At 69.1% G+C, this 55745-nt stretch carries 57 protein-coding genes (2 of these 57 only partly in view); 24 read left to right on the plus strand and 33 right to left on the minus strand.

Translation table 11 applies throughout. The features are described 5' to 3' along the window. Both BT264_RS06635 and BT264_RS06640 read right to left on the minus strand, forming a co-directional pair. Positions 1–110, minus strand: partial view of a type II toxin-antitoxin system VapC family toxin gene (locus BT264_RS06635; RefSeq protein ID WP_072436508.1) — the beginning only. It extends 298 nt beyond the left edge of the window; the window shows 110 of its 408 coding nt (coding positions 1–110); the start codon lies at positions 108–110; its stop codon lies off the left edge, out of view. Further along, positions 107–349 (minus strand): antitoxin, encoded by a 243-nt coding sequence (locus tag BT264_RS06640; RefSeq protein ID WP_072436899.1) that lies wholly within the window; start codon positions 347–349, stop codon positions 107–109. Before BT264_RS06640 ends, BT264_RS06635 begins: the two co-directional genes overlap by 4 nt. 266 nt (positions 350–615) lie before the next feature. Between BT264_RS06640 and BT264_RS06645 the strand changes: the two genes are divergently transcribed. After that, positions 616–1299: an alpha/beta hydrolase gene (locus BT264_RS06645; protein ID WP_072436507.1), complete on the plus strand. Its 684-nt coding sequence runs from the start codon at positions 616–618 to the stop codon at positions 1297–1299. Positions 1300–1349: 50 nt separating this feature from the next. Here the strand turns inward: BT264_RS06645 and BT264_RS06650 are convergent, their stop codons facing one another. Both BT264_RS06650 and aspA read right to left on the minus strand, forming a co-directional pair. After that, positions 1350–2855: an amino acid permease gene (locus tag BT264_RS06650; protein ID WP_072436506.1), complete on the minus strand. Its 1506-nt coding sequence runs from the start codon at positions 2853–2855 to the stop codon at positions 1350–1352. A 103-nt stretch (positions 2856–2958) separates the two neighbouring features. Further along, a complete protein-coding gene (gene aspA / locus BT264_RS06655; protein WP_072436505.1) occupies positions 2959–4365 on the minus strand; it encodes an aspartate ammonia-lyase in 1407 nt (468 codons plus the stop codon). 142 nt (positions 4366–4507) lie between these two features. Between aspA and BT264_RS06660 the strand changes: the two genes are divergently transcribed. After that, positions 4508–5482, plus strand: coding sequence for a LysR family transcriptional regulator (locus tag BT264_RS06660; protein ID WP_072436898.1), 975 nt, complete (start codon positions 4508–4510; stop codon positions 5480–5482). Between the two features lie 107 nt (positions 5483–5589). Here the strand turns inward: BT264_RS06660 and BT264_RS06665 are convergent, their stop codons facing one another. From BT264_RS06665 to BT264_RS06685, 5 genes are all read right to left on the minus strand, one after another. Beyond that, on the minus strand, positions 5590–6654 hold the full coding sequence (locus tag BT264_RS06665) for an asparaginase (RefSeq protein WP_072436504.1): 1065 nt from the start codon (positions 6652–6654) through the stop codon (positions 5590–5592). A 291-nt stretch (positions 6655–6945) separates the two neighbouring features. Beyond that, on the minus strand, positions 6946–7269 hold the full coding sequence (locus BT264_RS06670) for a hypothetical protein (RefSeq protein WP_072436503.1): 324 nt from the start codon (positions 7267–7269) through the stop codon (positions 6946–6948). A 119-nt stretch (positions 7270–7388) separates the two neighbouring features. After that, on the minus strand, positions 7389–8411 hold the full coding sequence (locus tag BT264_RS06675) for a DUF2891 domain-containing protein (protein ID WP_072436897.1): 1023 nt from the start codon (positions 8409–8411) through the stop codon (positions 7389–7391). Between the two features lie 19 nt (positions 8412–8430). After that, the gene (locus tag BT264_RS06680; protein WP_072436502.1) at positions 8431–9381 is read right to left on the minus strand and encodes a DUF979 domain-containing protein; all 951 of its coding nucleotides are present in this window, start codon (positions 9379–9381) and stop codon (positions 8431–8433) included. Further along, entirely contained in the window at positions 9378–10067 is a 690-nt protein-coding gene (locus BT264_RS06685; protein WP_072436501.1) for a DUF969 domain-containing protein, read from the minus strand. The genes BT264_RS06680 and BT264_RS06685 overlap by 4 nt, the downstream gene beginning before the upstream one ends. Positions 10068–10411: 344 nt before the next feature. On the opposite strand from BT264_RS06685, the gene BT264_RS06690 reads away from it, so the two are divergent. After that, positions 10412–10636 (plus strand): hypothetical protein, encoded by a 225-nt coding sequence (locus BT264_RS06690; protein WP_072436500.1) that lies wholly within the window; start codon positions 10412–10414, stop codon positions 10634–10636. A gap of 60 nt (positions 10637–10696) precedes the next feature. Here the strand turns inward: BT264_RS06690 and BT264_RS06695 are convergent, their stop codons facing one another. Beyond that, on the minus strand, positions 10697–11125 hold the full coding sequence (locus BT264_RS06695) for a hypothetical protein (protein WP_072436499.1): 429 nt from the start codon (positions 11123–11125) through the stop codon (positions 10697–10699). 357 nt (positions 11126–11482) lie between these two features. On the opposite strand from BT264_RS06695, the gene BT264_RS06700 reads away from it, so the two are divergent. Then, a complete protein-coding gene (locus tag BT264_RS06700) occupies positions 11483–12487 on the plus strand; it encodes a chemotaxis response regulator protein-glutamate methylesterase (protein WP_072436498.1) in 1005 nt (334 codons plus the stop codon). Positions 12488–12545: 58 nt separating this feature from the next. Beyond that, positions 12546–13613, plus strand: a complete 1068-nt coding sequence (locus tag BT264_RS06705) for a diguanylate cyclase (RefSeq protein ID WP_072436497.1) — start codon at positions 12546–12548, stop codon at positions 13611–13613. Between the two features lie 22 nt (positions 13614–13635). On the opposite strand, the gene BT264_RS06710 is transcribed toward BT264_RS06705, so the two are convergent. Beyond that, complete coding sequence (locus BT264_RS06710) at positions 13636–15885, minus strand: putative bifunctional diguanylate cyclase/phosphodiesterase (RefSeq protein WP_072436496.1); 2250 nt, start codon at positions 15883–15885, stop codon at positions 13636–13638. Positions 15886–16328: 443 nt separating this feature from the next. Between BT264_RS06710 and BT264_RS06715 the strand changes: the two genes are divergently transcribed. After that, positions 16329–17051, plus strand: a complete 723-nt coding sequence (locus BT264_RS06715; protein ID WP_072436896.1) for a haloacid dehalogenase type II — start codon at positions 16329–16331, stop codon at positions 17049–17051. A 67-nt stretch (positions 17052–17118) separates the two neighbouring features. Here BT264_RS06715 and BT264_RS06720 read toward each other — a convergent pair whose 3' ends face one another. Beyond that, the gene (locus BT264_RS06720) at positions 17119–18078 is read right to left on the minus strand and encodes a LysR family transcriptional regulator (RefSeq protein WP_072436495.1); all 960 of its coding nucleotides are present in this window, start codon (positions 18076–18078) and stop codon (positions 17119–17121) included. 157 nt (positions 18079–18235) lie between these two features. Here BT264_RS06720 and BT264_RS06725 point away from each other — a divergent pair, with 157 nt between their 5' ends. From BT264_RS06725 to mmsB, 3 genes are all read left to right on the plus strand, one after another. Then, on the plus strand, positions 18236–19555 hold the full coding sequence (locus BT264_RS06725; RefSeq protein ID WP_072436494.1) for an MFS transporter: 1320 nt from the start codon (positions 18236–18238) through the stop codon (positions 19553–19555). A 115-nt stretch (positions 19556–19670) separates the two neighbouring features. Then, complete coding sequence (locus tag BT264_RS06730) at positions 19671–21197, plus strand: CoA-acylating methylmalonate-semialdehyde dehydrogenase (RefSeq protein WP_072436493.1); 1527 nt, start codon at positions 19671–19673, stop codon at positions 21195–21197. A 15-nt stretch (positions 21198–21212) separates the two neighbouring features. Continuing rightward, positions 21213–22103, plus strand: a complete 891-nt coding sequence (gene mmsB / locus BT264_RS06735; protein ID WP_072436492.1) for a 3-hydroxyisobutyrate dehydrogenase — start codon at positions 21213–21215, stop codon at positions 22101–22103. A gap of 131 nt (positions 22104–22234) precedes the next feature. Here mmsB and BT264_RS06740 read toward each other — a convergent pair whose 3' ends face one another. Next, positions 22235–22567 carry a hypothetical protein gene (locus BT264_RS06740; RefSeq protein WP_034179862.1) on the minus strand — a complete coding sequence of 111 codons (333 nt, stop codon included), beginning with the start codon at positions 22565–22567 and terminating at the stop codon, positions 22235–22237. A 398-nt stretch (positions 22568–22965) separates the two neighbouring features. On the opposite strand from BT264_RS06740, the gene BT264_RS06745 reads away from it, so the two are divergent. Then, positions 22966–23730 (plus strand): DUF4397 domain-containing protein, encoded by a 765-nt coding sequence (locus BT264_RS06745; RefSeq protein WP_072436491.1) that lies wholly within the window; start codon positions 22966–22968, stop codon positions 23728–23730. 66 nt (positions 23731–23796) lie between these two features. Here the strand turns inward: BT264_RS06745 and BT264_RS06750 are convergent, their stop codons facing one another. Then, on the minus strand, positions 23797–24351 hold the full coding sequence (locus tag BT264_RS06750; protein ID WP_072436490.1) for a DUF3005 domain-containing protein: 555 nt from the start codon (positions 24349–24351) through the stop codon (positions 23797–23799). Between the two features lie 208 nt (positions 24352–24559). After that, positions 24560–24811, minus strand: a complete 252-nt coding sequence (locus BT264_RS39095) for a hypothetical protein (RefSeq protein WP_177318337.1) — start codon at positions 24809–24811, stop codon at positions 24560–24562. A 473-nt stretch (positions 24812–25284) separates the two neighbouring features. Here BT264_RS39095 and BT264_RS06765 point away from each other — a divergent pair, with 473 nt between their 5' ends. Then, the gene (locus BT264_RS06765; protein ID WP_072436488.1) at positions 25285–26442 is read left to right on the plus strand and encodes a LysR family transcriptional regulator; all 1158 of its coding nucleotides are present in this window, start codon (positions 25285–25287) and stop codon (positions 26440–26442) included. Between the two features lie 65 nt (positions 26443–26507). Next, entirely contained in the window at positions 26508–26984 is a 477-nt protein-coding gene (locus tag BT264_RS06770; RefSeq protein ID WP_256260574.1) for a DUF1090 domain-containing protein, read from the plus strand. Positions 26985–27060: 76 nt separating this feature from the next. On the opposite strand, the gene BT264_RS06775 is transcribed toward BT264_RS06770, so the two are convergent. Next, positions 27061–28623: an MFS transporter gene (locus BT264_RS06775; RefSeq protein ID WP_072436487.1), complete on the minus strand. Its 1563-nt coding sequence runs from the start codon at positions 28621–28623 to the stop codon at positions 27061–27063. Between the two features lie 100 nt (positions 28624–28723). Between BT264_RS06775 and BT264_RS06780 the strand changes: the two genes are divergently transcribed. After that, on the plus strand, positions 28724–29602 hold the full coding sequence (locus BT264_RS06780) for a LysR family transcriptional regulator (protein WP_072436486.1): 879 nt from the start codon (positions 28724–28726) through the stop codon (positions 29600–29602). 155 nt (positions 29603–29757) lie between these two features. After that, entirely contained in the window at positions 29758–30747 is a 990-nt protein-coding gene (locus BT264_RS06785) for an ABC transporter substrate-binding protein (protein WP_072436894.1), read from the plus strand. Positions 30748–30798: 51 nt separating this feature from the next. Here BT264_RS06785 and BT264_RS06790 read toward each other — a convergent pair whose 3' ends face one another. Then, on the minus strand, positions 30799–31179 hold the full coding sequence (locus BT264_RS06790; protein WP_072436485.1) for a phage protein NinX family protein: 381 nt from the start codon (positions 31177–31179) through the stop codon (positions 30799–30801). 226 nt (positions 31180–31405) lie between these two features. Between BT264_RS06790 and BT264_RS06795 the strand changes: the two genes are divergently transcribed. Together BT264_RS06795 and BT264_RS06800 are read left to right on the plus strand one after the other, a co-directional pair. Further along, entirely contained in the window at positions 31406–32488 is a 1083-nt protein-coding gene (locus BT264_RS06795; protein ID WP_072436484.1) for a glycosyltransferase family 2 protein, read from the plus strand. Positions 32489–32502: 14 nt separating this feature from the next. Further along, on the plus strand, positions 32503–33765 hold the full coding sequence (locus BT264_RS06800) for a glycosyltransferase family 87 protein (RefSeq protein ID WP_072436483.1): 1263 nt from the start codon (positions 32503–32505) through the stop codon (positions 33763–33765). On the opposite strand, the gene BT264_RS06805 is transcribed toward BT264_RS06800, so the two are convergent. From BT264_RS06805 to BT264_RS37915, 13 genes are all read right to left on the minus strand, one after another. After that, a complete protein-coding gene (locus BT264_RS06805) occupies positions 33729–34769 on the minus strand; it encodes a TadG family pilus assembly protein (protein WP_072436482.1) in 1041 nt (346 codons plus the stop codon). The genes BT264_RS06800 and BT264_RS06805 overlap by 37 nt on opposite strands. Then, positions 34762–35190: a TadE/TadG family type IV pilus assembly protein gene (locus BT264_RS06810; RefSeq protein ID WP_072436481.1), complete on the minus strand. Its 429-nt coding sequence runs from the start codon at positions 35188–35190 to the stop codon at positions 34762–34764. The genes BT264_RS06805 and BT264_RS06810 overlap by 8 nt, the downstream gene beginning before the upstream one ends. Beyond that, positions 35187–36047 carry a tetratricopeptide repeat protein gene (locus tag BT264_RS06815; RefSeq protein WP_072436480.1) on the minus strand — a complete coding sequence of 287 codons (861 nt, stop codon included), beginning with the start codon at positions 36045–36047 and terminating at the stop codon, positions 35187–35189. The genes BT264_RS06810 and BT264_RS06815 overlap by 4 nt, the downstream gene beginning before the upstream one ends. Then, on the minus strand, positions 36044–36988 hold the full coding sequence (locus tag BT264_RS06820; protein WP_072436479.1) for a type II secretion system F family protein: 945 nt from the start codon (positions 36986–36988) through the stop codon (positions 36044–36046). The genes BT264_RS06815 and BT264_RS06820 overlap by 4 nt, the downstream gene beginning before the upstream one ends. Further along, complete coding sequence (locus tag BT264_RS06825) at positions 36985–37962, minus strand: type II secretion system F family protein (protein WP_072436478.1); 978 nt, start codon at positions 37960–37962, stop codon at positions 36985–36987. Before BT264_RS06825 ends, BT264_RS06820 begins: the two co-directional genes overlap by 4 nt. Continuing rightward, on the minus strand, positions 37959–39389 hold the full coding sequence (locus BT264_RS06830) for a TadA family conjugal transfer-associated ATPase (RefSeq protein WP_072436893.1): 1431 nt from the start codon (positions 39387–39389) through the stop codon (positions 37959–37961). Before BT264_RS06830 ends, BT264_RS06825 begins: the two co-directional genes overlap by 4 nt. Continuing rightward, positions 39386–40609 (minus strand): CpaE/TadZ family protein, encoded by a 1224-nt coding sequence (locus tag BT264_RS06835; protein ID WP_072436477.1) that lies wholly within the window; start codon positions 40607–40609, stop codon positions 39386–39388. Before BT264_RS06835 ends, BT264_RS06830 begins: the two co-directional genes overlap by 4 nt. A 22-nt stretch (positions 40610–40631) precedes the next feature. Continuing rightward, positions 40632–41015 carry a CpaD family pilus assembly lipoprotein gene (locus BT264_RS06840; protein WP_072436476.1) on the minus strand — a complete coding sequence of 128 codons (384 nt, stop codon included), beginning with the start codon at positions 41013–41015 and terminating at the stop codon, positions 40632–40634. A 15-nt stretch (positions 41016–41030) separates the two neighbouring features. Continuing rightward, a complete protein-coding gene (locus BT264_RS06845) occupies positions 41031–42410 on the minus strand; it encodes a type II and III secretion system protein family protein (RefSeq protein WP_072436475.1) in 1380 nt (459 codons plus the stop codon). A 62-nt stretch (positions 42411–42472) separates the two neighbouring features. Further along, positions 42473–43492 carry a Flp pilus assembly protein CpaB gene (cpaB, locus tag BT264_RS06850; RefSeq protein ID WP_072436474.1) on the minus strand — a complete coding sequence of 340 codons (1020 nt, stop codon included), beginning with the start codon at positions 43490–43492 and terminating at the stop codon, positions 42473–42475. 19 nt (positions 43493–43511) lie between these two features. Continuing rightward, positions 43512–43991 (minus strand): prepilin peptidase, encoded by a 480-nt coding sequence (locus tag BT264_RS06855; protein WP_072436473.1) that lies wholly within the window; start codon positions 43989–43991, stop codon positions 43512–43514. Positions 43992–44080: 89 nt separating this feature from the next. After that, positions 44081–44263 carry a Flp family type IVb pilin gene (locus BT264_RS06860; protein WP_072436472.1) on the minus strand — a complete coding sequence of 61 codons (183 nt, stop codon included), beginning with the start codon at positions 44261–44263 and terminating at the stop codon, positions 44081–44083. Positions 44264–44688: 425 nt separating this feature from the next. Further along, positions 44689–45165 carry a hypothetical protein gene (locus BT264_RS37915; RefSeq protein WP_143155681.1) on the minus strand — a complete coding sequence of 159 codons (477 nt, stop codon included), beginning with the start codon at positions 45163–45165 and terminating at the stop codon, positions 44689–44691. A gap of 15 nt (positions 45166–45180) precedes the next feature. Here BT264_RS37915 and BT264_RS06865 point away from each other — a divergent pair, with 15 nt between their 5' ends. The 6 genes from BT264_RS06865 (at position 45181) to BT264_RS06890 (ending at position 51083) form a co-directional block, all read left to right on the plus strand. Further along, a complete protein-coding gene (locus tag BT264_RS06865) occupies positions 45181–46263 on the plus strand; it encodes an ABC transporter substrate-binding protein (protein WP_072436471.1) in 1083 nt (360 codons plus the stop codon). A 15-nt stretch (positions 46264–46278) separates the two neighbouring features. After that, a complete protein-coding gene (locus BT264_RS06870) occupies positions 46279–47121 on the plus strand; it encodes an ABC transporter permease (RefSeq protein ID WP_072436470.1) in 843 nt (280 codons plus the stop codon). A gap of 36 nt (positions 47122–47157) precedes the next feature. Beyond that, positions 47158–47988, plus strand: a complete 831-nt coding sequence (locus tag BT264_RS06875; protein WP_072436469.1) for an ABC transporter permease — start codon at positions 47158–47160, stop codon at positions 47986–47988. 40 nt (positions 47989–48028) lie between these two features. Beyond that, on the plus strand, positions 48029–48874 hold the full coding sequence (locus BT264_RS06880; RefSeq protein WP_072436468.1) for an ABC transporter ATP-binding protein: 846 nt from the start codon (positions 48029–48031) through the stop codon (positions 48872–48874). Positions 48875–49022: 148 nt separating this feature from the next. After that, positions 49023–49976 (plus strand): TauD/TfdA dioxygenase family protein, encoded by a 954-nt coding sequence (locus BT264_RS06885; RefSeq protein WP_072436467.1) that lies wholly within the window; start codon positions 49023–49025, stop codon positions 49974–49976. Between the two features lie 159 nt (positions 49977–50135). Next, the gene (locus tag BT264_RS06890; protein ID WP_072436466.1) at positions 50136–51083 is read left to right on the plus strand and encodes a TauD/TfdA dioxygenase family protein; all 948 of its coding nucleotides are present in this window, start codon (positions 50136–50138) and stop codon (positions 51081–51083) included. A gap of 55 nt (positions 51084–51138) precedes the next feature. Here the strand turns inward: BT264_RS06890 and BT264_RS06895 are convergent, their stop codons facing one another. Then, the gene (locus tag BT264_RS06895; protein WP_072436465.1) at positions 51139–52800 is read right to left on the minus strand and encodes an ABC transporter substrate-binding protein; all 1662 of its coding nucleotides are present in this window, start codon (positions 52798–52800) and stop codon (positions 51139–51141) included. Between the two features lie 298 nt (positions 52801–53098). On the opposite strand from BT264_RS06895, the gene BT264_RS06900 reads away from it, so the two are divergent. Together BT264_RS06900 and BT264_RS06905 are read left to right on the plus strand one after the other, a co-directional pair. Continuing rightward, the gene (locus tag BT264_RS06900) at positions 53099–53506 is read left to right on the plus strand and encodes a DUF427 domain-containing protein (RefSeq protein WP_072436464.1); all 408 of its coding nucleotides are present in this window, start codon (positions 53099–53101) and stop codon (positions 53504–53506) included. 174 nt (positions 53507–53680) lie between these two features. Beyond that, positions 53681–54673: a sulfonate ABC transporter substrate-binding protein gene (locus tag BT264_RS06905; protein ID WP_072436463.1), complete on the plus strand. Its 993-nt coding sequence runs from the start codon at positions 53681–53683 to the stop codon at positions 54671–54673. Positions 54674–54705: 32 nt separating this feature from the next. Here BT264_RS06905 and BT264_RS06910 read toward each other — a convergent pair whose 3' ends face one another. Together BT264_RS06910 and potE are read right to left on the minus strand one after the other, a co-directional pair. Next, entirely contained in the window at positions 54706–55290 is a 585-nt protein-coding gene (locus BT264_RS06910) for a putative glycolipid-binding domain-containing protein (RefSeq protein ID WP_072436462.1), read from the minus strand. Between the two features lie 106 nt (positions 55291–55396). Continuing rightward, a protein-coding gene (gene potE / locus BT264_RS06915; RefSeq protein ID WP_072436461.1) for a putrescine-ornithine antiporter crosses the window boundary here: on the minus strand, positions 55397–55745 show its 3' portion. 1037 nt of this gene lie beyond the right edge of the window; the window shows 349 of its 1386 coding nt (coding positions 1038–1386); the start codon falls outside the window, past its right edge — the gene reads right to left on this strand; its stop codon occupies positions 55397–55399.

The following is a 55745-nucleotide window of genomic DNA, read 5'->3' on the forward strand; positions in this document are numbered from 1 at the left end:
ATCGCCGGAATTCCGAAGTCTGCCGGTCGATGCGCACGCAGCTTGGCCAGCATGGCCGGCTCGCCTTTGAGAATGGCGATTACCGCGTTGGTATCCAGCAGAAACTTCATTCAAACACGTCCAGTCCCGGGCGCTCTTGAACGTCCGGCTGGGTTGTTGCAGCGGCCTCGAAGTCGGCGTCGACCGGGCCGATCAGCGGTGTCAGCCATGCCCAGTCTTGCGGCACCGGCTCGAGAATGACGGACGCCCCGTGGCGGCGAATCCGAACCTCGGTCGTCTCGAAGCGGAAATCCTTCGGCAGCCGGACGGCCTGCGATCCGCCATGCTTGAAGATCTTGGCAATATCCATCTTCACGCCCCCACGTATCTACAAAATGTATCTATTTTATCAACTAAGCGTGAGGATGACGAGTCGTCCGATCGGCCTGTTGTCGGTGGGTATTTCGGCCATCGCCCCGCGCCGCGCGTCGCGCGTCGCGATATCGGCAATCCGTCCCCGACATGAGCCGCGGCCGGATTCGTTCCCGCCAGGAAACAATCAATCGCCACCCGGCGATTCACCTCCCAGTCCGCACGCTCTAGACTGTCGCATCGTTCCCTTTCCGGACCCACGCGATGACCGACGCCCTGCCGCTGACCACCGATCCCGATTCGGGCCTCCAGTACCGGCTGCGCCCGGCTGCCGGCCGCCCCGCCGCCCGCCTGTTGCTGCTGCATGGCGTCGGCGGCAACGAAACCAACCTGCTGAACGTGGCCGATGTGATCGATCCGCGCATCGAGATCGCGTTCGTGCGCGGCCCGCTGACCTTCGGGCCCGACCAGCACGCGTGGTTTCCGGTGCGCTTCGGCCCGAACGGCCCCGAAATCGACGCGGCCCGCGCGGACGCCAGCCGCCTCCAGCTGATTGCGCTGCTGCGCGCCTTCCGCGCGCGGGACGGCGCGGGCTCCGCGTTGCCGGCCGTGATCGCCGGCTTCAGCCAGGGCGGCATCATGAGCGCGAGCGTCGGCCTCACGTCGCCGGCCGACGTCGCCGCGTTCGCCGTGCTGTGCGGCCGCATCCTGCCGGAAATCGATCCGCTGATCGCGCCGCGCGATGCGCTTCGCCCGTTGCACGCGCTGATCGTGCACGGCCGCTTCGACGACAAGCTGCCCGTCGCATGGGCCGATACCGCCGATGCAAGACTCACGGCGCTCGATGTCGCACACGACACGCGGTTGTATGCGGCCGGGCACGAACTGACTCAGGAAATGGCCGCCGATTTCGGCCGATGGGTCGGCGAACGCACCGGATTGAACTGACCGCACCGGTAAAGCCGGCCCGCGAACGGACCGGCCCCCGGCGCGCACCGTCACGCGTTCTGCGCAGGATCTGCGACGACGCGCACGGCCGCGGGTGCGGCAACCGCCCGCTCACGCTCGGCACCGCGCTTCGCGAGCTTCCAGCCGATCACCAACGCGAGCACGACAACCGGAATCGTCGCGACGGTCCACGTACCGCCCGGGTAGTCGAACGCCATCAGCACCAGCACGCCGACGAGGAATGCGAGCGTGAGCCACGAAGTGAACGGCGCGCCGGGCATCCGGAACGACACGGCCTTCAGCTCGCCGCGACCGACCGCGCGGCGGAACAGGATCTGGCTCATCACGATGAAACCCCACGTCGTGATGATCCCGAGCGACGCCATGTTCAGCACGATCTCGAACGCCTGGGCCGGCACGATGTAGTTCAGCGGCACGCCGATCGCATTGATCGCGACCGTGATCAGGATCCCGCCGTACGGCACGCCGCGCGCGTTCATCCGCGACACGAAGCGCGGCGCCGACCCGCCCATCGCGAGCGAGCGCAGCACGCGCCCGGTCGAATAGAGACCCGAATTCAGGCTCGACAGCGCGGCGGTCAGCACCACGACGTTCATTACCGTGCCGACGTACGGCACGCCGAGCTTGCCGAAGAACGTCACGAACGGGCTTTCGTGCGCGCTGTATGCGGTCCACGGCAGCAGCAGCGTCAACAGCACGACCGAACCGACGTAGAACAGCGCAATGCGCCACATCACGCCGTTGATGGCCTTCGGCAGCACCTTGCGCGCATCGGCCGTCTCGCCCGCCGCGACGCCGACGAGCTCGATGCTCGCATACGCGAACACGACGCCCTGCACGATCAGCACGGCCGGCAGGATGCCGTGCGGAAAGATCCCGCCGTGATCCGCGACGAGATGAAGCCCCGGCATCTGGCCGGCGACCGGATGGCCGCTCGCGAGGAACACGGCGCCGACCGCGAGGAACACCGCGAGCGTGCCCACCTTGACGAGCGAGAACCAGAACTCCATCTCGCCGAACACCTTCACGCCGATCATGTTCATCACCGACACGATCCCGAGCGCGCCGAGCGCGAACACCCACTGCGGCACGTCCGTGAACACGGCCCAGTACTTCATGTAGATCGCGACCGCGGTGATGTCGACGATGCCGGTCGTCGCCCAGTTCAGGTAGTACATCCAGCCCGCGACGAACGACGCGCGCTCGCCCATGAACTCCCGCGCATACGACACGAAGCTGCCGCTGGTCGGCCGGTGCATCACGAGCTCGCCGAGCGCGCGCATGATCAGGAACGCGAACACGCCGCAGACCAGATACACGAGCGCCAGTGCGGGCCCCGCGCTTTGCAGGCGCCCGCCCGCGCCGAGAAAGAGGCCGGTGCCGATCGCACCGCCCATCGCGATCATCTGCACGTGCCGCGGCTTCAAATGCTTCGCATAACCGGCTTCGTGCGACGCGAACATCGCGTCGGGATCGGTATGACGGGAATCCGCGCCGCCGGCCGTATCGGCCGGCCGCTCGCTGGTGTGTTTCATGTTGAGTCTCCGTTTATTGATGTGTCGCGCCCCGCTCCGGGGCGCTTTTTGAACGGTCGCGCGCAGGCCGCCGGCGGCAGGCGCCGGTGCCGCGCGGCCGGTGTCAAAGCACGCGCGGCCGGATCAGCGCTTCGGGTTGCAGCGCGTCGTCCAGTTGCGCTTCGGTCATCAACTGGTGATCCAGCACGACCTCGCGGATCGACTTGCCGCTCTCGTGCGCCTCGGCGGCCACGGCGGTCGCGCGCTTGTAGCCGATGTACGGGTTCAGCGCGGTTGCAAGCGCGACCGAGCGCTCCATCGTTTCGCGCAGCCGCTCGGGATTCGCGGTGATCCCGCTCACGCACCGTTGCGCGAGCGTCGTGCATGCGGCCGTCAGGTGGCTGAAGCTGCGGAACAGCGCGCTGGCGATCACCGGCTCGAATGCGTTGAGCTGAAGCTGTCCGGCCTCGGCGGCGAAGGTCACGGTCAGGTCGTTGCCGAACACCTCGAACGCGACCTGGTTGACGACTTCCGGGATCACCGGATTCACCTTGCCCGGCATGATCGACGAGCCGGCCTGCACGGGCGGCAGGTTGATCTCGCCGAACCCCGCGCGCGGGCCGCTCGACAGCAGCCGCAGGTCGTTGCAGATCTTCGACAGCTTGACGGCGATCCGCTTGAGCACGCCCGAGACCTGCACGAACGCGCCGCAATCCTGCGTCGCCTCGATCAGGTTCGGCGCGGTGCTCAGGTCGAGCCCGGTGATGCGCCGCAGCGCCGCCAGCGCCTTCTCCGCATACTGCGGATGCGCGGTGATCCCCGTGCCGATCGCGGTCGCGCCGAGATTGATCTCGCGGATCAGCCAGCCGGCTTCCTGCAAGCGCGCAATGTCTTCCGTCAGCATCACCGCGTACGTCGAGAATTCCTGGCCGAGCGTCATCGGCACCGCGTCCTGCAACTGTGTGCGGCCGAGCTTCAGCAGGCCCGCGAACGCGTCGGCCCGCTCCGCGAATGCATCGCGCAGGCGCGCCATCGCGTCGAGCAGGTGCTCGACCGCGAAGCACGTGGCGACCCGGATCGCGGTCGGATAGACGTCGTTCGTGCTCTGCGCGAGATTGACGTGCTCGTTCGGATGCAGATATTCGTACTGCCCGCGCGCGTGCCCCATGATTTCGAGCGCGCGGTTGCAGATCACCTCGTTCGCGTTCATGTTGGTCGACGTGCCGGCCCCGCCCTGGATGACGTCGACGACGAACTGGTCGTGCAGGCGCCCTTCGCGGATCTCGATGCACGCGGCGGAGATCGCATCGCGATACGGCTTCGGCAGCAGCCCGAGCTCGCAGTTGGCGTCGGCCGCGGCTTCCTTCACGGCCGCGAGCGCCATCACGAGGTACGGCAGCGTCGCGATACTGCGGCCGGAAATGTCGAAATTCTCTTTGGCGCGCAGCGTGTGTACGCCGTAGTAGGCCGCATCCGGAATGCTTCGTTTACCTAAAAGATCCGCTTCGACGCGGAAGCCGCTTTCTGCCATCGTGCCCCTCCTGGGTGTCTCGTGCCGCTCGTCGTGCGCCGCTTCCCGACGCGACGGGTTCGCATTCTATGCCTTTGCAAAAACATGCTCGCCTCTGTATTATCGAAAGCGGTTTTGCGTGGGACGCAACAACGAGAATCGGATGAAAAAAGGCATGAGAGAGACAGGCATCGATCACCTCGGCGCGATGCGCGCGTTCGTGAGAGTGGTCGAAACGGGGAGTTTTTCGGCGGTCGCGAAGGAGATGCACGTGTCGACGTCGACCGTCGCGCGCAAGGTGACGGCGATCGAGGAAACGCTCGGCGTCGCGCTGCTGCACCGTTCGACGCACAGCGTGACGCTGACCGAGGCCGGCCACATCTATCTGGAGCGCGCCATCACGCTGATCGCCGATCTCGACGACACGCTGCGTGTGGTCGCCGAGCTGAATGCACAGCCGAGCGGCCCGCTGAAGCTCACCGCGCCGGTCGCGTTCGGGCGCCGTCACCTCGCGCCGCTGATCGCGCCGTTTCTCGCGCGCTACCCGACAATCCAGCTCGACGTGCGGCTCACCGACAACCACAACGACCTCGTGGCCGGCGGCTTCGATCTCGACATTCACGAGGGCGAGAACTACCTGGACAACCTGGTCGTCCACCGGCTGTCGCGCAACGACAGCATCCTGTGCGCAGCGCCCGGCTATCTCGATCGCTACGGGCGCCCGTCGGCGCCGGACGACCTGAAGCACCACAACTGCCTGCGCTACGTGCACCCGGAAGGCGATCCGCGCTGGGATTTCGTGCACGGCGACGCGCGACACAGCGTGCTGCCGGCCGGCAATCTCGTCACCGACCATTCGGAACTGCTGCTCGAAGCGACCTGCGCGGGGCTCGGCATCGCAGAGTTCGAGATCTGGCTGGTGCGCGACCTGCTCGCGAGCGGGCAACTCGAAGCCGTGCTGCCGCGCTACCGGCTGCAGAACCGGCTGACGGGCGAATTCATCTACATCGCGTATCTGGCGAACCGGCGCAGTTCGGCGAAGCTGCGCGTGCTGAAGGATTTTCTCGCGGAACATCTCGCGCAGATCGGCGAACTGTCGGACGTCGAGCTGGCGAAGATTCGCGGCGCGCGCGCGTAGCGCCCGCGTTGGCGTTCGCGTTCGCGTCGATCAGCTAGCGGGCGGGCGCCGATGCGCACGGCCCGGTTCGCGGGCCGGCGGCATCGGTGATCGGTGCAGGGACGAGCTCAGGCAGGCTGCAATTCGAACGGAAACGTGGCGTGCCCGATCTCGACGCCCTGCGTATTGAGCATCCGCGGCCGGTGGAAGCCGGCCAGTTGCGCGCGCTGCGCGGACGTACCGATCTGCAGCCGCTCGAGAATCTCGCTGACGACCATGTAGAGCACGTCGAGATTGCCGTCCTCGATCTTCACCGAGATGCCGAGCGCACCGTCGGCGCCGAGCCGCCGCGTGTTCTCCGATGCACGCACGCCGAGCCCGTAGCACGCATCGGCGCCGAGCTTGCCGACCACCTGCCCGCCGAATGCATTCATCAGCACCGTGCAATAGCGCCCGTCGCCGGCGACCAGCTCGGGATGCGCCGTCATCGCACGATGAATGCGCGCCAGCGCGCGAACGCGATCGCCGATCTCACCGCCGCCCGCTTCCACCGTGTCCGCGCCGTCGGCCAGCGATGCGTAAAGTCGCGCCAGCCGATCCAGCGAAAACGCAGGCGTCGGCAGGTTGCACCCGTCGATCGCCCAGTCGACTTCGTCGTCGCGCAAGCCGCACGCATCGGCCACGACGTGCTTCACGCGCACCTGCATCGGATGGTCGGGCAGATGGTAATCGGCCATCGCGGCGCCGATCGCCTGCGCGCCGGCCAGCATCCCGACGTGCTTGCCGGAACAGTTGCTGCACACGCCGGTTGGCGTGTAGTCGCGCTTGATCCACGACCGGTACACCGCATCGGACAACGGCGGATGGCCACCACACCGCAAATCCGATTCGTGCGCGGCGACCTTGGCGAGCATCGCCCGCGTGCGTTCGATGTGCCGGTCCTCGCTGCTGTGCGACGCGCACATCAGCGCGATGTCCGCGTCGTCGAAGCCGAAGCGCTCGGGCGCGCCCGTCTCGATCACCGACAGCGCCTGGGCCGGCTTGGCCGCCGAGCGCGCCAGCGTCATCCGGAACGGATCGCCGAACCGGGCCAGCAACCTGCCGCTTGCATCCACCACCGCCACATGGGCGACGTGCGTGTTCTCGATCGCATTGCCGCGGTACGTGACGACCGCTGCGCGTTGGATGTCCATCGTGTCCTGCCTCCTCCTTGCTCGGGCCTGGCTGCCGGGGCCCGTCCAACCGGTACGGAAGTGTATCGAGTCGTCGCCGCCGCGCGCCCGCCGGGCAATGGAAAGCGGTGTTGCATGCCACGCAAAGGCAACCTCGTTGTGACAAAACCTGACCGATTCAGCACAAAATCATTCAAATTCATTTCTGTTGCGCACACCATTCCGGGACGCACGCCGATCCTGACGGCGCAGACATACGCGCGAACCTGCCCGCGCGCCGCCAGGATGATGCGGCCGCACACGTCCGCACGTTCACGCGAGGTGGTAGCGCAGCCAGAAGGTCTCGCGACATGCGTTGTCGAACGTTAACCGCGACGGGCTGATCGGCTGTGCATCGGGATGGCGGAGCACGTCGTAATCGATCCAGCATTCGGCGCACAGCAGGTCGGACGGCGCGCGGTCCTGCTCGACCGAGCGGCGCACGATCGCGCCGTTGTCGAAACGGTATTCGGTTTCGTCGCGCACGACCTCGACATCGTCGTCGGTCCAGCGGTCGTGCGACGTCGCATGCGACATGATCGACACGGGCCCTGCGAGCCCGTGAATCGCGGCGATGTAGGAAATGAGCTTGTGCATGGCGAAGAGGCGAACTGGCGGATGGCCGCTTCGCGCGATGAATGCGGCGCGAAGCGGACCGAGCGGCGAGTATAGCCGCGCGCCGATGACCTTGCCGCCGGCGGGGTTTCGCTCGCGCGCTACGCTTCCAGCGCGAGCAACGCGAACGTCGCGAGCCAGTGCTCGCCCATGTAATCGCCGGCCACGTGCGCGAGCGCGCTCGCGAGATGCCGGCCGGCCGCGCCGAGCAGCTTCGCGCGCCGCGCGTCGCCTTCCGGCAGCGCGCCGGCAAGCGCCCGCTGGCACCACGCGCGGCTCAGGTTCAGCCCGTCGAGGTGCGCGATCTTGCCGTCGCTGCGGTCGCTGACCGTCGCCGGCTCGAACAGCGTCGCCGGCTCGCCGCGCGCGAGATCCGGCAAAAAGCGCGCGAACCAGCCGTCGAATTCGGCTGCCGGCAGCACGCGCCGCATCAGCTCGGCCTCCATCAGCGCGGGCGACAGGAATTCGTCGCCCGACGGCTCCCACGCCTGGCACGCGACGTCGTCCAGGTGCCAGCGCTTCGCGGTGTCGACGATCAGCGCCGCGAGCCCGTCGCGCTGCGTGTCGCGCGCGAAGTCGAGCGTGAGCGCCAGCGCGAACGCGGTGTTGAAGTGCGTGCCGACGCGCAGCGGATAAGTCGCTTTCGGCAGGAAGGTCTCGAAGCGCGACACGAACAGGTCGGTGAGCGGCGCCATCGCCTTCGCCCAGCGCGCGGCCTGCGGCAGCACGCCCTTCAGCGCGAGCCGCTCGAGTTGCGCGGACAGCGCGAGCAGCCACGCCCAACCGTACGGCCGTTCGAAACCGCTGTTGTGCGGCATCGCGAGATACGCGCGCTCGCCGGCGACATTCGCTTCGGTGAAGTGCGCGTCGACGATCGCGACGATGCGCTCGGCCTCCGGCAGCGCCGGATAGCGTTCGAGCACGCGCAGCACGAGCCAGTAGCCGTGCACGCACGAGTGCCAGTCGTAGCTGCCGTAGAAGATCGGATGCAGCGCGCGCGGCCCCTGCACGTCGTGCGGACCTTCGAGCGAATGCGTGAGCTTGTTCGGATATTCGCGGGTCAGGTGCGCGAGCGCGAGCGACGCGAATTTCGACGCGAGTTCGGGCGTGAGTCGATCGGTCATGAGGATCTCGTCCATCGAGTCAGAAGCGGAATACGAATGCATACATCAGCAGCGTGTTCACGGCCAGCAGCAGCACGGCCGTCGGCCATTGCGCCTTGATCACGCCGTTCTTGTCCTTCAGTTCGAGCAGCGCCGCCGGCACGACGTTGAAGTTCGCGGCCATCGGCGTCATCAGCGTACCGCAGAAGCCGCTCAGCATCCCGATCGCGCCGACGATCGCCGGGTTGCCGTGGAACTGGTGGACGATCAGCGGCAGGCCGATGCCGGCCGTCATCACCGGGAACGCGGCGAAGCCGTTGCCCATGATCATCGTGAACAGCGCCATGCCGACCGTGTAGGCCGCGACCACCGCGAACGGCGAATCGATCGGCACCCAGTCCTTCACGAGCCCCGACACCACGCCGCCGACACCGGCGAGCGCGAACAGCGCGCCGAGCGCCGCGAGCATCTGCGGCAGGATCGCGGCCCAGCCGACCGCGTCCATCGTGTGGCGCGCTTCCTTCAGCGCATGGACGGGCGAATCGCGCAGCATCGCCAGCGCGACGACGAACGCGACGATCGTGCCGAGCACGAGCGAGATCAGCGTCACGCTCTTCGGGTCGACGAACGGCACGCGCTTCAGCGCGAACGTGCCGATCAGCGTGACCACCGGAATCAGCAGCGCGGGCAGGAACAGCCGGTTGCCGAAGCGCTGCGCGAGCGACTCGCGCCGCACGGCCGCCGCTTCGCCGGCTTCGTCCGACTTGCCGCGCCCGAGCTTGCCCGAGCCGGCGATCACCGCGAGCCCGATCGCGAGGCAGCCCGTCACGAAATGCGGCAGCAGCGCGCCGAACAGGAACGTGACCGCGTAGATCGCCCAGAACGCGAAATTGACGACGCGCCGCGGGTTCGTGCGGTCCGTCAGGTTGAAGCACGCGAACGCGGCGAACATCAGCCCCGCGAGCGTGTACAGCGATTCGAGGCCGATCATCGCGTGCCCTCCTGCGCCAGCAAGCCGCAGCCGCGCGCGAGCCGGCGGTCGAGCAGCGCGAGGCGCGTACAGTGGATCAGCAGCGCGGCGATCGCGGTCGGGATCGCCCATACCGACAGATGCAGCGGCTCGACGACGATCCCGTTCTGTTCGAGAAAGCCCTTGATCAGCAGGATCGACTGGATCGCGATGAAGATGTCCTCGCCGAAGAACACGGCGATGTTGTCGACGCCCGACGCATGCGCGCGGATCTGCTGGCGCACCGACTCGGGCAGTTCGCCGTGCCGGTCGACGGCGGCGGCCTCGGCCATCGGCACGATCAGCGGCCGCACCATCTGCGCATGGCCGCCGAGCGACGTGAGGCCGAGCGCGGCCGTCGCCTGGCGCAGCACGAAGTACAGCATCAGCACGCGGCCCGTGGTGGCCGCCTGCACGCGCGAGATCATCCGCTTCGCCTGCTCCTTGAGCCCGTTGCGCTCGAGCAGCGCGATCACCGGCAGCGTCAGCCAGATGAGGCCCATGTAGCGGTTTTCGGTGAACGCCTTGCCGAACGCGCTGACGATGTCGACGAGATTCAGCCCGCCCGCCAGCCCGGTCGCGAGCCCCGCGATCGTGACCACCAGCAGCGCATTGAAGCGCAGCGCGAAACCGATCACGACGATCGGCACCCCAATCAGCACCAGCATTGCTCCTCCTTGTGTTGGACGCGCGGCGCCTTTGCAGCGGCCGCCTGCACGGTTTGGACCGGGCTCTGACCGCGAAATCTAACACGAGACTTTATCGATAAAAAGTCGACGATTTGCCGGTTCGGGTAAACGTTGAAGCGTGCGGACACCGTGCACGGGCCATGTGTCGGCGGTGTTTCATCGGAGGAATCGATCGTCGGTCGGGCGGCGCAGCCGCACGCGTTGCGGCATGCGCTTCCCCGCATTCTCGCGGCCGGCGGCAGCCGGCACGGGCCGCCGCGCGTGGCGGAGCCCCGGTGCGCCGACTAAACTGGAAAGCATCTGCAACGTACGGGAGAGCCGCCATGATTGACGTATTCCAGACCATCGGCAGCCGCGCGTTCTCCGCTCATCTGGCGAAGGACGGGATGGTCACGCTGATGGAACAGCGCAATGAAGTCGACCGCGTGACGCTCGCGACCGCCTATGCCGCGCTCGTCGAGGAGGCCGAGCAGGAATCCGACCTGCTCGACGCGACGGTCGAAGGGATGATGCGCGCGCTGATCCAGGGGTACGCGCGCAGCCATTGACGGCGCGGCCGCGCATCCGGTGCGCATCCGGTGCGCGGCCGGGTGCCCGGTTGCGACCGGCTATGCGGCCGGCGTGCCGGCGCCCGCGCCGAACCACCGGCCCGCGCGCAGTTGCCCGTGGTCGGCCCGCGTGAAGATCCTCAGCAGGTTCGATACGGCGCCGTTGCTGTCGCGATCGAGCTGCGCCAGGAACGCTTCGACCTCGTCGCGGCCGGCAAACAGGATCGTGCTGAAGTAGCGTTCGCGCTCGGCGTCGGACAGGTTCGTCGCGCGCAACTGGTACGGATGATGAAGCGCCGCGAACAGGAAGTAGTAGCGCTCGGCGTCGTCGCGCAGCACGCGCACCGCGTCGGGCTCGACCGGAAACTCGCGGTAGAACGACGCGTGCCCGCTCTCGATGTCGATCCGGTACAGCAACCGGCCGTCGCGTTCGATCACGACCGGCGCGTATGGGTCGCGGCTGACGAGCGTGGTGTCGGGCGCAGCCATCCGGTTCTCCTCGTTCTTCGTGTCGAAGCCGGCACGGTAACATGCGTCCTTCGGCGGCCTGCCGTGTCGAGATCGCATGGCCCCGGCATGAACGACTGCGCCGGCCCGGGCCCGGTTCCGTTACCGGCCGGAAGCGCCGCACCGCCATCGTCATAGAGGAAACGTACTGGAACAGCGCCATGCGCAAATTTTTCGATTGCCGCCGCCCGCGCCGCATGACAGCATTCGGGGCGTCGCCAACCGAAAAAGAATGCCGCGCCGCCGGCCACCGATGCCGCCCGGCGGCGCCGAACAGGCAGCCCCTTCCATGAACCCGGCCCATATCCAACATTACGAACCGACCGGAGAATTCCGCTTGTGAACATCGGCATCGTCAACGACCTCCCGCTTGCCGTCGAGGCGATGCGCCGCGCGATCGCGCGTCGGCCCGAGCACCGCGTGCTGTGGGTCGCGACCGACGGTGCGCAGGCCGTCGAACTGTGCGCCGCGCAGCCGCCCGACGTCGTGCTGATGGACCTGATCATGCCGAAATTCGACGGGATCGAAGCGACACGGCGGATCATGCGATCCGAACGACCGTGCGCAATCCTGATCGTGACGAGCTGCATCGGCGCGAACGCGTGGCGCGTGTACGAAGCGATGGGCGCCGGTGCGCTCGACGCGGTCGACACGCCGCGGCTCGGCGATGGCGCGGCCGGCGATACGACCAGGTTACTGCTTGCGAAGATCGACCAGATCGGCCGCCTGCTCGATGCGCCCGGCGGCACGCGCATTGCCGGTACGGCCACCCGCGCCGGCGGCGGCCCGCTGGTCGCGATCGGCGCATCGGCCGGCGGCCCCGGCGCGCTCGCGTCGATCCTCGGCGCCCTGCCGGCCGATTTCAGCGCGCCGATCGTGATCGTGCAGCACGTCGACCGCGCATTCGCCGAAGGCATGGCGCAATGGCTCGACGGCCAGACGCCGCTCGCCGTGCGCGTCGCGCGCGAAGGCGACCGCCCGCAGCCTGGCGTCGCGCTGCTCGCCGCGACCGACGATCACCTGCGGATCACGCGCGCCGGCACGCTCGAATACACGCGCGAGCCGGCCGCCACGCCGTATCGGCCGTCGGTCGACGTGTTCTTCAACAGCCTGACCGAGCACTGGCCCGGCCGCGTGATCGGCGTGCTGCTCACCGGGATGGGGCGCGACGGCGCGATCGGCCTGAAGGCGCTGCGGATGAAGGGCTACCATACGATCGCGCAGGACGAGGCGACGAGCGCCGTGTACGGCATGCCGAAGGCGGCCGCGGCGCTCGGCGCGGCGCGCGCGATCCTGCCGCTCGGCCGCATCGCGGGCGAGCTGGCGGCGCTCGCGCGAATCTGATCCCGACGATGAACACGCGCAACACCCATGCCTGCCCTTGCAACAACCCGCATCGATCATGACTAGCGACCTGACTCGCCCGCCGGGCGGCCCGCATACGCCGCCCGTCGACGTGCCGGCGATGGTGCTGCTGGTCGACGACCAGACGATCGTCGCGGAAGCCGTGCGACGCGCGCTCGTCGACGAGGAAGGCATCGACTTCCACTACTGCCCGCGCTCGGACGACGCGATGGCCACCGCGATCGAGACGCGGCCGACCGTGATCCTGCAGGACCTCGTGATGCCCGGCACCGACGGGCTGAGCCTCGTGAAGACGTACCGCGCGAATCCGGCGACGCGCGACGTGCCGATCATCGTGCTGTCGACGCAGGAAGAGCCGGTGATCAAGAGCGCCGCGTTCGCGGCCGGGGCGAACGACTACCTCGTGAAGCTGCCCGATCGCATCGAACTCGTCGCGCGCATCCGCTACCACTCGCGCTCGTACATGAACCTGCTGCAGCGCGACGAAGCCTATCGCGCGCTGCGGCAATCGCAGCAGCAGCTGCTCGAGGCAAATCTCGAACTGCGGCGCCTCACGCACTCGGACGGGCTGACCGGGCTGTCCAACCGCCGCTATCTCGACGAATACCTGGCCGCCGAATGGCGGCGCGGCACGCGCGAGCGCAGCGAGCTGTCGCTGCTGATGATCGACGTCGACAATTTCAAGCTGTACAACGACACGTACGGGCACGTGTCGGGCGACAGCGTGCTCAAGCAGATCGCGTCGACCATCGAGCGCTGTCTCGGGCAGTCGGGCGATCTCGCCGCGCGCTTCGGCGGCGAGGAATTCGCGGTCGTGATGCCGGCCACGTCGCCGGGCGCCGCGCGGCTGCTCGGCGAGAAGATCCGTCTCGCGGTCGAGGCGCTGCGGCTGCGGCACGCGCATTCGTCGACGGGCAACACCGTGACGATCAGCATCGGCGGCGCGAGCATCGTGCCGGCGCCCGGCCTGCCGACGACCGTGCTGATCGAGGCCGCCGACCGCGCGCTGTACCGTGCGAAGCACGAAGGCAAGAACCGCGTCGAGATCGATGCGTCGGCACCGCCGCCAGGCGCCGGCGGTTTCGGCGCGCCGCGCGACGACTGAGCCCGCACTCCGCGCTCCGCGCTCACGCGGCGCCGAGCCGGCGCGCGTAGTCGTTCGCGTCGAGCGGCCGGCTGAACAGGTAGCCCTGCTGCATGTCGCAGCCGATCTGCTGCAGGAACCTCGATTGCGCCTGCGTCTCGACGCCTTCGGCCGTGACCTTCATCCCGAGCGAATGCGCCATCGCGACGACGGCCTGCGTGATCGCGACCGAGTCGTGATGATCGGGCACGCCCGACACGAACGAACGATCGACCTTCAGGTTGTGCAGCGGAAAGCGCTTCAGGTACGCGAGCGACGAATAACCTGTGCCGAAATCGTCGACCGAGATCCGCACCTTCATGTCCGTGAGCGCCTCGAGCATCGGCAGCACGGTGTCCGTGTCGTTCATCAGCAGTCCTTCCGTGATCTCGAGCTCGAGCGCGGACGGATCGAGCCGCGTTTGCGCGAGACAGCGGCCGACCGATTCGACAAGCCCTTCGTGGAACTGCCGCGGCGACAGGTTCACGGCCAGCATCAGGTCCGGCGCGATCGTACGGCGCCATTCGGCCATCTGCCGGCACGCGGTTTCGAGCACCCACTGGCCGATCGCGACGATCAGCCCCGTATCTTCGGCGACCGGGATGAATTCCGCCGGCGACATCGGCCCGAGTTCGGGGCTCGTCCAGCGCAGCAGCGCCTCGGCGCCGACCGTGCGGCCGCTGCGCGCATCGACGACGGGCTGATACGCGAGGCGCAGCATGTCCGACGCGAGCGCGCGCCGCAGCGACTGCTCGATCGCGAAGCGGCGCTGCAGCCGCAGGTTGAGCTGCGCGGTGAAGAACGTGAAGTGGTTGCGGCCGTGCTGCTTCGCGTCGTACATCGCCGAATCGGCATTGCGCATCAGCGTGACGGCGTCGTCGCCGTCGCGCGGCGCGACGCTGATCCCGATCGACACGCCGAGCCAATACTCGTTGTTCGCGATCGCGAACGGCTTCGCGATCGCGTCGATCACCTCGCGCGCGAGCACCGCGAGACGGTCGGGATCGTCGCAGTCCTCGACGAGGATCACGAACTCGTCGCCGCCGACGCGCGTGAGCGCGTGCCGGCCGCCCGCGCAGGCCTCGAGCCGCGCCGCGACGCTGCGCAGCAGCGCGTCGCCCGCGTCGTGACCGGCCGTGTCGTTGACCTTCTTGAAGCCGACGAGATCGATGAACAGGATCGCGACGCGCGCGGGCCCGGCCGCCGCATCGCGCTCGCCGAACAGTTCGCGCATGCGGTCGCCGAGCCAGCGGCGGTTGTAGAGGCCCGTCAGCGCATCGCGCGTCGCCATGTAGCGCAACTGCTGCTGCGCTTCGCGCACCGGGCCGATGTCGTTGAACGACACGAGCACCGAGTCGGCCTGCGTCTCGCCCGGCTTCACGATCGGCACCGCGTTGCCGCGCACCCAGATGACGTCGCCGTCCGCGAGGCCGAAGCCGACCGTGTAGCCGAGCAGCGGCGTGGCCGTCACGAGCGCGAGCCGGCTCGGCCAGTCGTCCGGCGCGATCAACGTGCCGTCCTCGCGCAGCTTGCGCAGGATCACCGTCGACAACCGGCGGCCGACGAGGTCGCCCTTCACGCGCATCATCCGGTTCGCGCTTGGATTGCTCGCAATCACGACGCCGTCGCGCGACACGACGAGGATTCCTTCGTTCAGGCTGTTGACGACGAGCCGGTGATGTTCCTCGCTGCGCGCGAGCTGCCGCACCATCCGGTCCTGGTGAACCGCGAGGCCGACGCTGTTGCCGATATCGCGCAACAGTGCGGTTTCCTCGTCGCTCGGCCGGCGCGGCGTGCGGTGATAGACGGCGAACGCGCCGAGCACGACGCCTGCCTCGTCGAGGAACGGCACCGACCAGCACGCGCGCAGGCCCAGCGGCAACGCGACGGAACGGTAGTCGGCCCACAGCGGATCGGTTTCGATGTCCTCGACGGCGACCATCCGGCGCTCGTACATCGCCGTGCCGCATGAGCCCGCCGCCGGCCCGATCGACGCGCCGTCGATCGCGGCGCTGTACTGCGCGGGCAACGACGGCGCCGCGCCGACACGCACGTGCACGCCGTCCGTATCGAGCAGCAGGATCGTGCACGATGCACCGTCGCCGAGCAAAGTCTCGGCGCGCCGGCAGACTTCGATCAACAATTCCGGCAGCGGTGTGTTGCGCGTGATCAGCCTCAGCACGCTTTGCTCGGACGCGAGCACTTCCGCCGCGAGGCCGAGGCTGTAACGAGAACTTTGCGGTTCGGTATTCAAGTCGAATCCTGCCGTCTGTCCGACCGGGGCAGATGCGCCCGATTCGTTATCGATCCTTCGTGCCGTTTTTCGCTCCGGGTTTACGCCGAGCCCGGTGCGCCCCGTTTGCGCGTCGAGCCAGCGCGCGCCGAAATGTATTTAACACCAATCCGTGACACCCCGCGCGTCCGAGCGCATCAGGGCTTACGCGCGGTTGCCGCGCCGCCCGTCAATCCTTCCGGATGCGTTCGGCCAGGAAGTCGATCAGCAGGCGTACGCGCGGCCGCCGGTGTTTTCCGGCCGGCGGCCGCGCCCTTGCCCCCGTTCCGGCAACCCCCGGAAGCCATCGCGGCCCGGCCAAGCCGCGTTTTCGTATCCGTGATTCAATGTCGATCGAACCGGCGTCGCGCATTCCGGCGGCACGGCGATGTGTGTCCTCATCGAACGACCTTCACTGGATCACCATGACGAACCCTGCCGAAATCAAGGCGCTCGTTTTCGATGTCTTCGGAACGATCGTCGACTGGAGAAGCGGCGTCGCACGCGGCGCTGCCGCCTTTCTGGAACGCCACGCGCCGGCGCTCGACCCGTTCGCGTTCGCCGATGCGTGGCGCGCCGAATATTCGCCGTCGATGGAAGAAGTCCGCAGCGGGCGCCGCCGCTACGTGCGGCTCGACGTGCTGCATCGCGAGAACCTCGTGCGCACGCTCGACCGCTACGGGATCGTCGACGTACCCGACGCGGACATCGACGCGCTCAACCTCGCGTGGCACAGCCTCGACCCGTGGCCCGACGCCGTCGCCGCGCTGCACCGGCTGAAGCGGCGCTTCATCATCGCGCCGCTGTCGAACGGCAACATCCGGCTGATGGTCGACGTCGCGAAACGCGCGGGGCTGCCGTGGGACGCGATCCTCGGCGCGGAAGTCGTCCGCGCGTACAAGCCGTCGCCGCAGGTGTACAGCGATACGGTCGAGATTCTCGGCGTCGCGCCGGCCGAGCTGTGCCTGGTCGCGGCGCACAACGGCGATCTCGCCGCCGCGCGCCGGCTCGGGCTGTCGACCGCGTTCGTGCTGCGCCCGACCGAACACGGGCCCGGCCAGACGACCGACCTGGAAGCCGACGATGCGTGGGACTTCGACGTCAGGGACCTGAACGAACTCGCGGATCGGCTCGGTTGCCCGGGTTGAATGCCGGCTGCGCGGTTCGCCCCTTCGCCGCGAGCGCCGCGCGAATCGCCGCCGCTTCCGTCACCGGCTAATCCGGCTCGCCGACGAACCTGAGCCGCCCCGACTCCCCCATCAGCAATTCCCGGTTCGCCTCCGCCGCCGCCCGCAGGTAATCCCACAGCGCGGTCACGCGCCGCAGCTTGCGCAAGTCCTCGCGGCAGGTCAGCCAGAAGCACCGCGTGACGACCACGTCGTCCGGCAGCACCGGCACCAGCGCCGGCTGCGTGGCCGCCATGAAGCACGGCAGGATCGCGAGCCCGCCGCCCTGCTGCGCCGCGAAATATTGCGCGATCACGCTCGTCGTGCGCAGCCCGGCCGTCGCGCCCGGCACCGCGCGGTCCAGGTACAGCAGCTCGCTGCTGAACGCGAGATCGTCGACATAGCTGATGAACGCATGCCGCGCGAGATCGTCGGTGCACGCGATCGGCGCATGGTTCGCGAGATAGTCGCGCGTCGCGTAGAGCCGCAACTGGTAGTCGCACAGCTTCGTGAACACGTAAGGCCCGCGCTCGGGCCGCTCGAGCGTGATCGCCAGGTCGGCCTCGCGCTTCGGCAGGTTGACGAAATGCGGGACCGGCAGCAGATCGACCGTCACGTGCGGATGCGCGGCGCGAAACTGCGCGAGCTGCGGCGCCAGGAAAAAACAGCCGAACCCCTCGGTCGACCCGATCCGCACGTGGCCCGACAGCGCCTCGCCGGTATTCGCGACCTGGTCGCACGCGGACTGCACGGTCGTCTCCATCGCGTCCGCATACGCGACGAGCCGCTGCCCTTCGGCCGTCAGCGTGAAGCCGCCGGAGCGCGACTTGTCGAACAGCAGCGTGCCCATCGCGGCCTCGAGCGCGCGGACGCGTCGCGCGACGGTCGTGTAGTCGACCCCGAGCCGCTTCGCGGCGCCGCTCGCGCGCTGCGTGCGCGCGACTTCGAGGAAGAAGCGCAGGTCGTCCCAGTTCAGGTTGCCGGAAACCGGCTCGGTGGCATGTCGCATCGGCGTGGAAAAAAGGGCTGGAGTCTCCGGGCCGGCCGTCGATATGCAGAAATGCATATCCAACCGGTTTCTTTATCGGTACATCATGAATCTGCGCATAACTATACTCGACCGTGACCTGCGGACCATGAGCCGCGGCAACCACCACGGAGACACCATGCAGACCCGATCCACCCTCGATGAGCATGCGACAGTCGCGACGCCGGCTCCCGCCCGCACCGCGAAGCACTACCTGCTGGCCGGCTGGGCCAGCATGGCCGGCACGACGATCGAGTGGTACGACTTCTTCCTCTACGGCACGGCCGCCGCGCTCGTGTTCAACCGCATCTTCTTCCCGTCGCTGGACCCCGTCGTCGGTACGCTCGCCGCGTTCGGCACGTTCGCGGTCGGCTTCATCGGTCGGCCGATGGGCGGCATCGTGTTCGGCCACTTCGGCGACCGGATCGGCCGCAAGTCGATGCTGATGATCACGCTGCTGCTGATGGGCGTGCCGAGCATGATCATCGGGCTGATCCCGTCGTACGACAGCATCGGCTACTGGGCGGCCGCGCTGCTGATCGCGATGCGCTTCCTGCAGGGGATGGCCGTCGGCGGCGAATGGGGCGGCGCGGTGCTGATGGCCGTCGAACACGCGCCGAAGGGCCGCAAGGGGCTGTTCGGCAGCCTGCCGCAGACGGGCGTCGGGCTCGGCCTGATCCTGTCGTCGCTCGCGATGGCCGCGGTGGCCGCGCTGCCGGAAGCCGACATGCTGTCGTGGGGCTGGCGCGTGCCGTTCCTCGCGAGCATCGCGCTCGTCGGCCTCGGCTGGTTCATCCGCGCGAAGGTGCCCGAGTCGCCCGACTTCGAGAAGATGCAGCGCCAGGGCAAGGCCGAGAAGTCGCCGGTGACGGCCGCGCTGCGCCGCCATCCGCGCGAGGTGCTGACGATCGTCGGCGCGCGCGCCGCCGAGAACACGTGGTTCTACATGGTCGTCACGTTCGCGCTCGCATACGCGACGCAGCAGCTTCACCTGCCGAAGGCCGAGATGCTGCACGCGATCACGGCCGGCGCCGTGCTGTCGCTCGTCACGATGCCGCTGTGCGGCCACCTGAGCGACCGCATCGGCCAGCGCCGGATGTTCGCGATCGGCCTCGTGCTGATGTGCGCGTTCGCCGCGCCGTTCTTCATGATGCTCGGCACGCAGCAGACGTCGTACGCATGGTGGGCGATCGTGCTCGGCCTCGGCGTCGTGTTCCCGATCCTCTATGCGCCGGAATCGCTGCTGTTCGCGCAGCAGTTCCCGGCGGAAATCCGCTACAGCGGCATCTCGCTGTCGGTGCAGCTCGCCGGCGTGATCGGCGGCGGCTTCGCGCCGATGATCGCGACGTCGCTGCTGAAGGCCGGCGGCGGCCAGCCGCATTACGTGATCGCGTACCTCGTCGGCTTCGGCGTGTTCGCGCTCGCGTGTACCGCACTGATGCGGCCGCCGCGCACCTGAGCACGCCAGCGCATCCGATCGAATCCAGTTCGTCCTGCTGTCCGCCGCGCCTGCACGTGCGGCGGATACAGGCCCCCTTTCTCATCGCAACACCGCTTCCTTCCCGGAGAGTTCCATGAACGCCGCAGTTCCCCAGACCACCCTCGCCCTGCCCACCGCCAAGCTGCTGATCGACGGCGCGTTCGTCGAATCGCAAAGCGCCGAATGGGGCGACATCGTCAACCCCGCGACGCAGGAAACGATCGGCCGCGTGCCGTATGCGACGCTCGACGAGATCGACGCCGCGATCGCGTCCGCGCAGCGCGCATTCCAGACGTGGAAGACGACGCCGATCGGCGCCCGGCTGCGCATCATGCTGAAGTTCCAGGATCTCGTGCGCCGCAATCTCGAACGGATCGCGCACACGCTGACGGCCGAGCAAGGCAAGACGCTGCCCGACGCGCAGGGCGACATCTTCCGCGGCCTCGAAGTGGTCGAGCACGCGTGCTCGATCGGCACGCTGCAGCAAGGCGAATTCGCGGAGAACGTCGCGGGTGGCGTCGATACCTACACGCTGCGCCAGCCGATCGGCGTGTGCGCGGGCATCACGCCGTTCAACTTTCCCGGGATGATTCCGCTGTGGATGTTCCCGATGGCGATCGTCTGCGGCAACACGTTCGTGCTGAAACCGTCGGAGCAGGACCCGCTGTCGACGATGCAGCTCGTCGAACTCGCGATCGAGGCCGGCGTGCCCAAAGGTGTACTGAACGTCGTGCACGGCGGCAAGACGGTGGTCGACCGCCTGTGCACGCACCCGGACATCAAGGCGATCTCGTTCGTCGGCTCGACCCGCGTCGGCACGCACGTGTACAACCTCGGCAGCCAGCACGGCAAGCGCGTGCAGTCGATGATGGGCGCGAAGAACCACGCGGTGGTGCTGCCCGACGCGCACCGCGAGCAGACGATCAACGCGCTCGTCGGCGCGGGCTTCGGCGCGGCCGGCCAGCGCTGCATGGCGACGTCGGTCGTCGTGCTCGTCGGCCAGGCGCGCGACTGGCTGCCCGAACTCGTCGAGAAGGCGAAGCTTCTGAAGGTGAATGCGGGCGCGGAAGCCGGCACCGACGTCGGCCCGGTCGTGTCGAAGGCCGCGAAGGAACGCATCCTGTCGCTGATCGACGAAGGCGTGAAGGCCGGCGCGAAGCTCGAACTCGACGGCCGCAACGTGAAGGTGCCCGGCTACGAGCGCGGCAACTTCGTCGGCCCGACGATCTTCTCGGGCGTGACGACCGACATGTCGATCTATACGGAAGAAATCTTCGGGCCGGTGGTGGTCGTGCTCGAAGCGGACACGCTCGACGAAGCGATCGCGCTCGTCAACCGCAACCCGATGGGCAACGGCGTCGGGCTGTTCACGCAGAGCGGCGCGGCCGCGCGCAAGTTCCAGAGCGAGATCGACATCGGCCAGGTCGGCATCAACATCCCGATTCCGGTGCCGGTGCCCTACTTCAGCTTCACGGGCTCGCGCGGCTCGAAGCTCGGCGATCTCGGCCCGTACGGCAAGCAGGTCGTGCAGTTCTACACGCAGACGAAGACGGTCACCGCGCGCTGGTTCGACGACGATGCGACGGCCGGCGGCGTGAACACGACGATCGCGTTGCGCTGATTGAGGGACTCGCACATGGAAATCGCATTCATCGGGCTCGGCAACATGGGCGGCCCCATGGCCGCCAACCTGCTCAAGGCCGGCCACGCGCTGACGGTGTTCGACCTCGACGCGAACGCGGTCGACGCCGCGGTGCGCGCGGGCGCAACGGCGGCCGGCTCGCCGCGCGACGCGGCCGCGCGCGGGGCGGTCGTGATCACGATGCTGCCGGCCGCGCAGCACGTGCGCGCCGTCTACCTCGGCGACGACGGCGTGCTGGCCGGCGCGCGCGCGGGCACGACGCTGGTCGACTGCAGCACGATCGACCCCGCCACCGTGCGCGCGGTGGCGGAAGCCGCCGCGCAGCGCGACTTCCCGCTCGCCGACGCGCCCGTGTCGGGCGGCACCGGCGGCGCGCAGGCCGGCACGCTGACCTTCATGGTCGGCGCGGACGCCGCACTGTTCGAGCGCATCCGCCCCGTGCTGCTCGACATGGGCAGGAACGTCGTGCATTGCGGCGGCACGGGCACCGGGCAGATCGCAAAGATCTGCAACAACCTGCTGCTCGGGATCTCGATGATGGGCGTGTCGGAAGCGATGGCGCTCGGTGCCGCGCTCGGCATCGAGCCGGCCGTGCTGGCCGGCATCATCAACACGTCGACAGGCCGCTGCTGGAGCTCGGACGCGTACAACCCGTATCCGGGCGTGAACGACGCGGCGCCGGCCGCGCGCGGTTATGCGGGCGGTTTCGCGGCGAACCTGATGCTGAAGGATCTCGGGCTCGCGACCGAAGCCGCACGAAGCGCGCACCAGCCGGTATGGATGGGCGCGCTCGCGCAGCAGCTTTATCAGTCGATGAGCCAGCAGGGGCTCGGCGCGCTCGACTTCTCCGCGTGCGTGAAGCTGTACGAGGCGCAGCCGGCGTAGCCTGCGCAGGTTACGCCGGACGTGCGCCGACCCGCGATGCGCTTGCGCGTATCGCGGGTCGGATTGCATGCGGGGAAGGAAAACGCAGGTGCCGCTTCAGGCGGCGGTCGCGCGGCCATGCCGCGTGTCGTTCAACCCCGCGGGTTCGATGCCGTCTCGAAGGTCGGATGGCACTCGAACGCGAGTTCGGAGCGTGCATCGACGCGGCGGCCACCGGTCAGCGATTCCTGCTTCATGCTCGCGCGCATCCCGCGCTGCGTGCAGTAGTTGGTGGCTTCGTTGACGGCCTTCTCATGGGCGTCGGCCCACGTCGTCGACACGCCGACCGTGCGCGTCGTCACGGTGAATACGTTCGGGTTCGACGTCGCGGTCACGTCGGAAGCGGTTGAACACGCGGCAAGCAAGCATGCGGCAGCCGCGACGGTCAACCATCGCAGGGTTCGAAAAGAAACTGACATGGACATGAGGGCAGGCACACGTCGGCCCGACGTGCATTGAACGACATAGGCGACAGTATGCCTGTCCGATCGCCGGAGATCATGCCCTTTTCAGTGAACACATTGTTTCGAATGGTTAAACGATCGCAAGTGCAGGCAAGATTTACAGCCCGGCACCGCGCCCGTTTTCATCCCGTGAGTAGTTTTGCCCTGCCGGTGCGTCGTTTCGGGCGCTCACGCCCGTGCACCGGTCCGTGCGCGCTTCCTGCCTCGATTCGTCGTCCGCCGCGCAGGCACATCGCTTGCGCCATCCACGCGCCCGCCTCCCCGGCGGACAGCATCCTTCACCCAACCTGCGCTGCGCACCGCGCGAACCAGCGCGGCGTTCCCGCATCGCCAGCAGGTTCCCTGAACGAGAGGACGACATGAAATCAATACGAACACTGGTGGCCCTGTGCTCCGTCATTTCCGTGCTCGCGGCGTGCGGCGGCGACGGCAACGACGTCGGCACCGAACTCGGCATCTCGAAGCCGCAGGCGCGCTTCATCAACGCGGTACCGGCCGGGCCGAACCTCGACTACTACCTGAACGCGAAGATCGACCAGTCGGGCGTCGCGTACAAGGGCGTGACGCGCTATCACGACATCGACTCGGGCACGCAGAACGCGAGCTACGACATCTCTGGCACGACGACGACCATCGCCGCGCAATCGTTCAGCGCGGCGAACGGCCATCACTACACGACGATCGCGCTGCCGAGCAAATCGTCGGCGATTTCCGTCATCGACGATCCGTACAACAAGGGCCTGCTGTCGGACAAAGCGCGCGTGCGCAGCTTCAATGCGTCGCCGAACGCGCAGAACGTCGACGTATATGTCGTTCCGCCCGGCACCGACATCTCGACGCAAAGCCCGACGCTGGCGGGCGCGGCCTACCAGAACGCGGTACCGGCATCGACGCAGGATTCGATCTACCTCAATGGCGGCAGTTATCAGGTGATCGTCACGACGGCCGGCAGCAAAGCACCGATCCTCAAGACCGCGCCGGTCACCATCAACAACAACGCCGACTGGCTGCTCTTGACGATTCCGTCGGGCGGAATCGGCGACGTGACGCCGAACGACATCCACGTGCTCGTTGCACAAGGCAACGACGCCGATACGTCGGCACTGGAGCTGGGCCCGCAGTAAGGGCTCCAAACGGTCGCGGCGGCCGGTGCGGTTGCGCCGGCCGCCGGATGATCTCCAGCCTCGGCGTCAGTCGCCCCGCTCGAAACGGATCACATGCTCGGCGCGCGTGCCGGTGCCGTGCTCGACAGCGATATCGACATCGCCGACATGGCGCACGCGCCAGCCCGGCCGCGTCGCGATCTGCGGCAGGTTGCCGGACGGGCGGCTCTCGATCCCGCCGAGCCCTTCGTCGGGCGTATCGACCGCGTCGGCGAGCGACGCATTCGAATAGATCACGTTGTCGTGCCACTCCGATGCGCCCGCGGCCGCTTCCATGCCCTTGCCGTCGACGTCGACCGTGTTGTCGGTCGTCGCCATGTTCGCGTTGTCGAGCGTGACGATCCGGCCGGCCGCGCGCCGCACGGGGTCTCCGCTGTCGACCGCGTGCGCGCCGACGTCGATCGGCGGCAGGCCGGTCGGCATTTTCCCCGCGACCGCCTCCGGCGTCAGCGGGCGCCGCGCCACCTCGGCGGCCTGGGTCGCCGCGTCGGGCATGTCGCCGGCCGCCGGCGTCTTTACCGGGCTCTTCTCGATCTGTTCCCGCTGCTTTTGCGGGTCAGGGTTCGATTCCACATTCTGCATCGCACCTCCTGTCCGGCCGGCGTGCGGCGGCTCGAGCCGGCGCCGCCGGTCCTGGAATCGCTACAACGGTCCTTGCAAATCTTTCATGCGTACGGCCGCACACACGCGCGCCACCCGGCGCACGTGCGAAGCACGCACGGCACTCGATCCGCGAACGGCGCACTTGCGCGCGGCTTGCGCGCCGTCCTCCCAGTCGTTCAGCCGCCCGTCAGCCGCCGCTCGCGCCGCCCGGCGCGGAAGCCGCGCCCGGCATGCTCGCGGCGCTTCCGGCCGCTCCGCTGCCTGGCATGCCGGACGGTGCGGTGGACGGCGCGGCCGACATGCCGCTCGTTGCGCCCGACTCGGAACTCGCCCCGCCGCTGTCGCTCTTCTTCTGGCAACCCGCGCCTGCCGCAAGGCCCGCGATCAGGATGCCGGCGAAGACGGCTCGCGATACATGACGAAATGAATATCGCTGCATGACACCTCCGCTGATGTCGATGTGGATGGAGCCCGCTGACGAGCAATTCGCATGCCGCGCCCGGCCACCACTGCCGACGCCATTCCATTCATTTTTCAAATGACGCCCAGCCGAATATTTAATTTCCCATCATCGCGCCGGCCACCCATACTCGCGAACAAATCCGGGACATAAGGTCCACGGCGGCCGGCCGGCGCAGCGTGTACACGCTGCCGGTTTCGCGCCCCGCACATGGAAGGAGACAACGGCGTGCGACTGGAAGCCACTCACCGCCCGGGCCTCGTGCCCGGCGCGGACGACGCATCGCATCGACACGGCGACGCGCGACCCCGCGCCGAGCCCGAAGCGGATCGTCGGCTGGCCGGGAACCTTCGCAAAATGACGAGCTGCCGGCCGGCTGCCGCGTCGCGCTCGCGCTCGCGCTCGCGCTCGCGCTTGGGCTCGGGCTCTGCGTCGCCGGGAGGCGTATCGGCATGCGGGACCCGCTAGCCCCGAACGCCCCGCCCCGCGACGCGTCCGCCGCCACGGACGTGCTCGACGTACTGGATGCACGGCTGATGCGCATCCTGCTCGTGCTGCTGACCGAGCGCACCGTGTCGCGTGCGGCCGTGCGCCTGAACATGTCGCAGCCGGCGACGAGCGCCGCGCTCAAGCGCCTGCGCACGCTGCTCGGCGATCCGCTGCTCGTGCGCAGCCGCTACGGGATGGTGCCGACCGAGTTCGGCGCGCGGCTGATCGAACCGCTGCGCAACGCGCTGCGCGTGATCGACTTCATCCGCATCCAGCAGCCGACGTTCGACGCGCGCACGTCGGTGCGCACCTACCGGATCGGCTGCCCCGACTATCTGAACGTGCTGTTCGTGCCGAAGCTCGTCGCGCTGTTCCGCGAGCGCGCGCCGAACGCACAGCTCGTGTTCCATCCGCTCGGCGACGGCTTCGACGACGAGCGCGCACTCGCCGACGGCGAACTCGACGTCGTGATCGACAATCGCCCGGCCCGCTCGTCGCGGTTCCGGCAGGACGACCTGTTCGACGACCGCGTCGTATGCCTGATGCGCGCGACGCACCCGCTCGCGCGGCGCGGCGCGACGACAACCGCCGATTTCGCGGCAGCGCCGCAGCTGTGCCCGACGCCGTCGTGGCTCGAAGCGTCCGGCGCGATCGATCGGCAGCTCCAACGCGTGGGCCTGCAGCGGCGAATCGTCGTCACGCTGCCGCACTTCGAACTCGCCGCGCATGCGCTCGTGCGCTCCGACATGATCCTGACCACCACGTACCGGCTCGCACGGCACTACGCGAAGCTGCTGCCGCTCGCCGCCGTCGCGCTGCCGGTCGAACCGCCCGATATCGTGTACCGGATGACGTGGAACGAATCGGGATCGTGCGTCGAAGGCGTGCGCTGGCTGCGCGCGCTGATCGCCGAAGCGACGCGCGGCTGGCTCGACACCGAGGCCGCGCTGCCGGCGGTTGCAGCGGTTGCGGCCATCCAGGCGGCCGACGCGCCCGCCGCCCCTGCGTCCGATACGTCGCGCTCGCCCGTGCGGCGTCGCGCCACGCACTGCGGCGGCACACGCGGGGCGCCCATCGCACGCGCGACGCGTTCGCATCGCTCGACAACGAAGCCGCACTGAATGCAGCGCGGCGGCGCCCGCTGTAAGCCCCGTCCTATTTACTCGCGGCGAACGCGCTATGCACAATGACGGCATTCGAAATGCGTCATCCGGAATTCGAGGGCATGCCGATGAAAACCTACCTGATTGCCGTGGCCGCACCGGTCGTACTGCTGGCCTACTCTCCCGCGTTCGCCGACACGCAGGATTGCGCGACGCGCATCCGCGCGCTGCAGACGCAGATCGACCATGCGAAGCGGTTCGGCAATACGCAACAACTGATGCGCCAGCAGATCGCACTCGCGCAGGTCGAGGAAAACTGCACGGACGCCGGCCAGCTTTCGCGTGCCGAACGCAACGTGCAGGACAAGCAGCGCGACGTCGAACAGGCTCGTGGCGACGTGCGGGACGCGCAGGCGCGCGTGCGCGAAGCCGAGGCGCACGGCGACGCGCGCAAGGTCGAGAAGGCCCGGCGCAAGCTCGCGGACAAGCAGGACAAGCTGCGCGAAGCGACGCGCGACCTGCACGATGCCGAAGCCGATCGCAATGCGTTGAAGGGTTGACGGAACGCGCGAGCCTGACGGATCGATCGGCGCGCCCCCCTGCGCGGCGACCGCGAAGCATGCCCAAAACGCTCCGCTACGCATCGCGCATCGGTTGCGCAAGCAACTTGTATACAGCGACTGACGTAACGAGCGCGAGCACGCCGCTCACCGTGAGCGCATCGGCAAACCCGCTCGCGAACGCGACGGGCGCCGCCTGTGCGAGCGCGCCGGCCGCCGACGGCGGCACGCGATCGAGCGCCTGCGCCAGATCGCCTGCCAGCAGGCTCGACATGAACGGCGCATCGGCGAACGCGCGCAGGCCGGGCGCGGCGGACAGCAGCCGGTCGAGCCGCGCGTGCGTGCTCGCCGCCAGCACCGCGCCGAGCACGCCGACGGCCGTCACGATCGCGGAGAAGCGCGTCGTCGTGCTGATGCCCGACGCCATGCCCGTGCGGTGCGGCGGCACGCACGCCATGATCGCCTTCTGCGTATCGCCGTTCATGATCCCGGCGCCGCATCCCGTCACGAACATGCCGATCGCGACGAGCCGGTAGTCGCCGCTGGCGGTCAGCGCCGCGGTCGCGAGGTTGCCCGCGCCGATCAGCGCGAGCCCGCCCGCCAGCACGCCGCCGGACGATGTGCGCGCGGCAAGCGCCGCGCCGAGCGACGGCCCGGCGATCATCGCGAACGCGAACGGCAGCATCCCGAGGCCCGCGTCGATCGCCGACATCCCGAACGCGTTTTGCAGGTAGAGCGGCAGGAACGTCATCATCACCTGTGCGCACGCCGCATAGCCGAACATCGCGAGCACGGCGCCGACGAAGCGCGGCTGGCGGAACAGCGCGAGATCGATCATCGGCCGCGCCTGCCAGCGCTCGGCGCCGATGAACGCGGCAAACAGCGCGGCGGCGAGCGCGAGCCGGCCGAGCGTCGCGGCCGACAGCCAGCCGTGCGACGGCGCGCCGATCAGCGCCGCGATCGCGCACGCGAGCGCCGCGCCGAACAGCAGGCTGCCGGCGGCGTCCACGCGTTTCGCGTGCGGATCGCGCGATTCGTCGATCGCGGCGCGCGCGCCGATCGCCAGCAGCGCACACACCGGCAGGTTCAGCAGGAACACCCAGCGCCAGCCGATCCATTGCGTGATCGCGCCGCCGACGAGCGGCGCGATCGCCGTCGCGATCCCCATGCACATCCCCCAGATCGCCCACGCGCGAGCCCGTTCGCGGCCATCCGGAAAGCGGTTCGCGATCACCGCGAGCGCGGCCGTCAGCAGCAGCGCGGCGCCGCCGCCCTTAAGCGCGCGCGCGGCGATCAGCCAGCCGGCCGACGGCGCGACGCCGCAGCCTAGTGACGCGAGAGAAAAAAGCGCGAGCCCCGCGCCCAGCATCCGCTTGCGCCCGAAGCGGTCGGCGAGGCCGCCGGCCGGCAGCAGGCAAGCGGCGAACGCGGTCATGTACGCGCTGACGACCCATTCGATATCGGCGAAGCTCGCGTGAAAACCGCGCGCGATGCTCGGCAGCGACACGGCGACGACGTTCGTATCGAGCACGATCAGCGAACAGGTCGCCGACGCAACGGCAAGCGTCGCGGCGGCCGGCATGCGGGCGCCCGCGTGCGGGGCGGCGGTCGCGCGCGACGCCGGTGATGACTGGGACATCGGCAACTCCTGAGCAGGATGAACGAACCGTATGCTAGGCTTGCCCGGTATTGCCTGTCATTGACACTCCGATGCTGTTTTATTGACGAAAATTGCAATCATGGACCGGCTCGAATTCCGTCACGTGCGCGCATTCCTGAGCGTCGCGCAGCACCTGCATTTCGCCCGCGCGGCCGAAGCACTGGACATGGCGCCGCCCGCGCTCACGCGGCAGATCCAGGAAGCCGAACGCGTGCTCGGCGTGCGGCTCTTTCACAGGTCGCGCCGCGCGGTCACGCTGAGCGCGGCCGGCGAAGCCTATCTCGCCGAGGCAAGCGCCGCATTCGAGCACCTGCAGCGCGGCCGCGAACTCGCCGCGCTGGCCGAGCGCGGCGAACTCGGCCGGATCGAGATCGGCTACGTATCGTCCGCCGTCTATTCGGGCACGCTGCAGCGCACGGTCGGTGCGTTCCGCGCCGCACACCCGCGCATCGAGCTGAACCTGCGCGAAGTGTCGATGGACGATGTCGCGAACCAGCTCGACGCGGGCCGGCTCGACCTCGCGTACGTGCGCCCGCCGCTGCCGCTGCCCGGCGGCCTGCGGATCGTCACGCTGCAGCGCGACGTGTTCGTCGCGGCCGTGCCGGCCGATTCGCGCTACGCATCGATGGCGGCCGTGCGCGCAGCCGACCTCGCCGACGCGCGCTTCGCGGTACCGGAACAGGAGCTCGGCACGCTCGAAGTCGCACGCCGCGGCCGCTTCGCGCCGGTGATCGCCGCGCGGCCGGGCGGCTTGCTCGCAGTGCTCGCGTGCGTGTCCGTGAACGGCTGGGTCGCCGTGATTCCCGATGCGCTGGCCGGTTGCGTGTCGCTGCCGGGCGTCGTGTACCGGCCGATCGCCGGCAAACCGATCATGTCGGAGCTCGCGCTCGCACATCGGCGGTTCGAAAAGGCGCCGGCGGTGCGGGCGTTCCTGCGCACGGTTTCGCCAGCCGCATAAGCCGCCCGCGCGCGTCGGGCGTCGCGATCGGCCACCCCGGCCGCCGCCGCGCGAATATGCATTTCACGATTCGATGTTTGTCGGCCGGAAACCGATTCCGTAACCTGCCCGGCAGCCGCGCCGCTCGCGCGCGGATCACCGAGGACATGCCGCCGATGAACCCCTCTTCCGCCACGGCACGCCGCCGCGTGCTGCAGCGTCTTGCCGCCTTCGCCGCCGCGCCGCTCGCCGGCGGCATCGCACTGCCCGCCCGCGCGGCCGGCGCCGACCTGTCGGGCGTCACGCTCGTGCTCGGCGACCAGGCCGGCGGCCTGCGCGCGCTGGCCGAAGCCGCGCACGTGCTCGACGGCACGCCGTACCGGTTCCGCTGGGCCAATTTCCAGGGCGCCGCGCCGCTGTTCGAGGCACAGCGCGCGGGCGCGATCGATCTCGCGCCGGCCGGCGACCTGCCCGTGCTGACTGCCGCGCTCGGCGATCCTTCGCTGCGGATCGTCGCGACGCGCGTCGGCTCGCCGGCGTCGCTCGGCATCGTCGTGCAGCCCGACTCGCCGGTCCGCACCGTCGCCGACCTGAAAGGGCAAACCGTCGTCGTGTCGTCCGCGCGCGGCAGCATCTCGCAATATCAGCTGTACGGCGCGCTGCGCGAGCACGGCCTCGCGCCGCGCGACGTCGACGTGCGTTTCGTGCTGCCCGTCGATGCGTTCGCCGCGTTCGAGGCCAGGCGGATCGGCATCTGGGCGACCTTCGACCCGTACTACGGCCATGCGGTACGACGCGGCGCGCGCATCGTCCGCGACGGCAGCGGCATCAATTCGGGGCTCGCGTTCCTCACGTCGCCGGTCGACACCCTCGACGACCGCGCGAAGCGCGCGGCGCTCGCGGACGTGCTCGCACGGCTGACCCGCGCGGGCCAATGGGCGCTCGCGCACCCGGCCGACTACGCGACCGTCTATGCGTCGCTGACGCGCCTGCCGCCCGACGCGGCCACCGACATCGCGCGCCGGGCGGCGCTCGCGCAGCGCAGCCTCAGCGGCGCCGACATCGACGTGCTGCAGCGCGTGGCCGATCGCGCGGCGGCGGATGCGATCCTGCCGCGGCGCGTCGATGTCGCGTCGATCGCGATCCGGAATCTGTCCGCCGGATAGAAGGCAGGAGGCGCCGGAAGCAACGAGCGCCGGGCGCTGCAACGCGACGGGCTACGCTCGGCGCGGTTTCGACATGTCGAGATCCGGCACGTCGTCGCTGAACGTCGACGCGACGAGCGTGCGCATCGCGGCAATCAGCAGCGTCGGCCCCGACTGGTTGAGCGTGCAGCGCTCGCCGGCGGCCGGCACCGCGCGATGCAGCACGGCCCGCCACGCGCCGTGCCCGCCGTCGCGCTCGAACGCGGCAAACGGCAGCCGTTCGACGATCGGGCCGCCGTCCGTCCACGAAGACGACGGCGCGAACGACACGCTCGCGCCGCCCGTCTCGCGGATCGCCCGGCATGCGCCGCCGGCGACGCACGGCGCGCCGAGGCCTTCGGCCAGCGCCACCCAGTAGTCCAGCGCTGCGCCGGTCAGGTCCTGAACTTGCATCGCGCCCTCCTTCGACATCGAATATCCTCGTCCCGGCGCCCGCGCGCCCCGCCGGCCGTCGGCGAACCGTGCGTCGACGGCGCAACAGCCCGCCGCGCAACCCGCGCATCGGTATTACGAATCGTCGATTTCTGCCTACAATGATCGTAACGCCTGTCGTCCGGCCTGCGGCGGACGATAACCGGATCAATACGGTGCAGCGCAGGCCGGATCTCTCGGGGGACGCATGCCCACGCACGCCAGAAAGCCGCTGGTCTCGCTCGTCGTGCCGTTTCACGACGAAGACGAAACGATCGACGCATTCTTTGCCGAAACGCTGCCCGTCCTCGAGTCGCTCGACACGGTCCGCTTCGAGATCGTCTGCATCAACGACGGCAGTCGCGATCGCACGCTCGACCGGCTGCTCGAGGTCATGGCCGGCGACCCGCGCGTGCGCGTCGTCGATCTCACGCGCCGCTTCGGCAAGGAGGCCGCGCTCACCGCCGGCCTCGACGAAGCGGCCGGCGCCGCGGTGATCCTGATCGATGCCGACCTGCAGGACCCGCCCGCGTTGATCCCCGCGATGATCGAGCGCTGGCTCGCGGGCGCCGAGGTCGTTGCCGCGAAGCGCACCGACCGCATGTGCGATCCGTTGATGCAGCGCTTGGCCGCCGCGCTCTACTACCGCGTGCACAACCGGCTCTCCGAAGTCGAGATGCCGGAGAACGTCGGCGATTTCCGGCTGATGGACCGTCAGGTCGTCGACGCGCTGCGCGCGCTGCCCGAGCGGAGACGCTTCATGAAAGGCCTGTTCGCATGGGTCGGCTTTCGCACCGCGATCGTCGAATACACGCGCGCGCCGCGCAGCGGCGGCCGGTCGAAGTTCTCCGGATGGAAGCGCTGGAACTTCGCGCTCGAAGGCATCACGAGCTTCAGCACGGTGCCGCTGCGCGTGTGGACCTACGTCGGCCTCACGTTCGCGATGCTCGCGCTCGTCTACGGCGCGTTCATCGTCGTGCGCACGCTGCTGCTCGGCAACCCGGTGCATGGCTACGCGTCGCTGATTTCCGTCGTGCTGTTCATCGGCGGCATCCAGCTGGTCGGCATCGGCGTGATCGGCGAATATCTCGGCCGCATCTATCACGAGTCTAAGCAACGCCCGGTCTATCTGGTGCGGGGGCGCTACCGCGCCGAGCGGGATGCCGCCGCGCATCCGGCGTCGAAACTGCTGCAGTTCCCGCTCAAGCGCGCGCACGCGGCGCGCCGCCGGCCGGCGACGCCCGCGGTCGCGGGCGCTGGCCACGCCGCCAGGAAAATCTCCGTCAAGTAACCGGCACGCGTCGCATGGACATTCCCCGGCAATCGACGCGCTCGGCGGAGCGCCCCGTCCGCGCATGGCTGACGCCCCGGCGCGTCGTCGCGTACAGCGCGTTCGTGCTCGTGTTCCACGTGCTGTTCCTGGCGATCTGGGCGTACGTGATCCGCTACACGCCGGGCACCACCATCGCGAGCCCGGGTGCCGACTACTCGGTCTTCTGGTCGGCGTCGTACGTAATGCTGCACGGCGCGCCATGGCAGGCGTACGATTTGCCGACCTTCTCGCGGCTATCGGCCGCGTTGTTCCCGTATTTCCGCGGCGAAGGCTTCGTCGCCTGGCTGTACCCGCCCACCTACCTGCTGCTCGTGACGCCGTTCGCGCTGCTGCCCTTTGCGATCGGTTATCCGCTGTTCGTCGCGTTCGGCATCGTCGTGTTCGGGTTCGCCGCGTGGCGCGTGTCGGGCCTCGGCGCGACGCCCGGCGTGCGGCGCGTCGGCGCGTTCGCGCTGGTCGGCGCCCCGTGCGTGTTCGTCACCGCGATGCTCGGGCAGAACGCGTTCCTGACCGCATCGTGCGCGGCGCTGGCCGTCTACTGGGCCGACAGGCGGCCGATGTGGGCCGGCCTCTGCATCGGCCTGCTGTCGGTCAAGCCGCAGATGGCGCTGCTGTTCCCGTTCGTGCTGGTCGCCGCGCGCGCGTGGCGCACGATCGCATGGGCCGCGCTCGCCACCGCCGCGTTAGGCGCATTGAGCGTGCTGGTGTGCGGCGTCGAGTCGCTGCCCCTGTTCGTCGCCAGTACGGGGCTCGCGCGGTCGCTCATTCTCGAGCATGGCGTGATGTTCTGGTTCGCGTCGCCGACGCCGTTCGCGGCATTTCGCCTCGCAGGCCTGCCGCTCGGCGCCGCGTATGCCGCGCACGCCTGCGTCGCGGCGATCGCGATCGCGGCCGCATGCATCGTGTGGGCGCGCTCGCGCGACACCCGCGTACGCGCGGCGGTGCTGGCGGTTGCGACGCTCGCGGCGAACCCGTACGTGTGGCATTACGAGCTCGCATGGCTCGGCATCGCGATCGCCTGCATGCTGGCGACCGGCTGGCGCGACGGCTGGCTGCGCGGCGAGCAGGCCACGATCGCGCTGATGTGGGCGCTGCCGCTCTACGAATACCTGAACCCGTGGCTGCAGCTGCCGCAGATCGGCCCGGCCGTGACGCTCGCCGCTCTCCTCGCGCTGCTGCGCCGCGCGCGGTCCGGCGCTCACAGCGCGAGCCGCGGCGGCACGTACACGCCGTAGTACGGCCCGACGCCGGTCGCGACGCCGGTCATCTTCACGCCGGCGACGAAGTGGCCCTGGATGTACTTGTACGTGCCCCCGAGCGACACGTCGATGTGGAACGCCGCGAACGCGACGATCGGCACGTAGGTGCTGGTCGACGTCTGCGTGACGACCGGCAGCACCACCGTCGTGCCGACCGGCACCGACGTGTAGAGCGTCGCCTTCACGCCGGTCGCAAGGTAGATGCTGTCGCCGATATTGAGCGTCGTCGGGTTGCCGGTCACCATCAGCCCGCCCATCGTCGTCGTATCGGTCGCCGTCGACTGGAACGACGTCCACTGCCCGCCCATGCACAGCGTGCCGTAGGTCTGGCCGTTCGTGATCGAGAACTCGTACGGCTGGCCCGTCAGCGGATTGATCAGCGGCTGGTTGGTCGCCGCGTTCCAGTACTGGTTGTACACGCACTGGTCGATCGCGATCGGAAACAGTCCGCCGGCCGCCACCCCGCCCGGCGCGGCCAGCACCGCCACCGCGGTCGCGCTGCCGGACGCGCCGGGAATCCCCAGCAGCCCGCCGAGCAGCAGCGGAATCGAGCCGCCGTTCACGCCCGGCGCGCGCGTCACGGTGACCTGCACGGCCGGCACGTCGTACGAGCCGGGCGTGATGGTCGTCGCCTGCATGGATGCGGGGCTGCGCGTCACGTTCCAGTAGCCGGTGGTCACCGTGCCGGTGGACAGCGCGGCGCCGGCCGCCGAGTTCTGCGCGATCACGCCGTTTGCCGCCGGCGCGGCCTGCGACCAGTTCAGCGCGCCGCCGCTCGGCGACATCATCGCGTCGGCCCCCGCGAGCGCGGCCGCGTCGGCGGCGTTCTGCAACTGGTTGCGCACCGTGGCCACCCACGCGACGTCGATCGCCAGCGCGCCGAACGACAGCAGCGGAATCAGGAACAGCAGGAAGAACAGCGCGATCGAGCCGCGCTGCCGCGCGGGGCCGGGAGCGCGCGTGTCGCCCGCGTCATTCATAAAGCATCACCGAGGTGGCCGAGACCGTCACCGGGCCAGTCAGCGCGCTGAACGCGGAACCGAGCACCATCCCCGAATACGTGTAGGTCACCGTCACCGTCAGCGCGGTGCCCGACGTCGTGCCGTTCGCCTGGGTCACGGTCACGGCCGGTGTCGTCGGCGTGCCGCCGGTGATCAGGCTGTTCTGCATGTAGGTCTGCGCGACGTTGGCGATCTGCGTCGTGGTCAGCATCGGCACGCGCAGCATGACACCGGCGCGCGCGGCCTCGCGGCTCGCGTTCGTGATGACGGCCTTGTCGCACAGGATCAGGCTCGTGTCGATGATGCCGATCAGCACCATCAGCAGGAACGGCAGCATCAGCACGAACTCGAGGGACACGACGCCGCGCGCGCGGCGGGCGAGCGTCGCCCCGCGTGTCATTTTGCGGCCCCCGCTCCCGGCGGCGCGACGCCCGACTCCAGCGCCGCACCCGACAGCGGCGGCGCGCCGCCGGCAGCCCCGCGCGACGCGAGCCGCGCGCGCACCGCCTGGTAGAAACGCAGGTTGTCGGCCACCGCCGACGCGGGCAGGTCCGCCGACAGCAGCTTCTTCGCCGAATCGGTGTTGCCGAGCACGCCATACGCGAACGCGAGGTTCTGGCGCGCCTGCCACGGCGCATCGGGCAGCCCCGCGACGTCGAGCAGCACGTTCACGCCCTCGCGCGGCCGGTTGCTCAGCACGAGCGACAGCCCGAGGTCGATGCGCAGCCCCTGCGCGTCCGGGTGCGCGCGCAGCGCGTCGCGATACACGGCTTGCGCATCCGCATGGCGCCCCTGCAGATCGAGCACGGTGCCGAGCCCTTGCGCCGCGAGCGGATGGTTCGGCTGCGCGGCCAGCAGGTCGCGATAGCGCTGCGCGGCTTCGTCGAGCCGGCGCTGCCGCAACGCGACGCGCGCGAGCCCGAGCCGCGGGCCGAGCTCCGCGGGCGACTGCCGCTGCGCTTCGTCGTAGAGGATCCGCGCGCGCTCCAGATCGCCGGCGCGATAGTTGACGTCGCCGAGCCCCAGCCGCGCCGCGAGCGACTCGGGATGCTTCGCGAGCACCTTCTCGTACAGCGTCGACGCGAGATCGACGTTGCCGCCCGCGAGCGCGCTGTCCGCGATGCGCAGTTCGGCCTGCGGGTCGTCGCTCTTGTGCGACAGCACCGGCCGCGTCTGGACGCCCGGCGCGCCGCAGCCGCCGGCCAGCACCGGCAGCACGGCCGCGAGCGCGAACATGCGTACGACGGATCGTGTCATTTGAATACCTCGAGCAGGCGGATCGCCGCCGGCCCCGCCGCGATCAGGCCGACCGTCGGCAGGATGAACAGCATCATCGGCAGCGTGATCTTCGGCGCGAGCTTCGCGGCCTTTTCCTCGAGCGCGACGATCTGCTCGGTGCGCTCGCTGCGCGACAGGGTTCGCAGCGCCTGCGTGATCGGCGTGCCGAACCGCTGCGACTGCGTGAGCGTCGTCGCGAGCGAGCGCGCCGACGAGAAATCGACGCGCGTCGCGAAATGCGTGAGCGTCGCGGATACATTGCCGCTCAGCGTGAGTTCGTCCGCGCACACCGTCAGCTCGTCGGCGAGCGGCGGGCAGATGCGCGCCAGTTCGTGCGCGACGCGCCGGATGCCCGAAGCGAGGCTGTTGCCGGCCATCGTGCAGATCACGAGCAGGTCGAGCGCGTCCGGAAAGCACGCGGCGATGATCCGCCGCCGCCGCCGGATCATCGCGCCGAGCACGTACTCGGGCACGATCACGCCGATCACGAACGCAGCGATCATCGCCAGCGCGCGGATCACGAAGTATTCGCCGAGCCGTGGAATGTACGGGCTGAACACGATCGCCACGCCCGCGAACAGCACGCCGCAGCTCAGCTTGATGCCGATCATCGATGACACCGCGCGGCGGTCGCGAAAGCCCGCGCGCGCCAATTGCAGACCGAGCTTCACGCGCTGCATCGGGTCGAGCACCGGCAGCCGCTCGCCGAGCTGCGCGAGCCGGCGCGTCAGGCCCTGGCGGACCTCGCCCGGCTGCAGCCGCCCCGCCGCGAGCGACGGCGCGCGCTGCCCGGCCGCCTGCTGTACGCGCATGGCGATGCGCCGGCGCGCGCCGCCGCCGGGCGTGACGAGCGCCACACCGACGCAGGCGAGCAACAGCAGCAGTTCGAGGCCGCGGGCGGCCAGCATCGACATCGTCATCGCGCGGTATCCAGTCTCGAGATCTTGCGGATCGCCAGCAGCCCGACCGTCAGCAGCCCGGCGGCGATCGTCAGCATCGTGTTGCCGGCGTGCGTCGTGAACAGCAGCATCACATATGGGCGGTTCACGAGGAACAGCGCGCCGATCATCACGAACGGCACCGCCGAAATGATCTTCGTCGTGATCCGCCCTTCGGCGGTCAGCGCGCGGGTCTTCAGGCGGATGTCGCGGCGCGTGCGGATGATGCTCGACAATTCGTCGAGCGTCTCGCCGAGGCTGCCGCCGGTTTCGCGCTGCAGCAGCAGGTAGACGGTGAAGAACGAGAAGTCCGCGATCATCAGCCGGTCCGCCGCCTGCGTGAGCACGTCCTTGAGATCCGCGCCGACCCGCAGGCTGTCGCCCATCGTGCGGAACGTGGAGCGCACCGGCTCGGCCGCGCCGTCGCCGACCGTGCTGATCGCCTGCGTGACCGGAATGCCCGCGCGCACGGCCCGCACGATCAGGTCGATCGCGTCCGGGAACGCTTCGAGAAAACGGATCCGGAAGCGCTCGACCAGCGACCGGTAGCTGGCGCGCATCGCGAGCAGCGGCAGCCCGACGCAGATCAGCGGACGCAGGAAGTCCGGCGGCCCGATCAGCTTCACCGCGACGATCGCCGCGATCGCGCCGGCGATCGTGCTGGCCACGACGATCCGCACGCCGCCTTCGCCGCCGACCGCGCGCACGCGCGTCAGGTGGCGCCGCAGCCACGTGCGCGCGCGGCCCTGCCGGCGTTCGAGGTTGAACAGCGCGACGCCGGAGCCGGCGGACGCGCCCGCATCGCGGCCCGCGAGCAACGGCGACAGGTGCCGCATCCGCTCGCGAATGCGCTGCGCCGGCGTGCGGTGTGCGCGATCGAGCAGCGACGACAGCGCGAGCCCGATCGCGAGGATCACGACGAACGCGCCTGCCGCGAACAGGTCGGCGGCCCTCATTGGCGGAATACCTCGGCAAGCGCGTCCTCGACGCCGTAATACGCGGCGCGCGGCGCGAATGCCGGCCGCAGCGACGACGCGTCGAACACGCCCTTGACCGCGTCGCGCGTCGTGTCGCCTTCCTGGCGGAACGCGAACAGGTCCTGCGTGATGACCACCTCGCCCTCCATCCCGACGATCTCGGTAATCCGCGTGACGCGCCGCACGCCGTCGCGCATCCGCTCGACCTGCACGAACAGGTGCACGGCGCTCGCGATCTGGCGCCGGATCGACAGCAGTTGCAGGTTCGCGTTCGCCATCATGACCATGCTCTCGAGCCGGCTGATGGCGTCGCGCGGCGAGTTCGCATGGATCGTCGTCATCGAGCCGTCGTGGCCGGTGTTCATCGCCTGCAGCACGTCGAACGCCTCCGGGCCGCGAATCTCGCCGAGGATGATGCGATCGGGCCGCATCCGCAGCGCGTTGCGCACGAGGTCGCGCTGCGAGATTCCGCCGAGCCCCTCGGTATTCTCCGGCCGCGTCTCGAGGCTGACGACGTGCGGCTGCTGCAGTTGCAGCTCGGCGGCGTCCTCGATCGTCACGATTCGTTCGTGCTGCTCGATGTGCTGCGACAACGCGTTGAGCATCGTCGTCTTGCCCGAGCCGGTACCGCCCGAGATCACGATGTTCAGCCGGCACAAACACGCCACCTTCAGCACCTGCAGCATCGGATGCGAGATGTTGCCCTGATGCGCCATCCGCGCGAGCGTGATGTCGCGCTTCGCGAACTTGCGGATCGAGATCGACGGGCCGCGCATCGCGATCGGCGGCAGCACGACGTTCACGCGGCTGCCGTCGGCGAGGCGCGCGTCGACCATCGGGCTGCTCTCGTCGACGCGCCGGCCCACCGCCGCCGCGATCCGCTGCGCGACGCTCGTCACGTGCGCGTCGTCGCGAAATTTCAGCGACGTGAGCTCGAGCCGGCCGGCGCGCTCGACGTAGACCTGGTCGGGCCCGTTGACGAGGATGTCGGTGACCGTCTCGTCGGCGAGCAGCGGCTCGATCGGGCCGACGCCGAACATGTCGTTCAGGATCGCGTCGACGATCAGCACCTGCTCGCCGGCCGTGATCTTCAGGCGCTCGCGCTCGACCGTGTGCGCCGCCACCTGCTCGATGCCCGCGCGCACTTCGTCGCGCGTCTTCATCAGCGCCGCCGACATGTTCATCGACGCAAACACCGCGGTGCGGATCGCGTCGAACTTGCCGGAGCGGATCAGCGCCTCGTGGGTGTCGGCGGCCGCGGGCGTGCGGGCTGGCGGCGGCGCGGGCGCGGACGCGACCGCCGGCGCCGGCGCGCGCGGCGCCGCGGGCGAGGCGGCCGGTGCGGGGTCCGGCGCGGGATCCGGCGCAGAGTCCGGCGGCGGCCGGTTGCGGTTACCGAACGTCACGATCCTTTCCTCCATTTGACGAAGCGCGCGTACCACGGCTCCGCGACGGCCATCGGCTCGCCGGTGATGCCGTTCGCGAGTTGCCGGATCCCGTCCAGGAAGCCGTGGCGCTTCGCATCTTCGATCGGCTCGCCGAGGTTCTCGGCGACCGCCAGCGTCTGCGGCTCGTGCGGCAGCTCGCGCAGCGACGCGCCGCCGAATGCCTCCGCGAAATCGGCCGGCTCGACGCGGCCCGCGACCGGCGCGAGCGGGTTGTTCAGCGCAATCGACAGCAGCCGCTCGCCCGGCAGTTCCTGCACGAAGCGCGCGAGCCGCGCGGATTCGTACGCGGCGAGCACCGAGCGGTCGGCGACGACGTAGACGAGATCGGACGCCTCGAGCGCATCCTCGAACAGCTTGCCGGCGCCGCTGCCGACGTCGAACAGCACGTAGTGGAAGCGGTCCTTCAGCATGTCGACCAGGCGCGCGACCACCCCGTCGCTCAGCGGCACGTCGGCGCCGTACGCGAGCTCGGCCGACAGCACGTGCAGGCGGTCGCCCTTGGTGACGAACATGCGGTCGAACAGCGCGTCGTCGGGACGCTGCTCCATGTTCAGCAATTCGACCAGCCCGTTGTTGCTGGACAGTCCGAGCATCGAGTTCGCGCCGCCGCCATGCAGGTTCAGGTCGATATACGCGACGCGGCGGCGCTTCTCGCCCGCCAGGCAGCGCGCGAGGCTCACCGCGATGGTCGTCGTGCCGACGCCGCCGCGTGCGCCGACGAAGCTGACGATCTTGCCGGTGCGCACCTGCACGACCGATTCCGTCGCCGTCAGCGCGCGCCGCATCAGCTCGACGGTCAGCGGCTTGACGATGTAGTCCTGCACGCCGATGCCGAGCAGGTTGCGAAACAGCCCGACGTCGTTCTGCGTGCCGATCGCGACGACCCGCACCGACGGATCGCACACGTCGGCGAGCCGCATCAGGTCCGACACCGGCAGCACCGAATCCGACACGTCGACGACCAGTTGGCGCGGCGAACGCTCGTGCTGCTGCAGCAGCCGGATCGCGTCGTCGCAGGTGCCCGTCTGCAGGTGAGCACGCGTGATCGACAAATCGTGCGCGACGCGCCGGATCACGTCCTCGCTGCCCGGATCGGACACGACCGCGACGAGATCCGTCGCTCCGGCGGACGCGGCGCGCTTGGCGCTCTGGCGATCGAGGACGTTCATGGGCGGCATCGCGATGGCCTCGGGAATCGGTTCAATGGCCGGGCGAGCCGGTCGTCGTCTGCGTCCTGCCGGGCGTCGGCTGCTTCACGCGATCCTCGACGTAGCGGCGCACCGCACCGGCCGCGACTTCCGCGTCGGCGCCGCCGTACGGCACCGGCGCGACGAGATCCTGCGGTCGCGCGAGCATGGCCGCGAGGTTCGTGTAGGTCGCGCAGCCGAACGGCACGCCCGGCCGCCCGAAGCCCGCGTCGACAAGATGCGACGGCTGCATCAGCTTCGCGCAGTCGGGCGCCACCGCCTGCACGCCGTCGAAGCCGATCGACCGCGCGTCGGGCAGGTTCAGCGGCGGCGGCGCCGACATGCAGCCCGCCAGCGCCAGCGGCAGCAGTGCGGAGACGGTGGTTCGAGCTCGCATGGGCGCTCCTCCGGTTCAGTACACGAAGCCCGCGGCGCCGACGAGGCGCGGCGTGTCGCCCGACAGCAGGTCGAGCCCGAGGTTGCGCTGCACCGCGAACTCCAGATCGCTGCTCGGCCGCGCGACGGTGTCGATCGCCTGCTCGAGCTGGCCGGGCCCGGTCGGCTGCACGATGTACGGCGTGACGATCACGACCACCTCGGTCTTGTTGTCCTGGAAATTCTTCGACGAAAACAGCCGGCCGATGATCGGCAGCCGGCCGAGCCCCGGGATCTGCGACACGGTGTCGGCCGTCTGGCTCTGCAGCAGCCCGCCGATCGCGAAGCTCTGCCCGCTCGACAGCTCGACCGTCGTCTCGACGCGTCGCACGGTGAGCGCCGGCACCCTGATGCTGCCCGTCGTCACGCTGTTGCTCGCGTCGACCTCGCTCACTTCCGGCCGCACCTTCAGGCTGATGCGGTTGTCGGAGAGCACGGTCGGCGTGAAGTCGAGCGATACGCCGAACGGCTTGTACTCGACCGTGATCACACCCGTGTTGCCGCTCTGCGCAACCGGGATCGGAATCTCGCCGCCCGCGAGGAAGCTCGCCGTCTCGCCCGACATCGCGGTCAGATTCGGCTCCGCGAGCATCGTGATCAGCCCTTCCTGATCGAGCGCGTCGAGCACGACGTCGATCGACCAGCGCCCCGCGCGGAAGCCGCCGAGCACCGAGAATGCGCCGGTCGGCGACAGGTTGAACAGGCCGTTCGTCGGGTCGAACAGCGTGCGCCCGTTGAACAGCCCGCCGACGAAGTTGCCGGCGGCGCCGAGCGAGCTCCAGTTGATGCCGAGCTGCTGCGTGACGTTGCGGCTCACCTCGGTCACCCGCACGCGCAGGTTCACCTGGATCGGGCGCGACAGCGTCAGCCGGTTGACGATCCTTTCCTTGTCGTGCAGGTACGGCGCGAGCGACTGCATCACGGCGTCCGCGTCGGCCGCGCCCGGCACCTTGCCCGACACCATCAGCGAGCCCGGCGCGCCGGACACCGACAGCTTCAGCTGCGGAAAGCGGCTGTCGAGCACCGTCTGCAGCGACGCCGTGTCGACCTGCACGATCACCGTCCTGCGCAGGATCGGCCGATGGTTCGCGCCGAGCGCGATCAGCGTGGTCGTGCCGGCCTTCTTGCCGAACACGAACACGGTGCGCGGCGACGGCACCTGAATGTCGGCGACGGTCGGATCGGCAACGAACATCGCGACCGCCGGCTCGGGCAGCGACAACAGCTCGCCCTTGCCGGTCGCGATCGACAGCGGCGCGCCGGCGTCCGGCGCGCGCACGCCCTGCGCGAACGCGACGCCGGGCGCGACGAGGCCGGCCAGGCACCAGAGAGCGATCCAACGAACGATGCGCACCATGCGTGTTCCCGTCATCCCGTCAAATGCCGGCCGCCGCGCGGCCGGCCCGCTCCGTCGATCCGTCATTGCGGCACCGCCGCCCGCGGCGGCTGCGCCGTCCCGTCCGCCGCCGCGACATTGCCGCCGCCCGGCAGCGCCGGCATTCCCTGCAGGCCGGACGGCAGCGGCGGCAGGCCCGGCGTGCCGGTGCCGCCGCCGCGCGACCCGTCGTCGATCGAGGAACCGCGATAGATCACGACCGTGTTGTTCTGTCCCGTCGGCCGTGCGCCGCCGGCCGCCGGCCCGGCGGACGGCGCGCGCGCGGCCTCGCGGGCCGCACGCGACACGTCGCCCGCCCACACCGGCTGCGTATCCGGCTCCTGCTCGTCGCCGCCCGCCGGTTGCCGCCGGTCGCTGGTCGCGAAGCTGCGCAGCGCGAGCGACAGCGAGCCGAGGCGCGTCGCGACCAGCACGACCTGCGCGGTGCGCGGCGCGACCTCGAGCGTGACCGTACGCGCTCGCGCCGTCGCGTCCGGCGCACTCGCGGGCGTCTTCGCCCGCTGGAATTCCGAGCCGACCGCAAGCACGCGCGCGCGCCGCACGACCGTCTCCGCTTCGAAGGTGCCGGGCGACGTCGCCGAGCCGCCGATCTGCTGCGTGAGCACCACGTCGACAAAGTCGCCCGGCTGGATCAGCCCCGCGTTGCCCGACACGTCGTCGACCGGCACCGAGATCGCGCGCATGCCGGGCTGCAGCGCGGCCGCGAGAAAATCCGGCGCGTCGGCCGGAATCACGTTGTCCGTGCGAATCGGCGTGCCGGCGCCGACGCGGTTGCGCAGCAGCGCGCCCTTCAGGTCGGCGCCCGGCTGCGACTCGACGAACGTGCCCGGCGGCACCTGTGCGCGCGGCATGCGCTTCCATGCGAGATCGTTGTCGCGCAGCAGCAGTCCTTCCGGCAGATCGGCGGCCGCGACACGCACGCGCGCCTGATCCGGTGCGCCGGGTGTCGACGGCGTCGACGCGGCAACGTACAGTTCGCGCAGGATGAATGCGCCGATGCCGGCAGCGATGATCAGCACGGCCATTCTCAGAGGTTTGGGCATGGCGGCGCGCGTCCCCCGGCTAGGTAAGCGAAACCGCGTGCGGAAACGGCGCCCAGACGGCCAGCGCACCGCCGAGCGCGAGCGCGAGCCCGTACGGCACGCCGCGCGCGGCGACCGCGCGGGCGGGCGTGGCGCGCCGCTGCCAGGCGACGGCCGCGAGCGCGGCGAGACCGCATAACGCGCCACCCGCGCCGACGATCGTCAACACGGGGAACGCCAGCGTCGGGCCGGCCCACAGGAATACCGCCGCCGCCAGCTTGACGTCGCCGCCGCCGATCCAGCCCGCGTGGCGCAAGCCGCCGAACAGCAGCAGCATCGCGGCGGCGGTCGCGAGGTGGCCGGCCAGCGGCGCGAACCCTTCGCGCACGAGCGCCGCCGCGACGAAATACAGCATCGCGAACGCCAGCACCGCGCGATTGGACAAGCGCCGGTCGCGCAGGTCCTGCGCCGCGAGCGACGCCAGCACGACCGTGGCCACCGACTGCACGAGAGTGAGCATGGGAGAGCCGTCCATCGGCGCACCCCCGGCTGGATACGTTCTACCGCTGCGGATCCGTGTATTCGTCGGCGGCGCGCGGGTTCAGGGGATCAGATCAGGCCCGTCACCTTCGTGATCAGCGCCGTGAACACGCTCGGCAAGCCGCCGGAAGTGCTGCTGAGGATCACGCCGACCGCTGCCAGCGCGACCACGACGATGCCTGCCAGCACCGCATATTCGAGCGAGCTGACGCCACGTTCATCACGCAGCAGGGACTTGACGTATTGCAGCATGGCAACCTCCGTGTGACGGGGTCGATGATCGACCGTTGAACGTAAAGACGCTGCATGGGTCCGGCGGCTGCATATGGCGTTCGCCCATTCGCGACTCATGCGGCCGGCCCACGCATGAGGCCGTTCGCATTCCCCGAAGTCCACTCGATCACTGCGACGCGCGGCATGCAACGACGGCATCGATCGTTTCATTCGCACATCTGTTGTGCAGCCTCGCCGGCACGACGCCGACCGCACTGATTCGTCTAGGGTATAGACAATTTTTGAGACGATTTCAAATAATTTGGCGTCGGAATGTATTTATGGATAGCACCCTGCAATGATGAAATTCATGCAGGGGGTCTATCGAAATTCTTTGTCGCGGCATTCCGTATGGTTCAGATTGGTTCAGACGTCGATGTAAGCATGTTAACTGCCGCGATGCGTCATTTCCCGTCTGGCGGAATAACCCGTTTCCATTCGATTTTTCGGTATGCCGGATGGGCCGTGCGCACCGTTTCACGCGAGGTGGTTCGCATATGCCGGCCGGAAATCCGTTCACGCTCCGTCCGGCCAATTCGGCAAATATGACTGGTCCGGATCGGTTTTTTTAACCGACTGATGCCGATTTCACCGCCCTGATTCGCACGCCGATCGGCCGGCGAATCCGCAAATCCGCGATTTAGCCATTTCAGGAATTTTCCAGCCGGCGCTTGCCTGATCAGCAGGCGACGCCAATCAACATGATCGGAATCCTGAACGATTCCGCGATATATGCGAATCCGCTTTTCGTTCGCGGAAACGGCACGCCCGGCCCCGCAACCCGCCAGGCGGCGATAAGCATAGTTCAAATCGTTGTTTGTCCCGCGCCGGAAGCGTCCACCAGAATGGCTCGACGCCTCCCTGTCCGATTTCATTTTCACGCTACCCGACGCACCATGACCGATCGATTCCCGTTTCCGCTGCGCCTGCTGCGATCACTGCTGGCGGCCACGCTGATGACGCTGGCGGCCGCCGCCGCGCACGCCGACAAGCCCGCCACCATCCGCATCGGCGTCGCCCAGCAGGGCGCCGGCGATCCGCCGACCTTCGGCGGCTCGAGCGCCGCCACCGCGCAATTGCAGCAACTGGTCGAAAAGGAATTCGCGGCCGACGGCATCAACGTGCAGTGGCTGTTCTTCAAGGGCGCGGGGCCGGCCGTCAACGAGGCGATCGCCAACAAGGCACTCGACTTCGCGTACCAGGGCGACCTGCCGGCCGTGCTCGCACGTTCGAACGGGATCAAGACGCACCTGCTGCTTGCCGCGAGTGTGCGCTCGGGCGTGAAGATCGCAGTCCCGCCCGACTCCGGCATCCGTTCGATCACCGACCTGAAGGACCGCCGCGTGTCGATCTTCCGCGGCACGAACCTGCAGCTCGTCGCCGACAACGCGCTCGCGAAAAACGGCCTCGGCGAACGCGACCTGCGCGTGATCAACCTCGACGCCGCGAGCTCGCTCGCCGCGCTCGCGTCGAAAGGCATCGACGCGTCGGTGGGCGACTACCAGCTATACAAGCTGCGCGACGCGGGGCTCGCGAAGATCATCTACGAATCGCAGAACGACGGCCCGCAGTACACGCGCCAGACCCACCTGCTCGTGCTGGACGATTTCGAACGCGCGCATCCGGACATCGTGCAGCGCGTCGTCAACGCGCTGGTCAAGGGCGCGCAATGGTCGTCCGACGAGGCGAACCGCGATGCGCTGTTCAAGCTGTGGGCGAAGAGCGGCGTCCCGTATTCGTCGTGGCAGGCGGACTATGCGAACCAGCGCCTGAAGGATCGCCTGTCGCCGCTGATCGATCCGTTCCTCGTCGCGCGCTACAAGGCCGTCGCGCAGGATGCACTGAAGCTGAAGCTGATCCGCCAGCCGGTCGACGTCGACGGCTGGTTCGAGCCGAAGTATCTCGACAACGCGCTGCGCACGCTGAAGCTCGAAAACTACTGGCCGCGCTACGACGCGGCCGGCAAGCCCCTTTCCTGACCCGGACCCGCCCCGATGAGCGACACCGCGATCCCGATTCCGTCGTCCGAGCCGCATGCACTCGCCGCGCCGCCGCGCCGCGCGGCGGGCGTGAAGCGGCTGACGTGGCAGCTCGCGCCGTGGGTACTACCCGCGCTGCTGTTCGCGCTGTGGAGCGTCGGCAGCGCGCGCGGCTGGATCGCACCGCAGATCCTGCCGCCGCCCGAACGCGTGTACGACGCGCTCGCCGATCTCGCGACGAGCGGCGATCTCGCACGCCACACGCTGGTCAGCCTGCAGCGCGTGCTGGTCGGCTTCGCGGCCGGCTCGCTGCTCGGTTTCGCGATCGGCGTCGCGCTCGGCCTGTCGCACACGCTGGAAGCCTATGTGCTGCCGAGCTTCAACGCGCTCGTGCAGATCCCGGTGCTCGGCTGGCTGCCGTTCCTGCTGCTGCTCGTCGGCGTCGGCGAACCGCTCAAGTACCTGCTGATCGCGCATGCGGCGCTCGTCCCCGTCACGATGAGCACGTTGCAGGGGTTTCGCCAGACGCCGCCTGCGCTCGACGAAGTCGCGCGCGGGTTCGGCTACACGCGCCGGCAACGCATCGTCCACGTCGTGCTGCCGGCCGCGATCCCGACGCTCGCGACCGGCGTGCGGCTCGCGTTCACGAAGTCGTGGCTCGCGCTCGTCGTCGTCGAGCTCGTCGCGTCCTCCGAAGGGCTCGGCTACCTGATCGTGTACGGCCGGCAACTGTTCCAGCTCGATCTCGTGATGGCGGCCGTGGTCGTGGTCGGCGCGGTCGGCCTGCTGATCAACCGGCTGCTCGATGCACTCGAAGCGCGCCTGCGCCGCGGCGTGCCGTCCGCGTTCCGCGGCTGAACCGGCCTGCCCGCACCAACCGAAGGAAACCACCCGATGCCGCACTCCGCCACGTCGACGCTCGCGCCGGCTGCCACGCCGTCGCCCGTCACAGCCGCCCGCCGCCTGCATGCGCCCGACTGGCGCGGCTTCGTGCTGCCGCTCGTCGCGTTCGCGCTCTGGTGGGCGATCGCTTCCGCGCACGTCGTGAAAAGCGGGCTGCTCGTCGGCCCGGCCGACGTCCTGCACACCGCGTGGTCGCAGGTCACGAGCGGCGCGCTCGGCCGCGCACTGTCCGCGTCGCTCGCGCGCGAAGCCTGCGGTTTCGCGATCGGTGCGACGGGCGGGCTGCTGCTCGGCACCGCGCTCGGGCTGTCGCGCATCGCCGTGCGCATCGTCGGCCCGAGCTTCGACACGTTCAAGCAGATCTCGCTGTTCGCGTGGATTCCGCTGATCTCCGTGTGGTTCGGCCTCGGCGACGTCGCCAAGGTCGTGTTCCTGTCGCTCGCCGCGCTGTTGCCCGTCGCCGCGCACACGTGCGACGGCATTCACGCGGTGCCGCGCGCATATGTCGACGTCGCCCGCGCGCTGCGCTATTCGCGGCTCCAGCTCGTCCGCTACGTGATCCTGCCGGCCGCACTGCCGTCGATCTTCACCGGGCTGTATCTCGGCCTGATCTATTCGTGGCTCGCGACGCTCGGCGCCGAATACCTGCTCGTTGCCGGCAGCGGGATCGGCAACACGCTGATCGACGGCAGCGAGCAGTTCCGGATGGATCTCGTGCTGTTCGGGATCATCGTGGTCGGCGTGACCGGCTGGGTGCTGAACGCGATCGCGCGTGCGATCGAACGCAAGGTGCTGGCCCGGCGCGGCGACCTGCCGCGCTGATCTGACGCTCCTCCCCTGTCGCATCCTTCTTCGCTCCGCCATGACGACCCTCGCCTCCGACTCGCTCGACATCCTCCATGTAAGCAAGCACTACGCACAACGCGGCGCGGCGCTCGCCGTGCTCGACGACGTGTCGCTGCACGTGCGCGCCGGCGAATTCGTCACGATCGTCGGCGCGAGCGGCTGCGGCAAGTCCACGCTGCTGCGGCTGGTCGCGGGGCTCGATACCGACTACTCGGGCGAGATCCGCGCCGGCGACGAACGCGTGCGCGACACGTCGCTGCAGCGCGGGATCGTGTTCCAGGATCACCGGCTGTTCCCATGGCTCACCGTCGAGCAGAACATCGGCGCCGCGCTGCGCAACGCGCCGCTCGACGCGGCCGCGAAGCGGCGAGCGGTAGCCGACCACATCGCGCTCGTCGGGCTGAACGGCTTCGGGCACGCGTTTCCGAACCAGTTGTCGGGCGGAATGGCGCAGCGCGTCGCGATCGCGCGCGGCCTCGTGAACCGGCCGCGCGTGCTGCTGCTCGACGAGCCGTTCGGCGCGCTCGACGCGCAGACGCGCGCGCGGATGCAGAACGAACTGCTGCGCATCTGGGAACAGGAGCGCATCACGATGATGCTCGTCACGCACGACGTCGACGAAGCCGTCTATCTCGGCGACCGCGTCGTCACGATGGCGCCGCGCCCGGGCCGCATCGAACGCATCGTCGATGTCGCGCTGCCGCGGCCGCGCCGGCGCGATTCGCCGGAATTCGCGCGGTTGCGCGATACGGTGCTCGCCGATTTCGACGATAGCGGCCCGCCGCGCGACGACGGCGCGGGCGGCAAGCGCATCGACACGCCGCACGCGCACCGGATCGGTGAATTCCGGCTTGCGTGGTAGAGACGTGTCGCGACCGCATTGCTCAGCATGACGACACATATCGATCATCGCAGCACGCACGCTAAGGTTGTGACGATTCATCGGTTCCGGTTCGGCGCGCTCCCTGCTTGAATGGAGACTCGACCGACCCGACTCCAGGAGACTCCCGATGTCCGAAGTCCAGCACGCCGCCCACCCGTCTTCGCATGCTTCGCACGCCGCGCCGCGCACGGCCGCCGCCCCGCTCCAGCTTCGCCAGGTTGCCGGCCGGATCGGCGCCGAGATCGCCGGCGTCCGGCTGTCGGCCACGCTCGACGACGCGACGTTCGACGCGATCCAGGCCGCGCTGCTGCGCCACAAGGTGCTGTTCTTCCGTGGCCAGCACCATCTCGACGACACCGAGCAGGAAGCGTTCGCGCGCCGCTTCGGCGACACGGTCGCGCACCCGACCGTGCCGTCCGTCGACGGCAGCGCGCATCTGCTCGAACTCGATTCCGCGCACGGCGCCCGGGCGAATTCGTGGCACACCGACGTCACGTTCGTCGATGCGTACCCGAAGATCTCGATCCTGCGCGCGGTCGTGATTCCGCCGTTCGGCGGCGATACGGTATGGGCCAACACGGCCGCCGCGTACGCGCATCTTCCCGACCCGCTGCGCGCGCTCGCCGACACGCTGTGGGCGATCCATACGAACGCATACGACTACGCGTCGACGCACGTGCATGCCGACGACACGCAGCTGAAGCGCTACCGCGAAGTGTTCACGTCGACCGTCTACGAAACCGAGCATCCGGTCGTGCGCGTGCATCCGGAAACCGGCGAACGCACGCTCGTGCTCGGGCACTTCGTGCAGCGGCTCAAGGGGCTGTCGGCGCAGGACTCCGCGCACCTGCTGCAGGTCTTCCACGAGCACGTGACGCGCCTCGAGAACACCGTGCGCTGGAACTGGCAGGAAGGCGACGTCGCGATCTGGGACAACCGCGCGACGCAGCACTACGCGATCAACGACTACGGCGCTGCGCGCCGCGTCGTGCGCCGAGCAACCGTTCACGGCGACGTGCCGGTCGGCATCGACGGCCGCCGGAGCGTCGTGCTGAAGGGGCCGGGCGCGACGCTGCAATAACGTCCGCGTACCGCGGCGGCGCCGTTCCGTGCGCGCCGCCGCGCGTTCCCCGCCATTCGCCACCGGACACACCACCATGAACCTCCCGCCGCCGGACCGACGCTTGCACCCGCAACGATGTCGGCAATCCGCCCCGTTCACTTCCGCCAGGAGCGTCGCATGAGCGCCCTACCCGAACCCGCCGCCCAGCCGGTCGACGTGATCCCGCTGTCCGCCCATATCGGCGCGGAAATACGCGGCGTCGACCTCACGCAACCGTTGACCACACCGCAGATCGCGGCCATCCGCACCGCGCTGCTGAAATGGCGCGTCATTTTCTTCCGCGAACAATTCCTCACGCACGACCAGCACGTCGCGTTCTCCGCGCAGTTCGGCGAGCCGACGGTCGGCCATCCGGTGTTCGGGCATGTCGACGGCCATCCGGCCGTCTATTCGATCGCGAAGCACCGCAAGGCGACGCGCTTCGAAGGCGAACCGGTGCGCCGGCCGTGGACGGGCTGGCACACCGACGTGACGGCCGCCGTGAACCCGCCGTGGGCGTCGATCCTGCGCGGCGTGACGATCCCGCCGTACGGCGGCGACACGCACTGGACCAATCTCGTACGCGCGTATGAAACGCTGTCCGAGCCGCTGCGCGGTTTCGTCGACGGCTTGCGCGGCATCCACCGCTTCACGCCGCCGGCCGGTGCGCGCGCCACCGGCGCGTTCGACGACGCGGTCGAACGCCGCCCGCTCGTGACCGAACATCCGCTCGTGCGCGTGCATCCGGAGACCGGCGAACGTGCGCTGTACGTGAGCCCGAGCTTCCTGAAATCGATCGTCGGGCTGACGCCGCGCGAGAGCCAGGCGCTGCTCGAACTGCTGTGGGAACATGTGACGCGGCCGGAATTCACGATCCGCTTCAAATGGGAACCGCGCAGCATCGCGTTCTGGGACAACCGCGCGACCGCGCACCTCGCGCCGGTCGACATCTTCGATCTCGACTTCGACCGCCAGCTCTACCGTACGACGCTCACCGGCGACGTGCCGGTCGGCCCCGACGGCCGGCCATCGGTCGCACTCGAAGGCTCGCCGGTCGAAACGGCGGCGGCCGTCGCGCTCAACTGATCGCAACCGGCACCGGCGCGCGCGAGCGCGCCGGCCCTTCGTCCATCGATCTCCGTCAATCCAGCCACACGCCGTCGAACCGGTGCCCCCCGAGCGGCGAGAACGTCAGCCCGTGTACACGTTTCGACACCGGCAGCGACACGATCGACGTCGCGATCGGCGTGAACGGCACCTGGTCCTTGAACACCACCTGCGCCTGTTCGTACAGCGCCGTGCGCTTCGCGACGTCCGCATTCGAGCGCGCCGCGCTCACCAGCTTTTCGAAATCCTGATTGCACCACTTCGCGAGGTTGCTGCCGTGCACCGCGTCGCAGCCGAGCAGCGTGCCGAGCCAGTTGTCGGGGTCGCCGTTGTCGCCCGACCAGCCGTACAGGATCGCGTCGTGCTGCCCGTCGTGCTTCGCGCGGCGGTTGTATTCGCCCCACTCGTAGCTGACGATCTTCGCGCGCACGCCGATCTTCGCCCAGTCCTGCTGGATCAGTTGCGCCATCAGCTGCGCATTCGGGTTGTACGGGCGCTGCACCGGCATCGCCCACAGCGTCAGGTCGAAGCCGTTCGGGAAACCGGCCTGCGCGAGCAGCGCCTTCGCGGCGGCCGGATCGCGCGGCGCATCCTTCAGGCGCGGGTTGTACGACCATTGTGCGGGCGGCATCGGGTTCGTCGCGATCTTCGCGTCGCCGTTGAAGACGGTCTTCACGATCGCCGTCTTGTCGATCGCGATGTCGAGCGCGCGCCGCACGTCGACGCGATCGAGCGGCGCATGCTGCGTGTTGTACGCGACGAAACCGACGTTGAAGCCCGTTCCCGAGAACAGCTCCAGCTTCGGGTCGCGCCGCACCGTGTCGAGATCGGCCGGCCGCGGGAACGCCGATACCTGGCATTCGCCGGCCACCAGCTTCTGCAGGCGCGCGGCCGGATCGGGCGTGATCGCGAACACGAGCCGTGCGAGCTTCACGTCGCCCGGCTTCCAGTAGTCGGGGTTCGCTTCGTAGCGGATCAGCGCATCCTTCTGATACGTGCGCAGCAGGAACGGCCCGGTGCCGACCGGGAACTGGTTGATGTCGGCCTCGCGATGGCGCGCCGCGAGCTGCGACGCGTATTCGGCCGACAGCACCGACGCGAACGCCATCGCGAGGTTGCGCACGAACACGACGTCGGGCGTCTTCAGCTCGAAGCGCACCGTGTAGTCGTCGACCTTCTCGATGCGCTCGACGTTGCGGTCGAAGCCGAGATCGCTGAAGTACGGGAAGCTGACCGGGTAAGCCTTGCGGAATGGATCGTCGGGATCGAGCATCCGGCGGAACGTAAACACGACGTCGTCGGCCTGGAACGGCCGCGTCGGCTTGAACCATGCAGTCGTCTGGAATTTCACGCCATGCCGCAGGTGGAACGTGATCGCGCGCTGATCGGGCGACACGTCCCAGCTCGTCGCGAGTGACGGTTCGAGATCGAGCCTGCCGCGCCTGAACTGCACGAGCCCGTTGTAGATCGTGTACGTGCTCGCGTCGAAATCGGTGCTCGTCGTGTGCTGGCCCGGATCGAAGCCGGCCGGGCTGCCTTCGCTGCAGTATACGAGCGTCTTGCCGGCCGGCGCGGCGAGCGCCTGCGTGGCCGCGCCGGCGAGCAGCAGCGACGCGGCCACGCAACGAAGTGCGACAACGGCATGCGGTGCACGACGTGCGCGGCGCGCGGCTGACGAAACGAAAGAATGCTTCATGGTGGCGGAAAGAAGGAATGAGTCATGCGAATGACGACGGCCGATCTTCGCGCGCCTCCCGCCGATCGCTTACCAATTAATTCGGCGTTGCTTATCGCCGCGGGTGCATCCCGCTGTCCGTGCATGAATATGTCCGCGCAAGCGCCGGGACATCGCCCGGCAGCCTTGCCTCGCCACCGCCTTCCGGCCCCCTGCAGATTCTCCGGAATTGGCGCATCGTATCGGCTGGCAAACGCCGGCAGAGGCGCGCCGGGATCCGCCCGGCGACGCCACGCCGCCAGTTCCTGGAGGACCCACGATGTCGATCAGCTCCGATACGCCCTCTCGTCCCGTGAAGTCGCCGGGCCCCGATCATCCGATCGCGATCGAGCCGCATCCGTGGCGCGTGGTGGTCTCGGTGGCCGGCAAGGTCGTCGCCGATACGCGTCGCGCGCTGGCGCTGCGCGAGGCCAGCTATCCGGCCGTGCTCTACATCCCGCGCGAAGACGCCGACATGTCGCTGCTGCGACGCACCGACCACGCGACATACTGCCCGTACAAGGGCGACTGCACGTACTACTCGATCCCGGCCGGCGGCGCACGCGCGACCAACGCGGTGTGGACCTACGAGCATCCGTATCCGGCCGTCGAAGCGATTCGCGGGCACCTCGCGTTCTATCCGGACCGCGTCGATTCGATCGAGGAAAGCGCCGCCGACGCAGCCTGAGCGCGGCTGATTTGCATATGCGCATTCATTGGTTGGCCGCCGGCCCGCGCGGCCGTATCGTCCTGAATCCGGCGCGGGCCGGCCCGTTGCGAGCAGCGCCCGCATCCGGCCCCGTCCTGCGCCGGCCGCGCCGCCTTTGCGCGCGCCCCGTGAACCCGCACGCAGGACACCCCGATGAGCGACACACCGCACGCAGACGTTGAAACGACCCCGGCGAACCCGCGCCGCCGCCAATGGCTGCACGGCGCGGCCGCCGGGCTTGCCGGACTCGCGCTCGGGCCGCTCGCGACCCTGCCCGCACGGGCCCAGGACAACGGCACGCGGCTGCGCATCGGGTTCCAGAAATACGGCAACTTCGTCGTGCTGAAGGCCCGCGGCACGCTCGAGAAGCGCCTCGCGAGCCAGGGCGTCGCGGTGCAATGGCTCGAATTCCCGGCCGGCCCGCAACTGCTCGAAGGGCTGAACGCCGGCGCGATCGACGTCGGCACGGTCGGCGAAACGCCGCCGATCTTCGCGCAGGCGGCCGGCGTCGATTTCGTCTATATCGGCAACGAGCCGCCCGCGCCGCAGGGCGAAGCGATCGTCGTGCTGCCCGATTCGCCGATCCGCAGCGTCGCGCAGTTGCGCGGCAAGAAGGTCGCGTTCAACAAGGGCTCGAACGTCCACTACCTGCTCGTGAAGGCGCTCGAACACGCGGGCCTCGCGTATGCGGACATCCAGCCGATCTACCTGACGCCCGCCGACGCGCGCGCCGCGTTCGTGCAGCGCAGCGTCGATGCGTGGGTGATCTGGGATCCGTATCTGGCGGCCGCCGAACGGCAGCTCGGCGCGCGCGTCATCGCGAACGGCGAAGGGCTCGTGCGCAACACGCAGTACTACCTCGCCGCGCGCAAGTACGCAGCCGCTCACCCGCAGGTGCTGCGCGCGCTGCTCGACGAAGTCGACGCGGTCGATCGCTGGGCGCGCGACCACACGCCCGACGTCGCCGCGCAACTGTCACCGCTCGTCGGCCTCGACGCGCCGACGCTCGAAGTCGCGCTCAAGCGCGCCGGCTACGGCGTGCAACCGATCACCGACGCGACGGTCGCGTATCAGCAGAACATCGCCGACACGTTCAGCACGCTGAAGCTGATTCCGGGCAAGCTGACGGTCGCCAACGCGCGCTGATGCGCTGCCGAAGCACGACGCGACGCGACTCGTTATGGGGCAAGCGCTGCGCCGATGCGCCGCCATTCGTCGTAGTCGATGACGAGGCCGGCTTCGTCGATCGCGATATCGGCCGCATAGGTGCCGCTCTCGTAGCGATACACGTGTGGCGCCGTATGCGTATAACGCTGCTCGCCGCGCACGATGGCGAAATCCGGAAAGCGCAGCCATGCGGTATGGATCGTCGCGGCGTCGCCGACGGCCAGCGCCAACCGCCGGATCGGCAGCGTATTGGTCGACGGGCTGAAACCGAGGTCGATGTCGGTCGCGCCCGCGAGCAGCGGCGCGTCGACGCCGTCGATCGTCCAGCGCCCGCCGTCGCATCCGAGGTCCAGCCGTTGCGGCGGCGACGTGCCGAGCCAGCGTGTCACGCGCGCCGAGCGCGTGAGCCAGTCGGCACCGCATGCGATCGCATAGTCGATGCGAAACGGCGTGCCGTCGATCGCGCCCGATACCGAACCCGACAGATCGATTCCCGCTCGCGTCTCCGCGAGCCGGCACCATTCGGCCGCCTGCCACGTCTGCACGATCTGCCATGCGACGCATCGCGTGCGCACCGCTTCATCCTGTTGCGTCATGTCGCCGTCTCCTGTCGGTCGCGCGAAAGCCGATTTTCGCTCATCGCGTCGATGAACACACGCGGCTTCGGCAACCGACCTCCGGCGATACGGATTGCGCCCGCCCTCACGCCTGCAACGACTTCCCCGGCTCCTTCACGTGCGCGTCGACTTCCATCTGGTAGAAGCGCGCGCTGACGAACCCGAACAGCGTCCAGCCCAGGAACACGCACAGGCCGCCGAGCATCAGCGCCTGCTCGCCCGAGCTGAACAGCGCATAGAAGCTGTACGCGGTCGCGACCATCGCGATCACGTTCGTCACCAGCGCCTTGGCCGGCGGCACCTTCGCGACCTTCTGGATCGTGATCAGCGCGGCCATCGACATCACGTACGGCACGAGGTTCGTGACGACCGCGAGATCGACGATCTTCTGGAACTGGCTGCTCAGCTCCGGGCTGATCGTCATCAGCGCCAGC

The organism is Burkholderia sp. NFPP32 (assembly GCF_900119325.1).
Lineage (GTDB): Bacteria > Pseudomonadota > Gammaproteobacteria > Burkholderiales > Burkholderiaceae > Burkholderia > Burkholderia pyrrocinia_C.

Bases quoted from the DNA above. Each gene is read 5' to 3' on its own strand.
- BT264_RS06835 (WP_072436477.1), bottom strand. From the start codon at position 40,609: ATGCCGCCCATGAACGTCCTCGATCGCCAGAGCGCCAAGCGCGCCGCG.
- BT264_RS06765 (WP_072436488.1), top strand. From the start codon at position 25,285: ATGCGGGACCCGCTAGCCCCGAACGCCCCGCCCCGCGACGCGTCCGCC.
- BT264_RS06795 (WP_072436484.1), top strand. From the start codon at position 31,406: ATGCCCACGCACGCCAGAAAGCCGCTGGTCTCGCTCGTCGTGCCGTTT.
- BT264_RS06895 (WP_072436465.1), bottom strand. From the start codon at position 52,800: ATGAAGCATTCTTTCGTTTCGTCAGCCGCGCGCCGCGCACGTCGTGCA.
- BT264_RS06860 (WP_072436472.1), bottom strand. From the start codon at position 44,263: ATGCTGCAATACGTCAAGTCCCTGCTGCGTGATGAACGTGGCGTCAGC.
- BT264_RS06730 (WP_072436493.1), top strand. From the start codon at position 19,671: ATGAACGCCGCAGTTCCCCAGACCACCCTCGCCCTGCCCACCGCCAAG.
- BT264_RS06870 (WP_072436470.1), top strand. From the start codon at position 46,279: ATGAGCGACACCGCGATCCCGATTCCGTCGTCCGAGCCGCATGCACTC.
- BT264_RS06775 (WP_072436487.1), bottom strand. From the start codon at position 28,623: ATGTCCCAGTCATCACCGGCGTCGCGCGCGACCGCCGCCCCGCACGCG.
- BT264_RS06715 (WP_072436896.1), top strand. From the start codon at position 16,329: ATGACGAACCCTGCCGAAATCAAGGCGCTCGTTTTCGATGTCTTCGGA.
- BT264_RS06745 (WP_072436491.1), top strand. From the start codon at position 22,966: ATGAAATCAATACGAACACTGGTGGCCCTGTGCTCCGTCATTTCCGTG.
- BT264_RS06640 (WP_072436899.1), bottom strand. From the start codon at position 349: ATGGATATTGCCAAGATCTTCAAGCATGGCGGATCGCAGGCCGTCCGG.
- BT264_RS06875 (WP_072436469.1), top strand. From the start codon at position 47,158: ATGCCGCACTCCGCCACGTCGACGCTCGCGCCGGCTGCCACGCCGTCG.
- BT264_RS06675 (WP_072436897.1), bottom strand. From the start codon at position 8,411: ATGACCGATCGACTCACGCCCGAACTCGCGTCGAAATTCGCGTCGCTC.
- BT264_RS06750 (WP_072436490.1), bottom strand. From the start codon at position 24,351: ATGCAGAATGTGGAATCGAACCCTGACCCGCAAAAGCAGCGGGAACAG.
- BT264_RS06885 (WP_072436467.1), top strand. From the start codon at position 49,023: ATGTCCGAAGTCCAGCACGCCGCCCACCCGTCTTCGCATGCTTCGCAC.
- BT264_RS06805 (WP_072436482.1), bottom strand. From the start codon at position 34,769: ATGAATGACGCGGGCGACACGCGCGCTCCCGGCCCCGCGCGGCAGCGC.
- BT264_RS06845 (WP_072436475.1), bottom strand. From the start codon at position 42,410: ATGGTGCGCATCGTTCGTTGGATCGCTCTCTGGTGCCTGGCCGGCCTC.
- BT264_RS06720 (WP_072436495.1), bottom strand. From the start codon at position 18,078: ATGCGACATGCCACCGAGCCGGTTTCCGGCAACCTGAACTGGGACGAC.
- BT264_RS06880 (WP_072436468.1), top strand. From the start codon at position 48,029: ATGACGACCCTCGCCTCCGACTCGCTCGACATCCTCCATGTAAGCAAG.
- BT264_RS06740 (WP_034179862.1), bottom strand. From the start codon at position 22,567: ATGTCCATGTCAGTTTCTTTTCGAACCCTGCGATGGTTGACCGTCGCG.
- BT264_RS06690 (WP_072436500.1), top strand. From the start codon at position 10,412: ATGATTGACGTATTCCAGACCATCGGCAGCCGCGCGTTCTCCGCTCAT.
- BT264_RS06705 (WP_072436497.1), top strand. From the start codon at position 12,546: ATGACTAGCGACCTGACTCGCCCGCCGGGCGGCCCGCATACGCCGCCC.
- mmsB (WP_072436492.1), top strand. From the start codon at position 21,213: ATGGAAATCGCATTCATCGGGCTCGGCAACATGGGCGGCCCCATGGCC.
- BT264_RS06645 (WP_072436507.1), top strand. From the start codon at position 616: ATGACCGACGCCCTGCCGCTGACCACCGATCCCGATTCGGGCCTCCAG.
- BT264_RS06810 (WP_072436481.1), bottom strand. From the start codon at position 35,190: ATGACACGCGGGGCGACGCTCGCCCGCCGCGCGCGCGGCGTCGTGTCC.
- BT264_RS06685 (WP_072436501.1), bottom strand. From the start codon at position 10,067: ATGCTGGTGCTGATTGGGGTGCCGATCGTCGTGATCGGTTTCGCGCTG.
- BT264_RS06900 (WP_072436464.1), top strand. From the start codon at position 53,099: ATGTCGATCAGCTCCGATACGCCCTCTCGTCCCGTGAAGTCGCCGGGC.
- aspA (WP_072436505.1), bottom strand. From the start codon at position 4,365: ATGGCAGAAAGCGGCTTCCGCGTCGAAGCGGATCTTTTAGGTAAACGA.
- BT264_RS39095 (WP_177318337.1), bottom strand. From the start codon at position 24,811: ATGCAGCGATATTCATTTCGTCATGTATCGCGAGCCGTCTTCGCCGGC.
- BT264_RS06680 (WP_072436502.1), bottom strand. From the start codon at position 9,381: ATGATCGGCCTCGAATCGCTGTACACGCTCGCGGGGCTGATGTTCGCC.
- cpaB (WP_072436474.1), bottom strand. From the start codon at position 43,492: ATGCCCAAACCTCTGAGAATGGCCGTGCTGATCATCGCTGCCGGCATC.
- BT264_RS06665 (WP_072436504.1), bottom strand. From the start codon at position 6,654: ATGGACATCCAACGCGCAGCGGTCGTCACGTACCGCGGCAATGCGATC.
- BT264_RS06825 (WP_072436478.1), bottom strand. From the start codon at position 37,962: ATGAGGGCCGCCGACCTGTTCGCGGCAGGCGCGTTCGTCGTGATCCTC.
- BT264_RS06650 (WP_072436506.1), bottom strand. From the start codon at position 2,855: ATGAAACACACCAGCGAGCGGCCGGCCGATACGGCCGGCGGCGCGGAT.
- BT264_RS06785 (WP_072436894.1), top strand. From the start codon at position 29,758: ATGAACCCCTCTTCCGCCACGGCACGCCGCCGCGTGCTGCAGCGTCTT.
- BT264_RS06770 (WP_256260574.1), top strand. From the start codon at position 26,508: ATGACGGCATTCGAAATGCGTCATCCGGAATTCGAGGGCATGCCGATG.
- BT264_RS06790 (WP_072436485.1), bottom strand. From the start codon at position 31,179: ATGCAAGTTCAGGACCTGACCGGCGCAGCGCTGGACTACTGGGTGGCG.
- BT264_RS06905 (WP_072436463.1), top strand. From the start codon at position 53,681: ATGAGCGACACACCGCACGCAGACGTTGAAACGACCCCGGCGAACCCG.
- BT264_RS06670 (WP_072436503.1), bottom strand. From the start codon at position 7,269: ATGCACAAGCTCATTTCCTACATCGCCGCGATTCACGGGCTCGCAGGG.
- BT264_RS06910 (WP_072436462.1), bottom strand. From the start codon at position 55,290: ATGACGCAACAGGATGAAGCGGTGCGCACGCGATGCGTCGCATGGCAG.
- BT264_RS06815 (WP_072436480.1), bottom strand. From the start codon at position 36,047: ATGACACGATCCGTCGTACGCATGTTCGCGCTCGCGGCCGTGCTGCCG.
- BT264_RS06695 (WP_072436499.1), bottom strand. From the start codon at position 11,125: ATGGCTGCGCCCGACACCACGCTCGTCAGCCGCGACCCATACGCGCCG.
- BT264_RS06780 (WP_072436486.1), top strand. From the start codon at position 28,724: ATGGACCGGCTCGAATTCCGTCACGTGCGCGCATTCCTGAGCGTCGCG.
- BT264_RS06660 (WP_072436898.1), top strand. From the start codon at position 4,508: ATGAAAAAAGGCATGAGAGAGACAGGCATCGATCACCTCGGCGCGATG.
- BT264_RS06890 (WP_072436466.1), top strand. From the start codon at position 50,136: ATGAGCGCCCTACCCGAACCCGCCGCCCAGCCGGTCGACGTGATCCCG.
- BT264_RS06855 (WP_072436473.1), bottom strand. From the start codon at position 43,991: ATGCTCACTCTCGTGCAGTCGGTGGCCACGGTCGTGCTGGCGTCGCTC.
- BT264_RS06865 (WP_072436471.1), top strand. From the start codon at position 45,181: ATGACCGATCGATTCCCGTTTCCGCTGCGCCTGCTGCGATCACTGCTG.
- BT264_RS06725 (WP_072436494.1), top strand. From the start codon at position 18,236: ATGCAGACCCGATCCACCCTCGATGAGCATGCGACAGTCGCGACGCCG.
- BT264_RS06800 (WP_072436483.1), top strand. From the start codon at position 32,503: ATGGACATTCCCCGGCAATCGACGCGCTCGGCGGAGCGCCCCGTCCGC.
- BT264_RS06820 (WP_072436479.1), bottom strand. From the start codon at position 36,988: ATGACGATGTCGATGCTGGCCGCCCGCGGCCTCGAACTGCTGCTGTTG.
- BT264_RS06840 (WP_072436476.1), bottom strand. From the start codon at position 41,015: ATGCGAGCTCGAACCACCGTCTCCGCACTGCTGCCGCTGGCGCTGGCG.